Origin of the sequence: Streptomyces europaeiscabiei (genome assembly GCF_036346855.1) — a bacterium.
Taxonomy (GTDB): domain Bacteria; phylum Actinomycetota; class Actinomycetes; order Streptomycetales; family Streptomycetaceae; genus Streptomyces; species Streptomyces europaeiscabiei.
In genome coordinates, this window is record NZ_CP107841.1 from 3,560,051 (window position 1) to 3,617,721 (window position 57,671).

Sequence of the window (57,671 nt, forward strand, 5' to 3'; positions counted from 1 at the left end):
CCTTCACCGTGGCGTATGCGCCCAGCACCACGAACAGCACGAAGAACAAGGCGACGACTGCGATGACGGCTTCCACGACGCGCTCCTTCTCCGACCGGCACGGCATGTGCTGCGGCGCTCTTCCACGGTAAACGCAACAGGCAGGTCCCTAGTTCCATCGGAACCCGGAACCTGCCCGTAGGGGACACCCCTGAACCACTACCCGACGGCGGCCGTACGACTACCCACAGCCACCACCCGGCCGCCGACGGCCGTCCCACGGCATCGCCTCGCTCACGTGACGATGTTCACCAGCTTCGGCGCCCGCACGATCACCTTCCGGATCGGCGCCCCGGCCAGCGCCGCGACCACCTTCTCGTCGCCCAGGGCCACCTTCTCCAGCTCCTCCTCGGAGATGGCCGGCGACACCTCCAGGCGGGCCTTGACCTTGCCCTTGATCTGGACGACACAGGTGACGGCCTCGTCGACGACGTACGCGGGGTCGGCGACGGGGAAGTCCCTGTGCACGACCGAATCCGCGTGCCCCAGCTTGCGCCACAGCTCCTCGGCGATGTGCGGGGCCAGCGGCGCGACCAGCAGGACCAGGGCCTCGGCGACGGAGCGGGACACCGGGCCGCCCACCTTGGTCAGGTGGTTGTTCAGCTCGGTGACCTTGGCGATCGCGGTGTTGAACCGCATGCCCTCCAGGTCCTGCCGTACGCCGTCGATGGCCTTGTGCAGCGCGCGCAGGGTGTCCTCGCCGGGCTCGGCGTCCACCACGGTCGCCTCGCCGGTGGCCTCGTCGACGACGTTGCGCCACAGCCGCTGCAGCAGCCGGTACTGGCCCACCACCGCGCGCGTGTCCCACGGCCGGGAGACGTCCAGCGGGCCCATCGCCATCTCGTACAGCCGCAGCGTGTCCGCGCCGTACTCCGCGCAGATGGACTCCGGAGTGACCGCGTTCTTCAGGGACTTGCCCATCTTGCCCAGCACGCGGCTGACCTTCTCGCCCTCGTAGAAGAAGGCGCCGTCGCGCTCCTCCACCTCGGCGGCCGGCACCGCGAAGCCACGGCTGTCGCGGTAGACGAAGGCCTGGATCATGCCCTGGTTGAACAGCCTGTGGAACGGCTCGGCCGAGGAGACGTGCCCCAGGTCGAACAGGACCTTGGACCAGAAGCGCGCGTACAGCAGGTGCAGCACGGCGTGCTCGGCGCCGCCTACGTACAGGTCGACACCGCCGTGCGGCTGCCCCTCGCGCGGGCCCATCCAGTAGCGCTCGATCTCCGGGTCGACCAGCTTCTCGGAGTTGTGCGGGTCCAGGTAGCGCAGCTCGTACCAGCAGGAACCGGCCCAGTTGGGCATGGTGTTGGTCTCGCGGCGGTAGGGGCGCGGGCCGCGGCCGTCGCCCAGGTCCAGCGTGACGTTCACCCAGTCCTCGTTGCGCGACAGCGGCGTCTCGGGCCGGGTGTCGGCATCGTCGGGCTCGAAGGTGCGCGGCGAGTAGTCCTCGACCTCGGGCAGCTCCAGCGGCAGCATCGACTCGGGCAGCGGGTGGGCGACGCCGTCCTCGTCGTAGACGATCGGGAAGGGCTCGCCCCAGTAGCGCTGGCGGCTGAACAGCCAGTCGCGCAGACGGAAGTTGACGGTGCCCCGACCGATACCGGACCGCTCCAGCCACTCGATGATGCGCGTCTTGGCCTCGGCGACACCCAGGCCGTCCAGGGACACACCCTCACCGGTGGAGTTGATGATCTTCGCGTCGTACGACCCGAAGGCGTCCTCCCAGGTGGAGGTGTCCGTGCCGCGGCCGTCGGTGGGCTCGACGATGCAGGTGATCGGCAGTTCGAAGGCGCGCGCGAACTCGAAGTCACGCTGGTCGCCCGCCGGGACGGCCATGATCGCGCCGGTGCCGTAGCCCATCAGGACGTAGTCGGCGATGAAGACCGGGATCTTCTCGCCGTTGACCGGGTTGGTCGCGAACGAGCCGATGAAGACACCGGTCTTGTCCTTGGCCTCGGCCTGCCGCTCGACATCCGACTTCGAGGCCGCCTGCGCGCGGTAGGCGGTGACGGCCTCGGCCGGGGTCGCATGACCGCCGGTCCACACGTCGCGGGTGCCCTCGGGCCAGACGTCCGGGGTGAACTTGTCGACCAGCGGGTGCTCGGGGGCCAGGACCATGTAGGTCGCGCCGAACAGGGTGTCGGGGCGGGTGGTGAAGACGGTGATGTGCTCGCCGTCGATGGGGAAGTCGACGCGGGCGCCCTCGGAACGGCCGATCCAGTTGCGCTGCTGCAGCTTGATGGCCTCGGGCCAGTCCAGCTCGTTCAGGTCGTCCAGCAGCCGGTCGGCGTACGCGGTGATGCGCATGTTCCACTGGCGCAGCTTGGCCTTGAAGACGGGGAAGTTGCCGCGCTCGGAGCGGCCGTCGGCGGTGACCTCCTCGTTGGCCAGCACGGTGCCCAGTCCGGGACACCAGTTGACCGGCGCGTCGGAGGCGTACGCCAGGCGGTACTCGCCCAGCACGTCGGCGCGTTCGCCGGCGCTCAGCGCGCTCCAGGAGCCGCCCTCGGACAGCGCGCGCTCACCGGACTCGAACTGCGCCACCAGCTCGGCGATCGGGCGGGCCTTCCTCGCCTCGTCGTCGTACCAGGAGTTGAAGATCTGCAGGAAGATCCACTGGGTCCACTTGTAGTAGTCCGGGTCGATCGTGGCGAACGACCGGCGCTTGTCGTGGCCCAGGCCCAGCCGGCGCAGCTGGGACTTCATGTTGTTGATCGCCGCTTCGGTGGTGATCCGGGGGTGCTCACCGGTCTGTACGGCGTGCTGCTCGGCGGGCAGGCCGAAGGCGTCGAAGCCCAGGGTGTGCAGGACGTTGTGGCCGGTCATCCGCTGGAAGCGGGCGAAGACGTCGGTGGCGATGTAGCCCAGGGGGTGGCCGACGTGCAGACCCGCACCGGAGGGGTACGGGAACATGTCCATGATGAACTTCTTGGGCTTGGCGGCCTGCTCGGCGTCGCCCGCCAGGTCGCCGCTCGGGTTCGGCGCGGCGTAGGTGCCCTCGACGTCCCAGAAGTCCTGCCAGCGTGCCTCGATCTCGGCCGCGACGGCGGCCGTGTAGCGGTGCGGCGCGGCCTCCACCGATACACCTGTGGCGGCGGGGTTCGTCTCGCTCATGATCCTCAAAGCTCCATCGATCGTCTCTGCCAGCGGCTGTGTCGTCAGGAAACGAAAAATCCCCTCGCACAGGAGGGGACGCCGCGCCGATTCCGACCACGCCGTTCATCGGCGGTCGGGACTGATCAGCGCGGCTCACTAAGCAGAAGGCGTACGGCACGCATGGGCTCAGGGTACCGCAGCCCCCACAGCCGCCGCGACGAGGTTCAGGCCCGCCGACAGCCCCCGCCGAGTGCCCCGCAGCACCGTCGATGGACAGGAACCAGTGGCGTGTCAGCCACGCGATCCGGCCAAATAAGTTGAACTTTATTCAAAACTTACTCCGCGTAACAACCACTAACGGGCATCACGGATGTGAGATTGGCCCTTCATAACGACGCAATAACTGAAACCTCGTACCGCCCGGTATTGGCACCACTTACAGTTCGACGACGGGACCGCTTTCCCGAACTGTTCGGAGTTGCCCCCATGAACCCTCGTCGCAGTAACAGCTCGCTGCCCCAGACCGGCCGGTCGGCCTACGGGATAGCCACGGCTGCCGCTCTGCTGCTGATACCCGTAAGCGTGCTGGTCGGAGGTGACGCATACCGGGAGTTCCTCGACTTCGGAGCGGGCGTTCTCTCGCTCGTCTCGTTGACCCTCTCGGTGCTCTGGGGGCTCGTCGCCCAGGACCGGACCCTGCTCACCGTGCGCCAGCGGATCATCGGCCAGGCCGTCCACCGAACGACCGCCATCGCGTCGGTCGCCTTCCTGGTGCTGCATGTCACGGTCAAGCTGGCGCTGAACCACGTCTCCGCGATCGCCCTGTTCCCCTTCGCCCTCGGCGTGACGGGCACAGGCGCCCTCATCGGCTTCGGCGCGACCGCCGGGTCAATGATGATCTTCGTCGCCATCACCGGCGCACTGCGAAGCAACTTCGCCTCCCCGGCGCCGGTCGCGGCACGCTGGCGCGCGATGCACATGATGGCCTACCCGGCCTGGTGTTTCGCGCTCGTGCACGGACTCTACGCGGGTCGCGAAGCGAAGCCGATCTTCGTGATCCTCTACTCCGTCGGCCTCGTCGCCGTCGCCGCCGCCCTGCTGCTGCGCTCCGCTCCGCGCCAGGTCAAGCGCGAGGTGGTCGAGCGCATCGCCGGCATCCTGGGCACCGACGGCCAGCGCCCCCCCGAGGTCGACGAACTCGTGAAGTCCCGCTCCGCCCTGCAGGGCCTCGACGAGCAGGGCGGCCGACGCGAGGGCGGACGGCGCGACCAGATGCGCGACACCGGCCAGTTCCCGCTGCCCGGCTTCGGCGGCGGACAGGGCGCGAACCCTGCGCTCGGCGACCCGCTGGTGCCCCCGCAACGCGCGGCCGCCTCCGCCGACAACGGCCCCGGCTTCGCGGCCGCGTACCGCGCGGTGTCGATGACCCCGCGCGCCGCGGAGCCCACGGCGCCCTATCTGACCCAGCAGCAGCCGCCGTTGGACATGCAGCCCACGCAGGCCATGCCCCGCATGGACGACGGCGCCGGCACGGGCACACGCTGGCCGGCCCCGTCCCCGCCGCCGGTCGGCGAGGCTCCCCCGTCGTCGTACGACCCGATGCAGGACACCTTCGCCGGACAGCCGTTGGGCGGGCAGACGTACCAGGGCCAGGCCTACCCGGGCCAGACCTACCAGGGCGAGACGTACAACACGGGCGCTTCCGAAACTTCCTACGGAACGGCTGAGACGAACGCCCCCTACGGCACGTACAACCCGAACGACACGTACAACAGCGGTCCCGCCACTGAAACGCTGCCCGGCTACGACGACTACAACCAGCCGGGCTCAGGCGAACCCTGGAACGCGCCTTCCGGAGGATATAAGTGAACGAGGCCCTTCCCGACGTCCCCGAAGTCCGAGTGGTGGGGCTCCCCCAGCTCACCTCGGGCTTCGACCTCGTCGAGAGACTCGACCTCCCCATGCACCTGAAGGTGCACGGTCCGCTCGAACCGATGGGCGGCGAGGCTCTCGCCCAGTTGTCCGAGCGGATCAACCTGAAGGGCAGGGGCGGCGCGGGCTTCCCGTTCCACAAGAAACTGCGGTCGGTCGCCGAGTCGGCGATCAAGCGCGGCATCCGGCCCGTCGTGGTCGTCAACGGCAGCGAGGACGAACCCGCCTGCCGCAAGGACACGGTCCTCATCAACCGTGCCCCGCACCTCATCCTGGACGGCGCCCTGCTGGTCGCCGAGGCCCTGGGTGCCCGTCAGCTCGTCATCGGGGTGACACGTGAATCCACCGAGCGATCGATGGAGGCGGCCCTCGCCGAGCGCGGGCTGAGCAACCGGCGCGGCGCGGCCATCCGCGCGAGCGTGCAGCGCAACCCGGTCCGCATGGTCACCGGCGCCGCCGGCTCGCTGATCCGCTCCATCGACGGCGGCCCGCCCATCCCGCCGGGCCGCAAGACCAGCGCGTCCAAGAGCGGTGTCGGCGGCGCGCCGACGCTGCTCTCCAACGCCGAGACCTTCGCCCAGCTCGCCATCGGCGCCCGCATCGGCTCCGAGCGGTACGGCAACACCGGCCTGTACGACGAGCCGGGCACCGTCATGCTCACCGTGTCCGGCGCGGTCGCCCGCCCGATGGTGATCGAGGCGCCCACCGGCGTGCCGCTGCGCTACATCCTGCAGCTCGCCGGCGCGCCGCCGGTCCCGCAGGGCGTGCTGACCGGCGGCTACCACGGCAAGTGGATCGACGCGGCGACGGTCAACGAGGCGGTCGTCTCGCGCAACTCGCTGGACGCGGTGGGCGGTGCGCTGGGCGCGGGCGCGATCCTGCCGATCAGCCAGGACACCTGCCCGCTCGGCGAGTCGCTGCAGGTCGCCAAGTGGCTCGCCGAGGAGAGCGCGGGACAGTGCGGTCCCTGCTACCTCGGCCTGCCGGCCGCCGCGCGCGGTATGGAGGACATCCTCAACGGCGGCGGTCCGGCCGCCCTGGAGGCCCTCAAACAGGTCGCGAAGAACGTCAAGCGGCGCGGCGCGTGCTCGCACCCGGACGGCTCCGCGATGTTCCTGGAATCGACCGTCAAGGCGTTCACGGACGACCTCGCCGCGCACGTCCTCGGCAACGGCTGCGGGCGCCCCGTGGAAGGTGTGCTGCCGCTCTTCGAGGGCGGCAGGATGCCGACGGGCATCCCGGGCGGCACGGCCGAGGAGGAGACCGGCAGCCGTCAGAAGATCTTCGTCGACTGGACCCTGTGCAGGGGCCACGGCCTGTGCGCCGACATCCTCCCCGAGGTCTTCCAGCTCGGCGCCGACGGCTTCCCCACCGTCGCCCAGGCGAAGGTCCCCCAGTACGCCGAGGCCAAGGCCCTCCGCGCGGTGCGCCGCTGCCCTGCGCTCGCCCTGCGCCTGGAGGAGGACAACCGCGCCTCCGCCCCGTCCCGCAACCTCCCGGTCCTCTCCCAGGGCCGTGGCCGCCGAGCCCTGGGCAGCGGTCGCTGAAGCACGCCGAAGGGCGGGGCACCCTGCAGTGGGGTGCCCCGCCCTCCCTGTTCCGTTCTCTCGCTTCTTCTCCGTCGCCGTCGCTCGCGTCGCCAACAACGCGAAGACCCCGTCCACTTGGACGGGGTCTTTTCTGTGGAGCTAAGGAGAATTGAACTCCTGACCTCCTGCATGCCATGCAGGCGCTCTACCAACTGAGCTATAGCCCCTTGCCGTGCTGCCCACCGGGTCTCCCTGGCGACGACGCCAACATTACCGGTCCCCCGCGCGCACCACCAAATCGATTCCGCCGAGTGCGAATTACAGGTTGATTTGGGGTGAATGTCGGATACCGAAGCATCCGCCACGCCTCCACCGTCACACCCCTGTCCACGGCCGCCGTCACGAGGGCGCTGCGGCACCCGTGGCGGCCCTGCGGCAGGCGGCTGCCGGGTAGGGGCGCCGAGTTGGCGCTCAGGCCGTCACGAACGAGTAGAAGCGCTTGAGTGTGCAGTGCTCTTCGAGGAGCCGGCCGTAGATCGGCTCACCCTCCAGTTCGCGGTACGTCTCGATGGGGTCGCCTTTTATGATCAGCGCCCGTGCGCATTCCTCGCACCAGTACTGATAGTCGGCGTTGACGGGCTCCATGTCGCGGACGATGGGCGTGCCGCTGCCGCACCAGTCGCACTTTCTCCTGTGTGCACCCATCGATCAGCTCCAGCTGTGGCCGCAGGCCGTGCACACGTAGGAGATCCCTCCGTTGTCACCGAGGACTTGGGCCACGTGGAGCGAGCCGCAGGTAGGGCAGAGGAGGGTGGTCCTACTCCGCATCACCACCGCTACGGAAAGGTCGTGGACCCTCCCGCGGATGCTCGCAGGCATCGCTTCTCCCTCCCGTCGGGCCGCGCCCCCTTCCGGCCGTTTGATTCTGCCACGGCCGGACCAATACGGTCAGCGACGCCTTCGTACCAGTCCGGGCAAGCAGCGGGAAAGAAGGTCGTCCGCAGAGGTATACGCCTCCGGGGCGGTGCGTGCTCAAGAAGGGACGCAGGTCACACACGAAAAATCCCGCCCCCTTGCGGGAACGGGATCTTCTGTACCGATCTGTGGAGCTAAGGAGAATTGAACTCCTGACCTCCTGCATGCCATGCAGGCGCTCTACCAACTGAGCTATAGCCCCTTGCACCACGCGGTGAAACCGCGTGTTGTTCCGGCCCCGCTCGGCGGGGCGAACAAGAAGAACTTTAGCCTGCGACCAGCCGGAAAGTGAAATCCGGGCCGCGGCCCCGGTACGAGGCCGCGAACGGGACTCAGTCGTCGTCGCCGAGCACCGGCTCGGGCAGCGTGCCGGCGTTGTGCTCCAGGAGCCGCCAGCCGCGGGCGCCCTCGCCGAGGACGGACCAGCAGCAGTTGGAGAGGCCGCCGAGACTTTCCCAGTGGTGCGGCTCCAGGCCGAGGAGGCGCCCGATGGTGGTGCGGATGGTGCCGCCGTGGCTGACCACCAGGAGAGTCCCGTTCTCCGGGAGCTTGTCGGCGTGCCGGAGCACCACGGGGGCGGCGCGGTCGGCGACCTCGGTCTCCAGCTCGCCGCCGCCGCGGCGGACGGGCTCGCCGCGCTTCCACGCGGCGTACTCCTCGCCGTGCCGGGCGATGATCTCGTCGTGCGTGAGCCCCTGCCAGACGCCCGCGTAGGTCTCGCGCAGGCCCTCGTCGTGGCTGACTGCCAGGCCGGTGAGCGCGGCCAGCTCGGCGGCCGTGTCGGCGGCCCGCCGAAGGTCGGAGGCGACGATCGCGTCGGGCTTGAGGGAGGCGAGCAGCCGGGCGGCTCGGCGGGCCTGACCGAGACCGGTCTCGGTCAGCTCGACGTCCGTGGTGCCCTGGAAACGGCGCTCCACGTTCCACGAGGTCTGGCCGTGCCGCCAGAGGATGAGGCGGCGGCCCCTCCCCTTGCGGACGGCCGTGTCGCCGCCCGCGGTCACCGCAGCTCCCCGTCCAGCTCGGCCTCCTCCTCGGCGGCGCGCAGCTTGGCGTGCTCAGCGCCCTTGCCCCTGGTGGCCTTGGCGTCGGCGGGCAGCTCCAGCTCGGGGCAGTCCTTCCAGAGCCGCTCCAGGGCGTAGAAGCCACGCTCCTCGCTGTGCTGGACGTGGACGACGATGTCGACGTAGTCCAGCAGCACCCAGCGGGCCTCGCGGTCGCCCTCGCGGCGGACCGGCTTGGCGCCGAGCTCCTTGTTCAGTCGCTCCTCGATCTCGTCGACGATCGACTTGACCTGGCGGTCGTTGGGCGCGGAGGCGAGCAGGAAGGCGTCCGTGATGGACAGCACATCGCTGACGTCGTACGCGATGACGTCGTGCGCGAGCTTGTCGGCGGCCGCCTGTGCGGCGGTGGTGATGAGCTCGAGAGAGCGGTCGGTGGCGGTCACTACACGGCTTTCGGTCGTCGGTCAGGAACCCTCACGGGCTACCCCAAGGGTCTCACGGCCCACCGACCCCGCCCCACGTGTTAATCGATCAGGCCCCGGGGCCGCGCCGATGTGGCGGCTCCGGGGCCTGATCGCTGATCATGCCGGTCCGATCAGCCCGTGGTTCCCGTGGTTCCCGTGGTTCCCGTCGTCCCGGTCGCCCCCGTCGCGCTCGTCGTCTCGTAGTTCTGGCCGAGTACGACGGAGACGTCGGCGTTGGAGGTGGTCTCGCCCTTCTTCACGGCGCCGGCCGGGAGGCCGAGGGTCTTGGCGACCTCGACGGCGTCCTGTTTGCGGGCCGCGTCGGAGTAGGTGACCTCGGAGGTCGCCCGGGCGGTGGCGGTGGCGCCGGCGTCGAGGAAGGTGTAGCCGCCGTTGAGGACGACCACGCGGGCCTGTTCGGTGGCGTCCTTCACACCGGTTGCGTTGCGGATGCCGACCCGGACGGCGTCCCCGGCGTCGGGGCTCTTCGCGGCGCCGCCGAGCAGGTCCTTGACCACGCTGTCTGAGTCCTCCGCGCTGAGCGTGCCGTCCTGCTGCACGGGCAGCGACTCGGTCCGGTAGTCACCGCCCTTGGCGCGGTCGGCGAGCTTGGCGAGGAAGGTGCCGAGGTCCTTGTCGCTGAGCGAGGGGTCGAGGATCTGGGCCAGCGTCTGCACCGTGACCGTGGCGGCCTGCTCGTCGGAGGACAGCTTGCGCAGCACGCCCTGCATGACCTGCCCGAACCGCTTCAGCTGCGCATCCTGCGACTCGCCGGACGCCCGGTAGGTGGCGTAGGCGACGGCCATCTTGCCGCTGAGGGTCTGCGCCTTGCCCTTGGTGACGAGGGGGGCCTCGGTCTTCTTCTTGGCCTCGGGGTCGGGCACGTTCGCGTTCGTGTCGATGTCGATGTTGCCGACGAGACCGACGAGGTTGTTCAGATACGGGGTGTCCAGCCGCCAGGTGCCCTCGATGTCGGTTCCGAGGACGGTGTCGAGTGCGTCGCGGGTGCCGGAGGAGCCGTCGTCCTCGACGGACTTGGCGAGGGTCGTCGTGGTGCCGTCGTCGCCGGTCAGGGCGAGGGCGTTGGGGAGCAGGACGGTGGCGCCCCGCTCGGTGGTGGCGTTGTCGACGAGCAGCGCCGTGGAGGTGCCGCCGTTCCTGGTGTCGTGCAGATGGACGACGACCACGTCCCGCTTCTGGGCGGCCGCGGAGGTCGTGGTGCCGGTCTGCTCGTCCGAGGAGGCGCCGGGCAGCATGCCCGCCCACCACATGTAGCCGACGCCGCCGACCGCGACCAGGGCGAGGACCACGACCAGGGCGACCAGCCGACTCTTGGCGCGCCGCTTGGCCTCCTCGCGGCGCTCCGTGCGGTTCTCGGTGAAGTTCAGCCAGTCGATGACATCCTCGGAGTCGCCGTCGGGCTCCTCGACGAAGGCGAACTGCTCGGTGCGGAAGTCCCGTTCGCCGGTGTCCCGTTCGCCGGTTTCCCGTTCGGACGGGTCCCGCTCCGGGAAGGTGTCACCGGTCCGGGGCTCTCCCTGCTCGGCGGTCTCCGGCGGTGCCGGCTGCTGCGGGATGTAGGCGGTCTGCTCGGCGACGGAGGCCTGCGGGCCGGTGGCCGCGGTCTGCCCGTAGGGGTCGTACGGGTCGTAGGCGGGCGCCGGTGCCTGCTGGCCCGAGTCGTAGTCCGTGCCGTACCCCTGCGGGTGCTGCTGCTGGACCTGGCCGGTCGCGTACGGGTCGTAGCCGTAGCCGTAGCCCTGGCCGTACTCCTGGGGCTGCTGTGTCCCGTAGGGGTCGTACGCCTGTTGCTGAGGCACCTGCTGGGCGGGCGCCGGTCGGTACACCGGCTGCCCGTACTCGTCGTAGCCGACGAGTTCGTAACTCTGGTCGCCTCCGTAGCCGGCGTCGTATCGGTCGTTCACCGGTGCCCCTCTCGGCTCACTCGCCTCACTCGCCGCGGTACAACTGCCGCTTGTCGATGTAGCGCACCACACCGTCCGGCACCAGGTACCAGACGGGATCGCCCTTGGCGACTCTCGCACGGCAGTCTGTGGAGGAGATGGCCAGTGCCGGGACCTCGACCAGCGAGACCCCGCCCGCGGGCAGGCCCGGGTCGGTCAGGGTGTGCCCCGGACGGGTGACCCCGATGAAGTGCGCGAGGGAGAAGAGTTCCTCGGCGTCGCGCCAGGTGAGGATCTGGCCGAGCGCGTCGGCGCCGGTGATGAAGAAGAGGTCGGCCTCGGGGTTGAGCTCGTGCAGTTCGCGCAGGGTGTCGATGGTGTAGGTGAGGCCCTTGCGGTCGATGTCGATGCGGCTCACGGAGAAGTGGGGGTTCTCGGCCGTGGCGATGACCGTCATCAGATAGCGGTCCTCGGCCGCCGAGACCGAGCGGTGGGACTTCTGCCACGGCTGGCCGGTCGGCACGAACACGACCTCGTCGAGGCCGAACTGGGCGGCGACCTCCTGGGCCGCCACCAGGTGCCCGTGGTGGATCGGGTCGAACGTTCCGCCCATGACGCCGAGACGGCGTCGGCCGGGCTCCGACGGGCGGTATCCCTGTGCGCCGGAGGCGCCTTCGGCCTGGCCGTCCGGGGTGTCGTACGCCTGGTCCGCCGCCTTGTCGTGCTCCGGACCGGTAGGCATTTCCTGCTCTCCCATGCGTGGAGAGCCTACCGGCCCGGCCGACGCGTGCCGTTCGAACGTCTTTTTGCGCGGATTAGCGATCGCGGTTGAATCGCGTGGTGATCCACAGCAGCAGCATCAGGGCGAAGAAGGCTCCGCCGCCGGTCAGGTAGGGGCTCAGGCTCTCGTGGTTGCCGGCGTGCTCCCCGCCGCCCTCGGCGGCGAAAGTGACCAAGTCGGCAGCGGTGCTGTGGAAGCTCATCGTCGGCGTGACCTATCCGGTGGTGGGATCGGGATGGAGACCCGCCCATCGTAAGCGGGAGCCTCGGCCGCGATCACGTCGACTCCGCCCAGGAGTGAACGCGGGCGCCGCCGGGCGCGTACTTCGCGTACGAGCAACCGTTCGCGTGCGCCGTACGTCCTTCCCGTCGGCGGGCGTCAGTCGTCCCGCTTGTATCCCCGCAGAAGGAACCACGCCATCAGGACGGAGCCCAGGACCATCACGATCAGCACCACACGCAGCAGGTTGCCTGCTCCCTGTTCCTTCGCGGCCAAGTCCGCGGCCTCGGTGAGCCAGGCGGACGCAGGCAGGTGCGGGAGATGCCCCATGAGATCGCTCCTTACGGTTGATGCCCTGCCACGGTAACTCCGCCTAGGCTGGTCCTCGCTTCGGGGGCAACTTGGGCAAACAGACGCATGGGGGAAACATGCCGGACGACAGCCACGAGCAGCACGGGCACGAGAACGTGCCGAGCAGGCAGCGCAGGCGCTTCGAGGGGATCTCCTCCCGGGCGTACGAACACCCCGCGGACCGCTCGGCGCTGGTGGCGCTGCGCAAGCTCAGCGGCTTCGACACCGTGTTCAAGGCACTCAGCGGTCTGCTGCCGGAACGCAGCCTCAGGCTGCTGTTCCTGTCCGACTCCGTACGGGTCTCGGACCAGCAGTTCACCCACCTCAACGACATGCTGCGGGACGCCTGTTACATCCTGGACCTGGAGAAGGTCCCGCCGATGTACGTGAACCAGGACCCGCAGCCGAACGCGATGTGCATCGGCCTGGACGAGCCGATCATCGTCGTCACCACCGGGCTCGTCGAGCTGCTCGACGAGGAGGAGATGCGGGCCGTCATCGGGCACGAGGTGGGCCACGCGCTCTCCGGCCACTCGGTGTACCGGACGATACTGCTCTTCCTGACGAGCCTCGCCCTGAAGATCGCCTGGATCCCGCTGGGCAACATCGCGATCATGGCGATCGTGACCGCGCTGCGCGAGTGGTTCCGCAAGTCGGAGCTGTCCGCCGACCGCGCGGGCCTGCTGGTCGGCCAGGACGTCCAGGCGTCGATGCGCGGTCTGATGAAGATCGCGGGCGGCAACCACCTGCACGAGATGAACGTGGACGCGTTCCTCGCGCAGGCCGAGGAGTACGAGGCCGGGGGCGACCTGCGCGACTCCGTCCTCAAGATCCTCAACGTGCTGCCCCGCTCGCACCCCTTCACCACCGTGCGCGCGGCCGAGCTGAAGAAGTGGGCCGAGTCCCGCGACTTCCAGCGGGTCATGGACGGGCACTACCCGCGGCGCAGCGAGGACAAGGACACCTCGGTGACCGACTCCTTCCGTGAGTCGGCCACGCACTACACGAGCAGTGTGAAGAACTCCAAGGACCCGCTGATGAAGCTGGTCACCGACATCGCGGGCGGCGCGGGCGATCTCGGCGGCCGGGTCCGGCGCGGCTTCGGCGGCTTCGGCAACGGCAGCGGCGGCACGGCCACCGACACCGACCCGGGTCAGGGCGGCGGCACGGACACCGCCCAGGAGGACAGGCGCCGGGACGACGAGTGACGCACGGCTACCGCCACGCCTGACCACAGGAGGAGCTCGCGGCTCGTGTGTTCCTCGGCTGCGGGTGGTGGGGCTTCTCTCGCAGTCCCCGCGCCCCTGAAAGACACGGCCCCTGCGGGCCGCAGAAAGCCAGGGGCGCAGCCCCGCTTTTCAGGGGCGTGGGGAACTGCGCGACCAGCCCCCACGCACCCGCATCCGAAGAACACGCAGAAGCGGGGTCAAAGGGGCGCAGCCCCTTGAGGATGGTGCGGGGGCCGCGCCTCACACCTTCGGCTGGGCACTCTCCGCGAGGGAGCCGCACAGGGCGGTGGCGGCGCCGGTGCCGTACGGGTCGGTGCCGGCGGACGGGCCGCCCTCCTTGGCCGTCTGCCCGGCGAGAAGCGGGCGCAGATGGTTCGTGGCGTCGTCGGCGCAGGCCAGCGGTCCGGCCTGAACGTAGGAGACGACGACCTCGACCTGGTGGGTGCGCAGGTCGTCCTGGTCGAAGCGGAAGTGCAGCTCGCGCCGGACGGTGAACAGCGAGGCCTGCCCCGCGGTCCTGTCGCCCGGTGGCCTCAGCGCGTACACGAGGGTGTGGGCGGCGACGACCTCCAGGGTGCCGGAATCGAACTCGGCGGCCTGGAGGGTGCCCTGGACACGGATCTTGCGGTCGGCGAGTTGCGCGCGGGACGGGTCGAAGCGGACCAGCCAGCCGGTGGGGGCGTGCCGTCCGTCGGCCGCCGGATGATCGAAACTCTGTTCGAATTGGTCGAGCTGTTCCGAGTCGAGCAGCCGCCGCACGGGCTGGACGGTGGTGCCGCCGAGCACCTCCGGGTCGAGCGCGGAGGCGACCAGGTACTCCTTGGCGATGGTCAGCGCGGAGACGACCTGACTGTCGGTGAAGTGTTCGGTGCGCCGGGTGGCCGGCATCGTGATGCCCTCGGCGCCGATGCGGAACTGGGCGGCCGGGCTGTGCGCGTACAGCGTCTCGGCGTCCTGAGCGCCGGGCACCGCGGACTGCGGGGACAGCGGGATCACCGTCATCCGGAGCGGCTCGGTGGGCTTCGCCGCCGGGGTGTCGTACGGATGGCGGACGCCCATGTAGATCGCGGTGCCGAAGGCGAGGGCGACCAGGAGGACGAGGACCAGGGCCTGCCGGGAGAGACCGCGGCGCATGGGCGGGCGGCGGCGGACGGCGGGGGCGTGGTCGGAGAGGCGCTCCTGGGCGGAGAACTCCTGAAGGCGGGCAGCACGGACGAACGATTCGTCGAAGACGACGGATCGGTATTCGTCCTCGCCACCGCCGGGGGCGCCCTCGGGAGTCCCCTCAGGTGGGTTTCCAGGCCCGCCCATACAAGGAGAGTAGGTCTCCGGGGGCCTCGGTAAACGCGCTGCCACACGACAAGTTGTGACAGGTCCTCACCAGGTTCACACGGAAGCGGCGAACCGCCCTCCAGGGCTCGCGCGAGGCCGTGTCAGGGCGTGCGGGGGTCCGCCGACACCACCGGCTGGGAGAAGTCCGCCGAGGCGGAGGGCCTTGTCGGGGTGAGCGGTTCGACGCCGGTGGTGGCGGGAGGCGGGACCGGGTCGCCGCGGCCGGTGGAGGCGCCCCGGTAGACCGCGGTGAAGGCCAGCGCGACCATGCCGACACCCATCACGAGGGCGAGGATCCAGGCGACGGGCCGGTGCCAGCGGGTCTGCTTGCCGTACGGCCTGCCGTAGGCCCCGTCGGCGCCGTAGCGGCCCTCCAGGACGTCGGGGTCGTCGAGGTCCTCCAAATCGTCATCGCGGCCGTGCCCGAAATCCGTGCCGAAGCCGTCGTCGTAACGGTCGTCGTCACCGCGTGCGTTTCTGGAGTGCGCCCGGCGGGCTTCGGCCTCCTGGGCCGCGGCACGGGCCTCTGCCGCTGCGAGCAGACGTTCGACCGCGGTCGGCTCGTGCACCGCGGCCGCCCGTACGAAGTCCTCGTCGAAGACCACGGAGGCGAACTCTTCGTCCATACCTCCGCGGTCGCGGTCGTCGTCGGGCTCCCAGCCGTCCGGGAACGGCGTGCCCCCCACGTCCTCCGGCACGGATCCAGCGTAGACCGGAGTGGTCAATTTGGGCAGACGGTAAGGAAATTCATCCGATTTGCCAGCTGGGTGCCGGCCTGTTCACAGGAACGGACCGGCGCCCCACAAGACCCGCGCCGGGCTAGCGGCGGACGTGTCCGTCGCCCGTGACGATGTACTTCGTGCTGGTCAGCTCGGGCAGGCCCATCGGGCCCCGGGCGTGCAGCTTCTGGGTGGAGATGCCGATCTCGGCGCCGAAACCGAACTGACCGCCGTCGGTGAACCGGGTCGAGGCGTTGACGGCGACCGTCGTGGAGTCGACCAGCTGGGTGAAGCGGCGGGCGGCCTGCTGGGAGGTCGTCACGATCGCCTCGGTGTGGCCGGAGCTCCACAGCCGGATGTGCTCCACGGCCCGGTCGAGCGAGTCGACGACGGCGGCGGCGATGTCGTACGACAGGTACTCGGTCTCCCAGTCCTCCGTGGTGGCCTCGACGACCGTGGCCCGGCTCTCCTTGGCGAAGGCGAGGACGCGCTCGTCGGCGTGGACCGTGACCCCGGCGTCGGCGAGCGCGTCGAGGGCGCGGGGCAGGAACTCGGGGGCGATGTCCTGGTGGACGAGGAGGGTCTCGGCTGCGTTGCAGACGCTGACGCGGTGGGCCTTGGAGTTGATCAGGATCTCGATCGCCGTGTCGAGGTCGGCGCCCGCGTCGACGTAGACGTGGCAGTTGCCCGTGCCGGTCTCGATCACCGGGACGGTGGACTCCTCGACGACCGTGCGGATCAGGGAGGCGCCGCCGCGCGGGATGAGCACGTCGACCAGGCCGCGGGCGCGCATCAGCTCGCGGACGGACTCGCGGCTCTCGCCGGGGACGAGCTGGATGGAGTCGGCGGGCAGGCCCGCGCCGCCGACGGCGTCCCGCAGGACCCGTACGAGGGCGGCGTTGGACTCGTGGGCGGAGGACGAGCCGCGCAGCAGGACCGCGTTGCCGGACTTCAGGCAGAGCGCGGCGGCGTCCACGGTCACGTTCGGGCGGGCCTCGTAGATGATGCCGACGACGCCGAGCGGGACGCGGACCTGGCGCAGGTCGATGCCGTTGGGGAGGGTGGAGCCGCGGACGACCTCGCCGACCGGGTCGGGCAACGCGGCCACGTCGCGGACGTCGGCGGCGATCGCGCGGACCCGCTCCGGGGTCAGCGTCAGCCGGTCGACGATCGCCTCGCTGGTGCCTGCCTCGCGGGCCCGCTCGATGTCCTTGGCGTTGGCCTCGACGATCTCGCTCGTACGGACCTCCAGCGCGTCGGCGATGGCGAGCAGCGCGTCGTCCTTGTCGGCGCGCGGAAGCGGCGCGAGGTCGGCGGCGGCGGCCTTGGCACGGTAGGCGGCCCGGGTGACCGGCGTCATGGAGTCGTACGGCGAGAGCGAGGTCATACCGGAAGGGTAGTGCGCCCGGCGGAGGGGTCCATCGTGTGTTCCAAAGCGCGAGACACCGCCGCGGGACACCCGTCGGGGGACTCCCGACGGCACGGCCGGGCTCCCGGTCAGACGGTCAGACGGTCAGAAGGGATGGACCCCTACGGGTGTGGCCGGGGCCGGCCCGTATCCCTCGGCGATCCGATGATGGTAGGTCTGGCGGTCGATGACCTCCAGGCCGACGATCTCCCAGGGCGGAAGCCCGGCCGTCCGCCGGTGCTCGCCCCACAGGCGCAGGGCGACGGCGGCCGCGTCGTGGAGGTCGCGGGCCTCCTCCCAGTAGCGGATCTCGGCGTGGTCGTGGGCATAGCGGCTGGTCAGCAGGAAGGGGTGGTCGTGGGCGAGCTGTTCGAGGCCGCGCCGCACCTCCTTGAGGGGGGCCTCGGCGCCGGAGACGCTCAGTGTGATGTGCCACAGCCGGGGCAGGTCCTGCGGCTTCTCGGCGCTGTCACCCTCGTACGTGTCCGAGGCGGCGACGCTGGTGAGCGTCCGCTCCTCGCCGGCCGCACGGGAGGTACCACCACCACGGGACGTCGCGGCCCCGGGGCGCACTCGTCTCACGACGGCCTCCTTCGCAACGATTTCGTGCTTCGCAATAGGTCGTGCGCAATCTCCCCGAGTCAAAGTTGAGCAGGCTCGGGGGCTTCGCGTGGCGGTTTTACGGAACGTGCACCGCCGGGGCCCGTACTCCGCCCCCTCCATGGGGCCGCTGGTCAGGGGCGCAGGAGGACGAGGTCGTCCCTGTGTACGACCTCTCGTTCGTACGCGGGACCCAGCTCGCGCGCCAGTTCCCGGGTCGAGCGGCCGATCAGCTGGGGGATCTCCTTGGCGTCGAAGTTCACGAGCCCGCGCGCGACCGCCCGGCCCTCGCCGTCGCGCAGCTCCACGGGGTCGCCGGCGGTGAAGTCGCCCTCGACGGCCGCGATCCCGGCCGGCAGCAGTGACGTGCGGCGCTCGACGACCGCGCGCACGGCCCCGTCGTCGAGGGTGAGCGCGCCCTGCGGGGTGGAGGCGTGCTGGAGCCACAGCAGCCGGTCGGCGGAACGCTTGCCGGTCGGGTGGAAGTACGTCCCCGTGTCACGGCCGCCGAGCGCGTCGGCCGCGTGGACGGCGCTGGTCAGCACCACGGGGATACCCGCTCCGGTGGCGATCGCGGCCGCCTCGACCTTGGTGACCATGCCGCCGGTGCCGACGCCCGCCTTGCCGGCGCTGCCGATCTCCACGTGCGCGAGGTCCGCGGGCCCCCGTACCTCAGCTATCCGCGACGTGCCGGGCCTGCTGGGGTCCCCGTCGTACACACCGTCCACGTCCGACAGCAGGACCAGCAGATCCGCCCGTACGAGGTGGGCGACGAGGGCGGCCAGGCGGTCGTTGTCGCCGAAGCGGATCTCGTCCGTGGCCACGGTGTCGTTCTCGTTGACGACCGGCAGCGCGCCCATCGCGAGGAGCTTGTCGAGGGTGCGGGAGGCATTGCGGTGGTGGGCGCGGCGGCTCATGTCGTCGGAGGTGAGGAGCACCTGGCCGACGCGGATGCCGTGACGGGCGCAGGAGGCCGTGTAGCGGGCCACCAGCAGCCCCTGGCCGACGCTGGCGGCGGCCTGCTGCCGGGCGAGGTCCTTGGGGCGGCGGCGCAGACCCAGCGGCGCGAGCCCGGCGGCGATGGCGCCGGACGAGACCAGCACGACCTCCCGCTCTCCCCCGCTGCGGGCCTTGGCGAGGACGTCCACCAGGGCGTCCACCCGGTCCGCGTCGAGGCCGCCGGACGCCGTCGTCAGCGACGAGGAGCCCACCTTGACGACGATCCGGTGCGCTTCCGCCACGCCCTGCCTTGCCGCTGACACGCTATCCCCAATGCTCCGAACAGCCCGGTGTGTGCACTCCGCAATCTACGGGAGCGCGCGGACCGGCCGCGTCCTCATTTCGAGGGGCGGACGGCGGCGGTCCGTCTCCGAGCCTTTCGGGCGGTCCGTCTCCGAGCCTTTCGGGCGGTCCGTCTCCGAGCCTTTCGGGCGGTCCGTCTCCGAGCCCTTTATGAGGAGATGCCGAGACAGCTCTCAAGGTTGCAGGCGTTATGTCCGACTACCAGTGATTGTTCCCACCCAAGATTGCTCACCGGCCTCCCTAGGTCATACGGTCAGGGATCGGCCTTCCTCAGGCCACCCCCAGACTCACCCTCCCCCCCTCCGTCCGTCGCACCCTCCGCAGGAGCCCAGCCCGTGCCCTCCGCAGGCCTCGCACCCCGCCGCATCGCGCAGCTGACAGCGCTGTTCACGATGTTCGCGCTCTTCACGGCCCAGATCGTCTCCGCGCTGCTGCCGAACATTCCCGTGTTTGTCGCCGCCGGCGCGGCGGGCCTCGTACTGGACACGTTCCTGCAGTACCGGGACCCCGGGCTGCTCGCCACTCTGAGCAAGGTCCGCTTCGACGCGCTGGTGCGTCAGCTGCTGCGCGACATGCTGATCCTCGTGGGGCTGCTGCGCATCGACGGCATCGACCCGCTGCGCGAGCAGGCCCCGCTCCTGGTGGGCCTCATCGTCTTCTACGCGGTGCACTTCACCTGCCAGGCCGTCTCGGTCCTGGTGCGCCGCACCCGCACCCTGCCGATCGTGACCCGCAACATCGACGCCTCCGAGCTGCGCCTGACCGCCTCCCCACCGCGCATCCTGGCCCGCCGCCAGGCCCACCGGCTGCTGACCTTCTCCCTGCCGATCACGGCTGGCCTGTTGCTCACCGCGGCCACGCAGGACGCCACCTGGGGCGGCGCCGGCCTCGGCGCCGGTCTCACCCTCCTCGTCGCGGGCACCGCGTACCTGGCGACCTGGCTGCTGCCGAAGAAGCGCGCGAAGAACGAGCAGCAGGTCATGGAGTGGCTCGACAAGTGGCTCGACAAGTACCGGCCGACCACCGCGATGTACTTCTCCGGCGGTACGACGTCGGCGTACCAGGCGAACATGTGGCTCTCCACGCTCTCCCAGCTGGAGAAGCCGCTGATCGTGCTGCGTGAGCGCTTCATGGTCCAGAAGATCGACGCGACGGACGTGCCGGTCATCTGCTTCCCGAAGGTCTCCACGATGTTCTCCCTGGAGACCTCGACGCTGAAGATGATGCTGCACCCGGCCAACGCCGCGAAGACCTCCCAGGTGCTGCGCATCCCCACCGTCAAGCACGCCTTCATCAACCACGGCGAGAGCGACAAGCTGTCCTCCTGCAACCCGTACGCGAAGGCGTACGACGAGGTGTGGGTCGCCGGTCCCGCGGCGCGCGAGCGGTACGCGCTCGCCGACGTCGGCGTCGAGGACAAGGACATCGTCGAGGTCGGCCGCCCGCAGCTGGCGCCGATCCGCCCGTACGCGGGCCCGCCGACCGGCACGTACACGACCGTCCTCTACGCCCCCACCTGGGAGGGCTGGGACGGCAACCCCGGCAACACGTCCGTGGTCCTGGCCGGCGAGAACATCGTCCGGGGGCTCCTCGCCGACGACAAGGTCCGGCTGCTCTACAAGCCGCACCCGATGACCGGCTCGGTCGACCCGCGCGCGGGGGCCGCGAACGAGCGCATCAAGGCGATGATCCGCGAGGCCAACACGAAGCGTTCGGGTGCGCGGCCCGGGCCGGAAGCGGTGGCCGAACTCGCCCGCCGTACGGCCGAGTTGGACAAGCTGACCTCCACGTCGTTCCGTGCCAGCGCGGACGAGATGGAGCGGATGCTGCTGCAGGGCACGCCCAGCGGGGACCGTGCGGCGGCGATCTCCGAGGCGACGCTCGCCTGGGAGAAGGCGTACTGGGCGTCGTTCCCGGAGTGGGAGCACAGGATCATCACCGAGGCGCGGCCCGCGATCTTCGCCTGCTTCAACGCGTCGGACCTGCTGATCAGCGATGTCTCGTCGGTGGTCTCCGACTGGCTGTCCAGCGAGAAGCCGTACTCGGTCGCCAACACGTCCGGGCTGCCTGAGGCGGCGTTCCGCACGGCCTTCCCGACGGTCTCCGCGGGTGTCGTCCTGACGCCCGAGGCGGACGGCGTCCCGGCCCTCCTCGACTCGGTCCGCAACCCGGAGAAGGACCTCTTCACCAAGGCCCGCGCCGACCTCAAGGAACAGCTGCTCGGTCCCTCCGACCCGCCGTCGCTGGTCCGCTTCGACTCCGCGGTGAAGGCGCTCTGCGCCAAGGCCGACGACCGCCGCGTGCGGATGGAGTCCCGTCTCGTCGACGATCTGCCGTCCCCCCGGGAGGCGGGCGACGAACTCACCGAGGGCGAACCGAGCGAGGCGCTCGCCTAGAAACAGCCGAAGGGCCCCGGAGATGTCTCGAGACATCTCCGGGGCCCTTCGTCGTGTGCGGGGCGTCGAATGCCGCTCCCTGCCCCTGCTGCGGGCAATCGTGCCGCTGCGGCGGCGCAGGCGGCGCCTCGTGAGCGCCGGGGCGGCGCAGGCAGCGCGGGTGACGCAGGGCGGCGCAGGCAGCGCGGGGCAGCGCGGGGCAGCGCAGGCAGCGCAGGCAGCGCGGGTGACGCAGGGCGGCGCAGGCAGCGCGGGTGACGCCGGCGGCGCAGGCAGCGCGGGGCGGCGCGGGTGGTGCAGGCGGCGCGGGTGACGCCGGCGGCGCCTCGTGAGCGCCGGGGCGCGCAGGCCCACCGCCGCCCGGCCCCGGGCGCCGAGGAACCCCGGCGCCCGAGAACCCGACAGACCTAGAACGGCTCGAAGTCGTCGTACTCCTTCTGGACCTCGTCCCGCTCCGCCTGACGGTCGCGGCGGCGCTGGACGGCCGGGCGGGGCTCCTCGAAGCGGTGGTCCTCACCCCGGCGGCCGAGCATCTCCGCACCGGCCATGACGGTCGGCTCCCAGTCGAAGACGACCGCGTTGTCCTCGGGACCGATGGCGACGCCGTCGCCGGAGCGGGCGCCCGCCTTCATCAGTGCTTCCTCGACGCCCAGGCGGTTCAGGCGGTCGGCGAGGTAGCCCACCGCCTCGTCGTTGCTGAAGTCGGTCTGGCGGACCCAGCGCTCCGGCTTCTCGCCACGGACGCGGAAGAGCCCGTCCTCCTCCTGCACGACCGTGAAGCCCGCGTCGTCGACGGCCTTGGGCCGGATGACGATCCGCGTCGCCTCCTCCTTCGGCTTGGCGGCACGCGCCCCGCCGACGATGTCGGCGAGCGCGAACGACAGCTCCTTCAGCCCCAGGTGGGCGACGGCGGACACCTCGAAGACCCGGTAGCCACGGGCCTCCAGGTCTGGCCGCACCATCTCGGCGAGATCCTTGCCGTCGGGCACGTCGATCTTGTTGAGGACGACGATCCGGGGCCGCTTGTCGAGCCCGCCGTACTGCGTCAGCTCCTCCTCGATGATGTCGAGGTCGGAGACGGGGTCGCGCTCCGATTCCAGCGTCGCCGTGTCGAGGACGTGGACCAGGACGCTGCAGCGCTCGACGTGGCGCAGGAACTCCAGGCCGAGGCCCTTGCCCTGGCTGGCGCCGGGGATGAGCCCGGGGACGTCGGCGATCGTGTAGACCGTTTCGCCGGCCGTCACCACGCCCAGGTTCGGGACGAGCGTCGTGAACGGGTAGTCCGCGATCTTCGGCTTGGCGGCGCTCAGCACCGAGATCAGCGAGGACTTGCCCGCGCTCGGGTAGCCGACCAGCGCCACATCGGCGACTGTCTTGAGCTCCAGGACGATGTCGCCCGTGTCCCCGGGCACGCCGAGCAGCGCGAAGCCGGGCGCCTTGCGGCGGGCGGAGGCGAGGGCCGCGTTGCCGAGACCGCCCCGGCCGCCCTGTGCGGCGACGAAGGAGGTGCCGTGGCCGACGAGGTCGGCGAGGACGTTGCCCTGCCTGTCCAGCACCACGGTGCCGTCCGGCACGGGAAGGACCAGGTCCTGCCCGTCCTTGCCCGACCGGTTGCCGCCCTCGCCGGGCTTGCCGTTGGTGGCCTTGCGGTGCGGGGAGTGATGGTAGTCGAGGAGAGTCGTCACCGACTGGTCGACGGTCAGGATGACGTCGCCGCCCCGGCCGCCGTTGCCGCCGTCGGGGCCGCCGAGCGGCTTGAACTTCTCCCGGTGGACGGAGGCACAGCCGTGGCCTCCGTTACCCGCGGCGACATTCAGTTCGACGCGGTCCACGAAGGTGGTCATGGTGGGTGCCTCCAGATACGCGCTGTGCGTGGTGTTCGGAACTGTCTTACCTGTAACACGTCAAAGGCGGACCCACTTCCCGTACGGAATCCCGTACGAGAAGCGAGGTCCGCCTCGACGAATCGCTCTACGGAAGCCTTGGTCGTCAGACCGGGCGAGTCAGAAGACTCAGGCGGCCGGAACGATGTTGACGACCTTGCGACCACGGCTGGTGCCGAACTCGACCGCACCGGCGTTCAGCGCGAACAGGGTGTCGTCCTTGCCGCGGCCGACACCCGAGCCCGGGTGGAAGTGCGTGCCGCGCTGGCGGACCAGGATCTCACCGGCGTTGACGACCTGACCGCCGAAGCGCTTCACGCCGAGCCGCTGAGCGTTGGAGTCGCGACCGTTCCGGGTGGACGATGCGCCCTTCTTGTGTGCCATGTCTCCTCAGTCCCTTACTTCGCAGCCGCGGGGATCTCAGTGACCTTGATCGCCGTGTACTGCTGGCGGTGGCCCTGACGACGGCGGTAGCCGGTCTTGTTCTTGTAGCGAAGGATGTCGATCTTCACACCCTTGTGGTGGTCCACGATCTCGGCCTGGACCTTGATGCCGGCCAGCACCCACGGGTCGCTGGTCACAGCGTCGCCGTCGACAACGAGCAGGGTCGAGAGCTCGACCGTGTCGCCAACCTTGGCAGTGGAAATCTTGTCAACCTCAACGATGTCGCCGACAGCAACCTTGTGCTGGCGACCACCGCTGCGCACGATGGCGTACACGCGGATCTCACTCTCTCGCTCGGGAACGGCACCCCCGCAGTCCAGCCGCCCGACATGCGAGCAGCCTCTCCCACGGCGCCCGGCGCGCGGAAGGAATGAGGTTTACGGGGCTGTGACGCGTCTCTACCTACGGACACGCCGACGGTCAAGGTTACGGGGCTACGCCCGAAGGGGTCAAACCGAGCCCCTCCCCCGCACACGCCGGTGCCCCCACCCGGTGGCGAAACCACCCGGCAGGGGCACCAGTCGGAGCGGAGCGAGCGCCCGCCCCGAGGGGCTCAGCTCTCGTCGGTCGAGGCCGTGACCGTGGCCGACGACTGCTCGGCGGCCACCGTGGTCTTCTTCGTGGCCGTCTTCTTGGCCACCGCCTTCTTGGCCGTGGTCTTCTTCGCGACCGTCTTCTTGGCCACCGCCGCCGTCTTCTTCGTGGCGGCCTTCTTCGCCGTGGCCTTCTTGGCCGTCTTGCGCGCCGCCGCCTTCTTGACGGGCGCCTCGGCCTCGGTCTCCTCGGCGGCCGGAGCGGCCTCCTCGACCGGAGCCTCGACCGCGGCGTCGGCGGAAGCGGACGGAACCACGACCACGGCCGCCTCCGCGGACGCGGTGGGTGCCGTCGCCTTGCGCACGGCACGCCGACGCGGGCGGGCCGGAGCCGCGCTCTCGGCGGCGACCGCCGCCTCGGGCTGCGCGACCGGCTCGGCCACCGGCTCGGCGGCCTTCTCGACCACGGGCTCGGCGACCGGCTCGGCCACCGTCACCACGGCGTCCTCCGCCGCCGCCCCGGTCGGCGCGCCCGCCGGAGCGGACACCTTCCGGGTCGCCCGGCGACGCGTACGGCCCTTGGGCGCGGCCTCCTCGGTGCTCGCGGCGGCCTCGGCCTCGACGACCGGGTCCTCCACGGCCACGGGCTCCGCCTCGGCGGCCTCCCGCGACTTCGGGGCACGGTCCTCGGAGACGGTGGTGGCCACGGCCTCGCGGGGCTTCGGCGCACCCGAGGGCGCGGACGCCCGCCGGGTCGCGCGGCGCCGCGAACGGCCACGTCCGACCGCCGCCTCCGCCTCGGCGACGCTGCTGTACAGCTCCTCGTCGGGCTCGTACTCGGGGGCGGGGAGAGCCACGGGCTCGGCGACCTCTGCGGCCACCTCGGCCTCGACCAGCTCGGCCGACTCCACCGGCTCGACGGCCTCGGAGGCGGGCATGTGGTCGTGGTCGTGCTCGGCACCGCCACGCCCGCGCTTGCGGCGCTTGCCGCCACCGCCGACGGCCGTGGGCTGGTCCATGTGCACGATCACGCCGCGCCCGTTGCAGTGGACACAGGTCTCGGAGAAGGACTCCAGGAGGCCCTGCCCGACGCGCTTGCGGGTCATCTGGACCAGACCCAGCGAGGTGACCTCGGCGACCTGGTGCTTCGTACGGTCGCGTCCCAGGCACTCCAGCAGGCGCCGCAGCACCAGGTCCCGGTTGGACTCCAGGACCATGTCGATGAAGTCGATGACGACGATGCCGCCGAGGTCGCGCAGCCGCAGCTGACGCACGATCTCCTCGGCCGCCTCCAGGTTGTTCCTGGTGACCGTCTCCTCCAGGTTGCCGCCCTGGCCGGTGAACTTGCCGGTGTTGACGTCGACCACGATCATGGCCTCGGTCTTGTCGATCACCAGCGAACCACCGCTGGGCAGCCACACCTTGCGGTCCAGCGCCTTCATCAGCTGCTCGTCGATGCGGTACGTCGCGAAGACGTCGACCTCGGAGGTCCACTTCTGCAGGCGGTCGGCCAGGTCGGGCGCGACGTGTGCGACGTATCCGTGGATGGTCTCCCACGCGTCCTCGCCGCTGACGATGACCTTGGAGAAGTCCTCGTTGAAGATGTCGCGGACGACACGGACGGTCATGTCCGGCTCGCCGTACAGCAGCGTCGGCGCGTTCGAGCTGCCGCCGTTCTTGGCCTTCTTCTGGATGTCCCCCCACTGCGCGTGCAGCCGCTCGACGTCACGGCGCAGCTCGTCCTCGCTCGCGCCCTCGGCGGCGGTGCGCACGATGACGCCCGCGTCCTCGGGGACGATCTTCTTGAGGATGGTCTTCAGCCGGGCCCGCTCGGTGTCGGGCAGCTTGCGGCTGATACCGGTCATCGACCCCTCGGGGACGTAGACCAGGTAGCGGCCGGGCAGGGAGACCTGGCTGGTCAGGCGGGCGCCCTTGTGTCCGATCGGGTCCTTCGTCACCTGGACGAGGACCGACTGGCCGGACTTCAGGGCGGACTCGATGCGCCGCGGCCCGTTGGCCATGCCCAGCGCCTCGAAGTTGACCTCACCGGCGTACAGGACGGCGTTGCGGCCCTTGCCGATGTCGATGAAGGCGGCCTCCATCGACGGCAGCACGTTCTGCACCTTGCCGAGGTAGACGTTGCCGACGTACGAGGTCGCCTGCTCCTTGTTGACGTAGTGCTCGACGAGCACGTTGTCTTCCAGGACGCCGATCTGGGTGCGCTCGCCGCTCTGACGGACGACCATGACGCGCTCGACGGCCTCGCGGCGGGCGAGGAACTCGGCCTCGGTGATGATCGGGACGCGCCGGCGGCCCTGCTCACGGCCTTCACGGCGGCGCTGCTTCTTGGCCTCCAGACGGGTCGAGCCCTTGATGGACTGCACCTCGTCGGAGAACTCGGTCTCCTTGGCGCGCCGCTCGCGCGGCTCGCGGACCTTGACGACCGTGCGCTCGGGGTCGTCGGTGCCGGCCTCGGTCTCGGCCTCGGTGCCGGAGTCACCGGCGCGACGACGACGGCGCCGGCGTCGACGGCTGCTGCTGGAGCCGGAACCGGCCTCCTCGCGCTCGTCGGCCTCGTCCTCGTCCTCGTCCACCTGCTCGGCGGTGTCCTCGGCGTCCTGCGTGGCCTGCTCGGCGGCGATTTCGTCACCCTCGGCGTCGTCGGCGTCGGCCGACTCGCCCCGGCGACGACGGCGGCCACCACGGCGACGGCGACGGCGCGACCCGGTGGACTCCTCCTCGCCGTACTCGTCACCCTCGGCGTCCTCGTTGCCCTCCTCGGGCTCCTCGGGCTCCTCCGGCTCGTCGGCCACCACGGCGGCGGCCACGGGCTGCTGCGCCTCGGCAGGCTCGCCCCGACGGCGACGCCGACGACGCGACCCGCCCGTGTTCTCCTCCTCGGCGAACCCGCCGAGGTCGGTGCTCTCGGCGGGCTCCTCGACCTCCACGGCCTCGGGCTCCGCCTCGGCGGCGGCCTGCGCGGCGGCCCGCTCCGGCGTCTGGAACATCGGCTCGGTGAACACCGGCGCCTGGAACACGGCCACGGCGGGCCGCGACGGGCGCGACGGCGCCTCCTCCGCGACCGGCGCGGCAGGCGCCGAGAACCCGACGGCGGCCTTGCGCGCGGCCCGGCGACGGGCCCGACGAGGCCCGGCCTCCTCCGTCTCGTCAGCCGGGGCGGCGGACACCTGGACGACCTGGGCCGAAGCCGGCTCGGCGGCGTGCGCCTCGGCGACAGCCGCCTGCACGGTCTGCGGCGCGGCGGTCCGGGCGGCGACGGACTCGGCCGCATCGGCGGCCTCACCCTCGGGCACCCCGGCGGGTGCGGTCACCCGCCGCGTGGCCCGGCGACGCGTACGACGCGGCGCGGCCTCCTCGGCCGCCTCCTCCTCGGGCTCCGCAACGGCGACGGGGGCGGCTTCCGCGGCCTCCGCCGGAGCCTGAACGACCTCTGCGGCCACCGGCTCACCGGCGGGCGCGGACACCCGCCGCGTGGCACGACGGCGCGTACGACCGGCGGGCGCCGCCTCCTCGACGGCAGCGGGCACCTCAACGGCGGGAGCCTCGACCGGGGCAACGGCCTCGGGCGTGGCGGCACTCTCCTCGGCGGCCTTGGGCGCGCCGGTGGGGGCCGATGCGCGGCGGGTCGCACGACGGCGCGTACGACCGGCGGGCGCGGCCTCCTCGACGGCGGTGGGCATCTCGGCGACGGCGGCGGTCCCGGCGCTCTCGGCCACGGCCGTGGCGGTGGCCGGTACCACGGTCTCGACGACCTCGACGGCCTCGGTGTCCTTGGGCGCACCGGCGGGCGCCGATGCGCGGCGGGTCGCACGACGGCGCGTACGACCGGCGGGCGCGGCCTCCTCGACGACGGCGGGCGTCTCGGCCACGGCGGTGGTCCCGGCCTCGGCGGCTTCCTCGTCAGCCTCGGCATCAACTACGGCCTCGGCGGTCACAGCGGCCTCGTCCACGACGGTCGCCTCAGCCACCTCGGCCGCCTCACCAGCGGAGGCGAGATCCTCGGACTCGGCGGCCGGTATGGCCGGCGCGGTGGTCTCCGCGTCCGCTTCGGAGGCGGCGGACGGCGGTCCCGCGGGGCGGGAAGCGGCACGGCGACGACGGCGCGGCGGCAGGGTGTCGCTCGGCGTGTTGTTCTCGGAGCCCTGCGCGGGCTCTGCGGATTCGATCGATTCGGGCATGCGGGCGTTTCTCCCGTCAGGCTCCCGGGCGCCGCACTCGGTCCGGCGTGGCCGGTGACGTCCGCGGCTCGCGTCGTGCGCGACTGCCGCCGTCCGGGGCGCGGGCGCCGCACGGGAGCTCTCTGTGTCCTGTCTCACCGGTTCCGTACGCATGTTGCGTACGGCCTGGCGAAAGTCTTGTGGTCGGTGCGCTGCCCGACCCAGGTGGCTCCCGGATCAGAGGGCGGCGCTACGACGTTCGTCCCTACGCGGGGCCTACCGGCGCCGACGCCTTCGCGGCGGCAGCGGGTTCGGCCGTTGAGAGGGCCGGCGCTGCCTCGCGGTCGGGCGCGAGCGGGTCGGTCACCGTGCCGTTCTCTGCATCGAAAAGCCCCTGCGCCAGCCTGGTCACCGCTGCGGGGACCGGCGGCGCCAGGTCGGCCACGGCGCGGAGACCGGACAGGACGTCGTCGGGTCGTACGGCAGGCGTCACGTGCCGAACAACCAGCCGCAGTATCGCACAGGGCTGGTCCGTCGGCCCAGCAAGGGGCGCGGCGCCAGCCGCTCCGGTGGAGCCGACGCTCGCGGCGGGCTGTGGACCGGACGTCTCAGAACCGTCAGGTCCGTCGCTTCCGTCCCGTCCGTCACGACTGTCGAGATCCACGACGGCGGCCCTGGCGTCGAAGGTCCGTACGCCGTTCTTGGTCCTGCGCTGGACCTCGACGAGGTCCGCCGCCTTGAAGGCCTCGACCGCGCGCCCGGCGTCCGCCGGGTCCACGCCGTCCAGGCGCAGCTCCCACACGGAGGCCGTGAGCCGGTCGGCGAGCCCGGAGGTCCGGGCCTCGACCGCGTCGACGATGTCGAGCCCGGTGGGCAGCGACTCGTCGAGCAGGATCCTGAGTTTGTCCGGGTCGCGCGCGTCGGTGAGCGCGATCTCCAGGTACTCCGCCTCACTGCCCGTGCCGGTGGGTGCGGCATTGGCGTACGACACCTTCGGATGCGGCGTGAACCCCGCCGAGTACGCCATCGGCACCTCGGCACGGCGCAGCGCACGCTCGAAGGCGCGCTGGAAGTCACGGTGGCTGGTGAACCGGAGGCGGCCGCGCTTGGTGTAGCGCAGTCGGATGCGCTGCACCGCGGGTGCGGGCGGCGGGCCTTCGGGCTGTCGCTTGCCCAGTGTCGTTCAGTCCTTCGTGAGTGCGGTCGTACTGCTATCAAGAGTACGTGTCGCGGCGGCCCCCGGTTCCCGCCTGTGGACAGGCTTCGTCTCCGCCGGCCGCCCGAAGAGCGCCGACCGCACACCGGCACGGGCCTGGCGGACGGACTCGCGGGCGGTGGCCAGGGCCTGCCGGGTGGTACGGCCCACCATGCGCCCGACCGCCGCGACCGGCTTCCACACGGCATCCCGCACGAAGTGGCCGGCGGGCGTGAGGACCGTCCGGTACACCCACCGTGTCGGCTCGACGAAGATCCACCGGAAGAGGCCGGCCAGGAACCGGCCGACGGCGAGCGAGATCCGCCCCGCGACGCGCCATGCGTGTCCGAGGGCGTCCCAGACCTCCCGTCCCACGACGGCGAGCATCCGCCCGACCGGTATGAGCACCCACCGCCACACGGCGAGAGCGGGCAGCACAAGCAGCACACGCGCCGTCCAGTAGATCCCGAGCCAGAGCCCGGTGAAGATCATCCCTACGAGCCGCACGACGCCTCGGGCCAACCACGCGATCGCGTGCCCCACGGGCGTCAGCACATACCGGTACAGCCACACGGCCGGCACGACGAGGAGGTACCGCACCAGCCGGGCCGAGACCGTGAACAGCGCGACCGCGACGGCGGCGACCCCGACCCCGATGCCCCTGGCCAGCCAGGCGACGCCCCGTCCGAGCGGCGCCAACGTCCACCGGTACAGCCACCCGAGCCCGGCGCGGACTCCGGCGGCCACCCAGAGGGCCCCGCTCCCGATCCCGGCGGCCACCCAGGCGACCGCATGCCCCACAGGCGTCAGCACGTACCGGTACAGCCACACCGCCGGCACGACCAGCAGCCAGTACCCGAGGCGGCCGAGCCCCTTGGCGACCGGCACGACGACGTACCGCCACAGCACCACCCACGGCCACACGAGGGCGGCCCTGGCGACCCACAGCGACGCCCGCCCCAGTGGGCGCAACACGGTGTCCGTCAGGAACCGCCCGACCACCACGAGCACGTCCCACACCATCCGCACCGGCACGACCAGCACGAGCACGACGATCCGCACGGGAATCCGGATCGCGACGACGAGGCACCCCTCGGGCGTCTGCTGCCGCACAGGCATCCGCCCCGCCGGCCGCTCGGCGGCCGGCGGGGCGGGCGGCTCGACGACCTGTCGGGCAGGCCTCTTCTCCAGGTCCATGACGACGTAGACGCCTCAGCGCCCCGTACGGATCCAGCCACACGTCTGCAAATTTCCCGCCCGTGCGCCCCGGCGGCCGCGCCCGCCCCGGCAACTCGGCCGAGGCCCTACCGCTTGCGCCCGGAGGCCCTCGCGGACTTGGCAGACTTACCTGCCCGGGAGGCCTTGGGGCGGCGCACCACAGCGGACAGATCCGGTGCGGAGGCGTGCGGTGCGGAGAACTCCCTGTTGATCTCGACCTGACGGCGGATGCGCTCGGGCAGGTCCCGCATGGCCAGCAGACGGTCGCACGCCCGCAGGGCCGCGTCGTGGTCACCCACCCAGTGGGCGGCGATGGAGAACTCGAACAGCAGCCCCCACCGGTAGACCCAGGGCTTGGTGAAGAGCAGGTCGTCCGGTGCGGGCCTGTCGACGACATCGACGAGAAGGGCGTGTGCCGTGTGGTGGCGGCGCCGGAGACGGAGGCGGGAGGCCAACTCGTAGCAGGCTTCGAGCCTTGCGGGACGGGCCTCCCAGGCCCGGGAGAACGTGTCCATGGCTCCCGGCCAGTCCTCCTCCTTCTCCGCTCTGAGCATCCCGGCTTCGAGCAACGAGCAATAGACCTCCTCGCCCCAGCCGCCCATCGCCGCGCGCCGCTCGTACAGCGCGATCGCCTCCCGCGCGTGGCCGAGGTCGCGTTCGGTGTTGGCCAGGTAGAAGACGGTGCGGGGGTTGGCCGGGTCGCGTTCGAGTTCGCGCCTGAGCAGACGGGCGTCGCGCTCGAACTTGTCGTCGCGGCAGCCGCCGTCGGCGTGGTCCTCGATGACGATCGCGTCCAGGTTCTCCTGGACATCGGGGGCGTCGGTGCACGGGTACTCGTGGGTCACACCCTCGTAGCGCCAGAGCCGGTCCCCCCGCATCAGATGCTTGAAACGGTGCTGGGTGCCCGGGTAGTCGTAACGCAGCATGTACGAGGTGGCCGTCAGCCGGGGCAGCGGCGCGTCCTGACGCATGACGTGGTCGGCGTCGATGGTGAGCAGGAAGTCGGCCTTGCCCCTGGCATGTTGGATGTTCCGCGTCCGGTTGTGCCCGAAGTCGACCCAGGTGTCCTGGTGCAGCTCTCCCGGGATGCCGTCCAGCGCCTTGCGGATCAGGTCCTGCGTACCGTCCGTGGAGCCGGTGTCGGAGATGACCCAGGTGTCGATCAGGGGGCGGACCGAGGCGAGGCAGCGCTCGATCACCCGCGCCTCGTTCTTGACGATCATGCAGAGACAGATGGTCTGCGACTTCACGGCCTCACCGGTCCCGGAGAAGTTGGAACGCCGCCGGAAGGGCCGCGTGACATACCTCCTTCTATCTCACAAATAGTTGCCAATGACCTTGAATTAGCCCACCCGTGACACCCGCTTAGGCCGACTTGATGATCTACGCCCCCCGTACGGGCCAGCGCGCTGGTCGGCCCGGTGGACAGGGGCGAGGCTCACGATCGAGTGCGGGGAGAAGCCCCAAACCAGTTGAAACAAGGAGCACATAGATGAGTCCTGAGCGCAGGACGATCTCGCTGATAGGCCCGCTGGCCCGAGACAGGATCACCAAGGTCAGCACTTTTGCCTCGCTCGCGCTGGTAGTGGCAGCCGGACTGGCCGCCCCCGCCGTCGCGGCCACGCGAAGCGTGTCCGAGCACTCCACGACCACGAGGGCCGGCGACGAGGAGTGCCCTCCCCCCGACGAGCAGGGTGAGCACGACGGATCGGCGTCCGACTGGTACGACCAGGAAGACCAGGACCGCACCGCGGCACTCGGTGGCAACGACGACCACTGCGAGGAAGGTCCCAGCGGTCCGACCGGCCCCCCGGGAGAGACCGGCGCCACGGGCGCGACGGGTGCCACGGGCGCGACGGGCGCGACGGGCGCGACGGGTGCCACCGGCCCCACGGGGGCCACCGGCCTCCAGGGCGACACCGGTGAGGACGGCGCCACAGGTCCGGCCGGCCCCACGGGAGCGGACGGCATCGCGGGTCCGACCGGCCCCACCGGACCAACCGGGGCGGACGGCATCGCCGGACCCACCGGGCCCACCGGATTGGACGGCATCGCCGGACCCACCGGGCCCACCGGAGCTGACGGCGTCACCGGAGGCACGGGAGCCACCGGAGCGACGGGATCGACCGGGACGACCGGCGCCACGGGACCCGCCGGCCCCTGCTCCGACATCGACGCGGTACAGGACTCGAAGAAGTTCGAGTTCCGGGCCGCACTGACCGAGGGACGGGTCTTCGCGGGCATCCGCGACCTCCGGGGCGCAGCCGCCCACCCGTTCCTGTGGACCGACCTCAGCACCCACCCCAACTTCCCCGCAGGCGGCCTTGATTCACAGGGCCGCGATGTCGGCTTCGCCTGCGGCGTCTCCGTCAACACCCACTCCTACGGCAACAGCCATGGGCACGGGCAGAAGGAAACCGGCAAGGAGCACGGCCAGGGCACCGGCAAGGAGCACGGCCAGAGCACGGGCCAGAGCCAGGGTCACGCCCAGAACACGAGCCAGGGCCACAGCCAGGGCCAGGCCCAGAACACGAGCCAGGGCCACACCCAGGGCCAGGCCCAGAACACGAGCCAGGGCCACACCCAGGGCCAGGCCCAGAACACGAGCCAGGGCCACACCCAGGGCCAGAGCCAGAGCCAGAGCCAGAGCCACGGTCAAGGCCAGAGCACGAGCCAGGGCCAGGGCCACAGTCAAGGCCAGAGCACGAGCACGAGCACGAGCCACGCCCAGAGCACGAGCCAGGGCCACACTCAGGGCACCGTCCAGCAGCACGGCGCGGACACGGGCAAGGACCACGGTGCCGGCACCGGCAAGGACCACGGCGAGGACAAGGGCCAGAACAAGGGCGACCACTCGAACGCCGACAAGGGCCTCGTCAAGTTCAACGTCGTCACGACCGTGGGCGAGATCTGGGAGACCACCTGCGTGCCGGTCGACACGCAGCCCCACGCCACCCTGAACTGCGACGACGCCCAGGGCAACCCGCGCCCCTGGCTCAGGGTCGAGCTCCAGCCCTCGGACAGCATCATCAACGGCGGCTCAACCGTCACACCCCGTGTCACCGACCGGTAGCACCTGAAGAATAGGGGTGCCCGGAGAACGGCCGACCGGCCCTCCGGACACCCCTCACGACCCAAGTCCTTCATGCCACGACCGTTCCACGCTCATGGCCGTGGACGGTCAGTGGCTGTGCTGCCCACTCCCCACCGGCTGCTTGACCGACAGCGGCAGCAGCTTCTTGCCCGTAGGCCCGATCTGGATCTGGGTGTCCATCTGGGGACACACCCCGGGATACGACCACGAGCGCAGCCGCAGAGGAAGGCTGAAGCCTTCAAGAGCAGGACAACAGATGGTCGTTCTACTCGGGACACCACCAACCGCTTCCAGCGTGCCAGTCCTTCACCCAGCCCGCGAAGCCTTGTTCCGGCTGCCCAGAGAGAGAACCGGTGTAAGGCGTGGCGCAGCCGTCACGGAGCCACCACACGCGCCCACGCTGCGGCCCGGCCACCACCAACGTCCAGTACTCACCTACTCCGTCGGCCCCCAGCAGCACTGAACCGTCCTGGTACGTCCGGTGCAGCAGGGACGAGTGGAGCACGTGATCGTAGTAGTCGTACTCCCACTGCCATTCCTCCTCCAGGGGGAAGGGCCGGCCGGGCACGCGTTCGGCAGTACCGTCGAACGGCTCCGGGCTCATCCAGCAGTCCGCCTCCCAGGACACCCAGCTGATCGGCTTCTGTCCCAGGGGCAACAAACCACCCCCATCAGGCGGACCTTCGTTCATCCCGTTCGCGACCTCGGCCACGAAGGTGCGATACGGCTCCGGCAACACCACGCCGTGCCTGCTCTCCCAAGTCCCGAGCGCTTCCCAGCCAAGAGGACGACGGCGACACTCCGCCGGAAAGGCTTCACGCAGCAGGCCCATCACGCCCGAGATCGCGTCATCCATGCGCCAACAGTTACCACTAGGCACCGACACTCCGCCCCTGCCGTCCGGCGGACAACTGGTCAGCCGACAACCCAGGCCCTGAACGCCATAGCCGTCAGATCCGCTCCCCCTCGTGACAGCGGCCACCAGAATTTCCCCACGTACGGCCAGTTAGTGCGGTTTCGCAAGGTGGTCGAAAGGCGTGGCCCGTGCGGGATATTCGCTAGCGAAGCGGTCGCCCGATTGGCAGGTTTGAGCCATGGATGCCCAGCTCAATGCCGTGCCGAGCCATCCCTGGCTAGGTGCTCCGATCGATGCCCGCCCCCTGTTTGCCCCGGAGCAGGCCGCGCTGATGACCACGCTTCACGGCCTGGCGCCCGACGACTGGGGCAAGAAGGCGCTGCCGGGCTGGACCGTGAGAGATCTCGCCGCCCACGTCCTGGGCGACTTCTACGGCAGGCTTGCCCGGGACCGCGACGGTCACCAGGAAGGCCCCACCTTCGCACCGGGCGAAACTCTGCAGGCGTTCATCCACCGCATCAACCAGGAATGGGTCGACGCCCAGCGCCGGGTGAGCCCGGCCGCTCTCACCGACACCCTCGACCTGCTCGGCGGTCAGGTCGTCCGGTTCTTCGAGGCCACCGACCCCGACGCCCCGTCCCTGGGAGTGTCGTGGGCCGGCGTCGACCCGGCGCCGATGTGGCTGGACAGCGCCCGCGACTTCACCGAGTTCTGGACCCATCGTCAGCAGATTCGCCACGCCATCGGCCGGGGCACCGATTCCGATCCGCGCCTGCTGTCCGTGGTCCTGGACACCTTCATGCGAGCCCTGCCCCACACCCTGCGTGGGGTCACCGTGCCGGTCGGCACTCAGGTCCAGGTGCGGATCAACGGCCCGGCCGGTGGCACCTGGACGGCGACAGCCACCGGGGACGTCTGGTCGCTCGCCGAGCCGGCCCCCGAACGCCCCGCTGCGCTCATAGGACTGGACTCGGAGACGGCATGGCGCCTGTGCACCCGCGGCATCCAGCCGGACACTGCTCTGGCCCGCGCCCGTATCGATGGCGACCGCGAACTGGCCGAAGCGGCCTGCCAGATCGTGTCAATCGTCTACTGACGCCAATGGATCGATATGCCGAGGTGGACACGCCACCGACGGCCATCACACCCAGTGACATCGGTGGCCAGTCGTCTCCCCAGTAACTGGCCGCCACTGGGGAATCTGAACTGGCCGCTGACACCCTCGGAGTAGAGTTGCGGGCAGGCTCCAGGAGGCGGCAACGGCGAGTGCACCAGACCACGACGCGCACTCTGGCCTCAGGGCGTGATGTAGTCCCCCCAGCCAAACGTCGCCACGTACGCGCGTCGCACGGCATTCCAACCGCGCCAATCGCGCAGATGAACGACCAACAACGCCGCGGAGTACCAGGCGCCGAAGCAGCCCGCGACTGCCCATGCCCATCCGAGGCTTCCGAGAGTGGCGACGACCACCACCGCAATGGCGGTCGCCGCCAAGCCGATGTGAGCGCCCCGCACATCCACACTCATGGCGCGGCGCACCGACCGTCGGTCCGCAGCGGCATCCCGCGCGGGCCGATGCTCTGCAGCCGCACCATCACCGTCGAAGTCAGGCCCGCCCGCCACGGGCGCCTCCGAAGCCCTCAGTCACCGGCACCGCCTCAGACCCACTCCACCTCGGATCGGACCCGCGCAGAGCCTCCAAGAGGCGGCAACGGCGTCCTGGGGACATCCCGTGAGGCTTGCTGCCGCCCACCGCGAGCGCCCAGCCCGCGAAGTACGACAGCAGCCTCCTCCTCCGTCACGTCCGCCAGCGCATCCGCGATCCGCCGCAGCGCCTCACTCACCTCAGTGCCCGTGCCCGTGGCCGCTGGTCGCAGCGTCCTTCTTGACCGACAGCGGCAGCAGCTTCTTGCCGCTCTCGCTCAGTTGTGGCCATGTGTCGAACTGGGGACACACACCACAGTCGAAGCACGGGGTCCAGCGGCAGTCCTCGACCTCGGTCTCGTCGAGGGAGTCCTGCCAGTCCTCCCAGAGCCAGTCCTTGTCGAGGCCGGAGTCCAGGTGGTCCCAGGGGAGGACCTCCTCGTAGGTGCGCTCGCGGGTGGTGTACCAGTCGACGTCGACACCGAAGGCGGGGAGGGTCTTGCCCGCGCAGGCCATCCAGCGGTCGTAGGAGAAGTGCTCGCGCCAGCCGTCGAAGCGGCCGCCGTCCTCGTAGACCGCGCGGATGACGGCACCGATGCGACGGTCACCGCGTGACAGCAGGCCCTCGACGATGCCCGGCTTGCCGTCGTGGTAGCGGAAGCCGATGGAACGGCCGTACTTCTTGTCGCCGCGGATCTTGTCGCGGAGCTTTCCGAGCCGCGCGTCCGTCTCCTCGGCGGAGAGCTGCGGCGCCCACTGGAACGGCGTGTGCGGCTTGGGGACGAACCCGCCGATCGACACGGTGCAGCGGATGTCGTTCTGGCCGGAGACCTTGCGGCCCTCGGCGATCACCTTCATCGCCATGTCGGCGATCTGGAGGACGTCCTCGTCGGTCTCCGTCGGCAGGCCGCACATGAAGTACAGCTTCACCTGGCGCCAGCCGTTGCCGTACGCGGTGGAGACGGTGCGGATCAGGTCGTCCTCGGAGACCATCTTGTTGATGACCTTGCGCATGCGCTCGGAGCCGCCCTCGGGCGCGAAGGTCAGACCCGAGCGCCGGCCGTTCCTCGTCAGCTCGTTCGCCAGGTCGACGTTGAAGGCGTCGACGCGGGTGGAGGGGAGGGACAGACCGATCTTGTCCTCCTCGTACCGGTCCGCGAGACCCTTGGCGATGTCACCGATCTCGCTGTGGTCGGCGGAGGAGAGGGAGAGCAGGCCCACCTCCTCGAAGCCGGTCGCCTTCAGGCCCTTCTCGACCATGTCACCGATGCCGGTGATGGAACGCTCACGGACCGGGCGGGTGATCATGCCCGCCTGGCAGAAGCGGCAGCCGCGGGTGCAGCCGCGGAAGATCTCCACCGACATCCGCTCGTGTACCGTCTCGGCGAGCGGCACCAGGGGCTGCTTGGGGTACGGCCACTCGTCCAGGTCCATGACCGTGTGCTTGGACACCCGCCACGGGACACCCGACCTGTTCGGTACGACGCGGCCGATGCGGCCGTCCGCGAGGTACTCGACGTCGTAGAACGCCGGGACGTAGACCGAGCCGGTCTTCGCGAGGCGGAACAGGACCTCCTCGCGGCCGCCGGGCCGGCCCTCCGCCTTCCAGGCGCGGACGATGTCGGTCATGTCGAGCACGGCCTGCTCGCCGTCGCCGATGATCGCCGCGTCGATGAAGTCGGCGATCGGCTCGGGGTTGAAGGCCGCGTGGCCGCCGGCCAGCACGATCGGGTCGTCGACCGTGCGGTCCTTGGACTCCAGGGGGATCCCGGCCAGGTCCAGCGCGGTCAGCATGTTGGTGTAGCCCAGCTCCGTGGAGAAGGACAGACCGAACACGTCGAAGGCCTTCACCGGGCGGTGGCTGTCGACGGTGAACTGCGGGACGCCGTGCTCCCGCATCAGCGCCTCCAGGTCCGGCCACACGCTGTACGTGCGCTCGGCCAGCACGCCCTCGCGCTCGTTGAGCACCTCGTAGAGAATCATGACGCCCTGGTTGGGCAGACCGACCTCGTACGCGTCCGGGTACATGAGCGCCCAGCGGACGTCGCTGGACTCCCAGGGCTTGACGGTGGAGTTGAGCTCACCGCCCACGTACTGGATCGGCTTCTGCACGTGCGGCAGCAGGGCCTCGAGCTGTGGGAAGACCGACTCGACAGACATCGCGGGGGTTACCTTCGTGAGCTGACAGGGGTGACCATCTAGCGTAACGCCCCCGGAGACACCCCTCGCACGCCCGGTCGCCGGCAGATCGCCGCGCGCCCCACCGTCACCGCCCCCGGCTGTCCGGCCGTCGTTGCCGGACGCCCGACCTTCGGCGCCGACCGCCCGGCCCTCAGAAGTGCGTGTCGCCGCTGATCTTCGCCCATGTCTCCGGCAGTGCCGCCTCCGCCAGCTCCGCCCGCCGTTCCTCCCTGCCGTACAGCAGCCCGTACGTGAAGGCGCTCTCCCCCGGCGCCGCATGGGCCTGGTGGGCGAGGTCACGCAGGGCCTCTCGGGCCATCACGCTGTCCTGGTGGTCACCGAGGAGGGTCTGCAGGGACTTCATGTCCTTGACGAGCGCCTTGGCAGGCTTGCCCAGCAGAGGACGCGCCGCCTCGGCCGCGTACCGGGTGCGCTTGGTCTTCTTGCGGGCCTCGTGCATGGCAAGGTCGCGGTCGGCGCCGGGCGGCTGCGCCAGAGCCTCCTCGACCAGGGCGGCCACCTTGTCGAAGTCCTTCTTGACCACCTTGGTGATCACCTTCTCGGGGTCGCCCTCGGCGGCCTTGAGCAGTGGCGGGTCCTTGACCACGGCGTCGATGGACTTGAGCAGATCCAGATACCGCTGCCCGTCCAGCGCCTCGATCAGCTCGCTCCGGGGGCCGGTACCGCCGTCCCGCTCCGCCCAGGTGCGCAGCCGCGCCCGGACCGGGCCCGTCACCAGGCTCTCGGGAAGGCCGTCGAGCGCCGCGGTGAGCCGTTCCGTCAGGACCTCCTGGTCACGGTCGACGCCCAGCTCCCCCGCCAGCCACTTCAGCTCCTCACTGATCGGGTCCGTGACGGTCCGGTCCAGCACCTTCCCGAACGACTTGAAGGTGCTGCGCAGTCGGCGCGTGGCGACCCGCATGCTGTGGACGGAGTCGAAGACGTCCCTGCGGACGGCGGGATCGAGCTCGATGATCGCGTCGCGCTGGACGCGGACGTAGGCGAGTACATGATCACCGGGGGTGACGGGCTCACCGGGCACCTCCGCCTCGTCCCGCTTCCTGTCCTTCTTCCTGCTCTTCCTGCTCTTCCTGGGTGCCGTCTCCTGCAGTGCCCTGGCCATTTTCGACGGCGAATCCGACGGCCGTACGCCTGCCTTGCGCAGCTTCTTGTCGACCTTGTCGAGGAAGGCCGGGTCGCCGTCGTCGGCGAGTTCCACCTCGATCTCGGACCACTGGGCGGTCCTGCCGTCCTCGGTGAGCCGCTCGGCGACCACGGCGTCCACGCTGACCTCGGCGAGGAGCGCGCCGTCCGCGTCGAGCAGTTCACTGACATCGCGACTGGAGAGAAGGCGGACCAGCGGGACCAGGTCCGCCCCCCTGACCCGGGAACGCACGAGCCCCACGAGTTCGTCGGGCAGCGCGTCGGACAGCGGGGCCCGGATCTCGTCGCGGACCCCCGAGGAGACCGGGAGCTTCAGATGCCAGCCCGCGTCACTGCCTCCCGTGCGACGGCGCAGGGTGATGGAGGCGGCGGCGAGGCGTTCGTCGGGGGTGTCGTAGTAGACGGCGTCCAGCTCCGCCACACCCTTGTCGATGACGGTCGCGACCCCGGCAACACCGGTGAGGTCCGGCAGGCCGCTCTCGTCGGACTCGTACTTCCGCTCGATCTCGCGCTTGGTGTCCGCCATGAAATGAATCTAGTCCTACTTCGGGCAAAGGGGCAGACCACCGCGCCCCTCAGAGGAGCGTGGAAGCCTGCCCCGGAGCAGCGCGGAGCCCTACGCCGACATCGGGCGTTCCACTCGAATGGACTGCAGCAGCCCCACCGCCACCCAGACCGCGAACATCGACGACCCGCCGTACGACACGAACGGCAGTGGCAGTCCCGCCACCGGCATGATGCCGAGGGTCATTCCGATGTTCTCGAAGGCCTGGAACGCGAACCAGGCGATGATGCCGCCGGCGACGATCGTGCCGTACAGCTCGGTGGTCTCGCGGGCGATCCGGCACGCCCGCCACAGGACGACCCCGAGCAGCAGGATGATCAGCCCCGCGCCCACGAACCCCAGCTCCTCCCCCGCCACCGTGAAGACGAAGTCGGTCTGCTGCTCGGGCACGAACTGTCCGGTGGTCTGCGAGCCCTTGAACAGCCCGGTGCCGAGGAGTCCGCCGGAGCCGATGGCGATGCGGGCCTGGTTGGTGTTGTAGCCGACGCCGGCCGGGTCGAGCTCGGGGTTGGCGAAGGCCGCGAAGCGGTTGATCTGGTACTCGTCGAGCACCCCGAGCTGCCAGACGGCGATCGCGCCCATCGCGCCCGTGCCGATGAGGCCGAGGACCCATCGGTTGGACGCGCCGGAGGTGAGCAGGACGCCCAGCACGATGACCACCATGACCATGACCGAGCCGAGGTCGGGCATGAGCAGGACGATCAGTATCGGCACGGCAGCGAGGCCGAGGGCCTGGACGACCGTGCGGTGGTCGGGGTGGGGCTTGTCGCCCGCGTCCACCCGGGCCGCCAGCAGCATCGCCATGCCCAGGATGATCGTGATCTTCACGAACTCGGAGGGCTGGAGCGAGAAGCCGCCGCCGATGACGATCCACGCGTGGGCGCCGTTGATCGTCGCGCCCAGCGGGGTCAGCACCAGCAGGATCAGCAGGACCGAGATGCCGTACAGGATCGGTACGGCCGTGCGCAGGGTGCGGTGACCGAGCCAGACCGTGCCGATCATGAGAGCGAAGCCGATGCCGGTGTTGAGCAGGTGCCGGAAGAGGAAGTAGTACGGGTCGCCCTGGTTGAGCTCCGTGCGGTTGCGGGTCGCCGAATAGACGAGGGCTGCGCCGATCAGGGAGAGCGTGATGGCCGAGAACAGTATCGGCCAGTCGAGCCGACGGGCGAGCGAGTCACGGGCGAACAGCCGGGTCCAGCCGGAGCGCTCGGGCCCGTACCCGGAGACGGAGAAGCTGTTGCCGGTCATACGGACGTCCTCCGCCCCTGGCCGCTCCCGCGGCGGTCTCTGCCACCGCCCGAACGCCGTCGGCCGCATTCCGTTCGTCGGCGTGCGGCACGGTTGCCGCTGCCGCCGCGCGTACTGACGATCGCCGCCGGGACGTCGAAGGACACCGGCTGGGCGCCCGGTCCGGCGGCGACGGTCTGCGTGCCGTCCTCCGCGGTCTCTTTCTTGGTCTTCTTCGGCGGGTAGGAGTCCAGCTTCGGACTGTCGATCGAGCCGTCGGACTCGATCTTCGGCAGGCCCTTCTGCGGGGTGGGCAGGAGCGCCTTCCTCTTGTCGATCTTGCCGTCCTCGGAGACGCCGTACAGCGCGTTGTACAGCTTGCGCACGGCGGGGGCCGAGGCACCGGAGCCCGTACCACCCTGGGAGATCGTCATGACGATCGAGTAGTCCTTGGTGTACGTGGCGAACCAGGAGGTCGTCTGCTTGCCGTAGACCTCGGCCGTACCCGTCTTGGCGTGCATCGGGATCTCGTCCTGCGGCCAGCCCTGGAAGCGCCAGGCGGCCGTACCACGGGTGGCGACTCCCTCAAGGGCTTCGTCTATCTCGTCGTGGGTCTTCTTCGTCATCGGCAGCTTGCCGTGCGACTTGGGTGCGATCTCCTGCACGTTCTTGCCGTCGGCGCTGATGACGGCCTTGCCGACGGTGGGGTCGTAGAGGGTGCCGCCATTGGAGATGGCCGCGTAGATGGTGGCCATCTGGATGGGGGTGACGAGGGTGTCGCCCTGGCCGATGGAGTAGTTGACGGAGTCACCGGCGCGCATGCGGTTGCCTTCGAGGCAGTTCTCGTAGGCGATCTGCTCGGCGTACGTGCCGCCCTTCTTGCCGTACTTGCACCAGGCGTCCTTGTTGGCCTTCCAGTAGTCCAGCTTCCACTTGCGGTCCGGGATACGGCCGGTGACCTCGTTGGGCAGGTCGATGCCGGTCTCGTCGCCGAGGCCGAACTGGTGGGCGGTCTTGTAGAACCAGTCGTTGGCGCCCTTGTTGGGCTTGATGCCGCCGTCGCGCTTCCACTCCTCGTGGGCGAGGCGGTAAAAGACGGTGTCGCAGGAGACCTCCAGTGCCTTGCCGAGGCTGATCCCGCCGTGGCTCTGGGACTCGAAGTTCTTGAAGACCTGGCCGCCGATCGAGTACGAACTGGAGCATTCGTAGGGGCCGTTGAAGGAGTAGCCGGCGTTCACCGCGGCGGCGGTCGGGACCACCTTGAAGATGGAGCCGGGGGCCGACTGGCCCTGGATCGCGCGGTTCAGCAGCGGATAGTTGGACTTCTTGCCGGTGAGCTTGGTGTAGTCCTTGGCGGAGATGCCGCCGACCCAGGCGTTCGGGTCGTAGTCCGGGTTGGAGGCCATGGCGACGACGCGGCCGGTCTTGGCCTCCATCACGACGACCGCGCCGGAGTCGGCCTTGTAGTTCGTCCCGGTGTTGCGGTCGTTCTGCTTGCGGGCTTCCTTCATCGCCTCGTTGAGTTCGTACTCGGCGATGCGCTGCACGCGGGCGTCGACGCTGGTGACCAGGTTGGCGCCGGGCTGGGCGGGGTCTGCCTCGGCCTCACCGATGACGCGGCCCAGGTTGTCGACCTCGTAGCGGGTGACGCCGGCCTTGCCGCGCAGCTCCTTGTCGTACTGGCGCTCCAGGCCGGAGCGGCCGACCTGGTCGGAGCGCAGATACGGCGAGTCGGTGTCCTGGGCCTTGGTGATCTCCTCGTCGGTGACCGGCGAGAGATAGCCGAGGACCTGCGAGGTCTTGGAGCCGCCGGGGCTGGCATACCGGCGGACTGCCTGGGGCTCGGCGGTGATGCCGGGGAAGTCCTCGGAGCGTTCGCGGATCTGCAGGGCCTGCTTGGCGGTGGCCTCGTCGGTGATGGGGATCGGCTGGTAGGGCGAGCCGTTCCAGCAGGGCTGGGGCGTCTCGGAGTCGCAGAGGCGGACCTTGTCCATGACGTCCTTGGACTTCATGTCCAGGACTCCGGCGAGCTTGGTGAGGACGGCTTTGCCGTCGTCGTCCATCTTCAGCAGGTCGGTGCGGGAGGCCGAGACGACCAGCCGGGTCTCGTTGTCGGCGATCGGCACTCCGCGGGCGTCCAGGATCGAGCCGCGCACGGCGGGCTGCACGACCTGCTGGACGTGGTTGCCGGAGGCCTCCTTGGCGTAGGCGTCACCCTCGCGGATCTGGAGGTACCAGAGGCGGCCACCGAGGGTGCCGAGGAGGGAGAAGACGAGGATCTGGATGATGATGAGCCGGATCTGGACCCGTGGGGTCCGCCCGGTCTCCGGGATGTTGGTCACTGCCTGTCTCCCCCTCTCAGTGCGTGAACGGGTGGTGCGTGAACGGGCGCTGCTCGTGCGGATGATGCGCCTTCGGATGATGCGCCTTCGGATGATGCGCCTTCGGGTGATGCGCGTTCGGGTGATGCGCGTGGTGCTGGTACATGGAGTACACCGCTCGGCCGTGATCGGTTCCCCCCTCCGACCCGCACGGCCTCTGACGTGCCGTCACAGCCGCTTGACCCCCTTGATGCGTCCCGCCTTGGCCATCCGTGATCGCGCGGCCTTGATGCGGAATCCGCCGCGCTGGTTGCCGATGCGCAGGCCGGTGCCGGAGGAGAGCCAGCCGGAGGAGACGTCGGATGCCTTGGCGGCGCTGTTGGTCTCGGCAAGCGGGTTGTTCTCGGCGCGCCGGGCGAGCGCCATGACGCCGGGGACGACGAAGGGCGCGAGCAGCAGGTCGTAGAGCGCGGCGGTGAACAGCAGGCTGGACAGTCCGACATGGCGGGCCGCGTCGTCACCGACGAGGGCGCCGACCCCGGCGTAGAGGAGCGTCGCGCCGAGCGCGGCGACGACGACCACGGCCATCGGCCCGGTCGCCGACTTGAGCCGCCCGGTCTCGGGCTTGGCGAGCCCCGCGAGGTAGCCGATGACGCAGAGGACCAGGGCGTACCGTCCTGCCGCGTGGTCGGCGGGTGGCGCGAGGTCGGACAGCAGCCCGGCGCCGAAGCCGACGAGGGCGCCGCCGACATGGCCGTAGACCAGGGCGAGGCCCAGCACGGTGAGGAGCACCAGGTCCGGTACGGCGCCCGGAAGATGGAGTCTGGAGAGGACGCTCACCTGGATCACCAGGGCGACGATCACCAGGGTGGTGGAGAGCAGCATCCGGTTGAAGCGCATGAAGGGGTCAGCTCCTACTGTCCTACGTCTACTGCTCTTGCGGCTGTCCGTCGGTGCCGTCGCCGGGTTCGTCCGCGCCCGGGGTGACCGTCACCGTCACGGTCGGCGTGGGTGTGGCCTTCGGCTTGTTCGGCAGGACGGTGTCGCGCGGGTCCTTGCGGGGCGGCTGGACGACGACGCCGACGATGTCGAGCTGGGTGAAGGCCACGAACGGCTTGACGTAGATCGTGCGGGTGAGGTCGCCGCCGGAGGGGTCGACGCGGGAGACGAGGCCGACCGGGACGCCGGGTACGAACGGCTTGTCGGCCTGCGAGCCGAAGGTGACGAGGCGGTCGCCCGCCTTCACCTTGGCCTTGCCGTTGAGGAGTTCGACGCGCAGCGGCCGGTCACCCTGACCGGAGGCGAAGCCGAGTTCGTCGGTGGCCTCCATGCGGGTACCGACGGTGAAGTCGGGGTCGTTGGCGAGGAGCACGGTCGCGGTGCTCGGTCCGACGGTGGTGACGCGGCCGACGAGTCCGTTGCCGTTGAGGACGGTCATGTCGCGGGTGATGCCGTCGTTGCTGCCGATGTCGATGGTGACGGTCCAGGAGAAGCCCTGGGCCGCTCCTATGGCGATGACCTCGGCGCCCTTGATGCCGTACTGGCCGTTCGCGGCGGTCTTCAGCATCTTGTCGAGCTGTTCGGTCCTGCTGCGGTTGCGGTCGTCGCTGCCGAGGGACGCCTTCAGTTCGGCGTTCTCCTTCTCCAGCGCGGCGAGGCGGTCGTGGCGGGAGCCGGAGTCGCGGACGGCGCTTATGGCGTTGCCGATCGGGTCGACGGCGGTCGACACCCCGTCCTCGATCGGGCCGAAGACGGTGGCGGCTCCACGTCGGGCACCGTCGACCGGTGAGTCCTCCCCGCCGCGGATGTCGACCGTGATCAGCGCGAACGCGACGGCGATCAGCAGCACCAGGAGCAGCCGGCTCTCTCGTGTGTCCCTCACGTGCGGCGGCCGTGCCTTCCTCATAGGAATTCGACAGGAATGGGGGAATTCGGGTAGCCCCTGGGAATCCCGAGACGGGAACGACAGGGGCGCTTTGTGGGAGCTTATGCCTCGATATCAACGATCCGCCGCACGAGAGGAGAACGTCCCGTACGGCGGAATCGAAGTGTTACTTCATCTGCGGGGCTGGGCGTCGAGCACCTGCTGCAACGCCTCGAACTCCTCGACACACTTGCCGGAGCCGAGCGCCACGCTGTCCAGCGGGTCCTCGGCGATATGGATCGGCATTCCGGTCTCACGGCGGAGCCGCTCGTCGAGACCGCGGAGCAGGGCGCCGCCGCCGGTCAGGACGATGCCGCGGTCCATGATGTCGCCGGAGAGTTCCGGCGGGCACTTGTCGAGGGTCGTCTTGACGGCATCGACGATGGCGTTGACGGGTTCCTCGATCGCCTTCCGCACTTCCGCGGCGGAGATGACGACGGTCTTGGGCAGCCCGGACACCAGGTCCCGGCCGCGGATTTCGGTGTGCTCGTCAGCGTCGAGGTCGTACGCCGAACCGATCGTGATCTTGATCTGTTCGGCCGTCCGCTCACCGAGAAGGAGCGAGTACTCCTTCTTGATGTGCTGGATGATCGCGTTGTCCAACTCGTCGCCCGCGACGCGGATGGACTGGGCGGTGACGATGCCGCCGAGGGAGATGACCGCGACCTCCGTGGTGCCGCCGCCGATGTCCACCACCATGTTGCCCGTGGCCTCGTGGACCGGCAGGCCGGAGCCGATGGCCGCGGCCATGGGCTCCTCGATGATGTGCACCTGGCGGGCGCCGGCCTGGGAGGACGCCTCGATGACGGCGCGACGCTCGACACCGGTGATGCCGGACGGCACGCAGACGACGACCCGAGGACGGGCGAGATACCGCCGCTTGTGGATCTTCAGGATGAAGTAGCGGAGCATCCGCTCGGTGATCTCGAAGTCGGCGATGACACCGTCCTTCAGCGGACGTACGGCAACGATGTTGCCCGGGGTCCGCCCGATCATCTTCTTCGCCTCCGCGCCGACCGCGAGAATTCCACCGGTGTTGGTGTTGATCGCGACGACGGACGGCTCGTTCAGTACGATCCCACGACCCCTGACGTACACCAGCGTGTTGGCGGTCCCGAGGTCGACAGCCATGTCACGGCCGATGAACGACATTGAGTTCCCCATCAGGATTCGTCTGGCCTTCCCAAGCGGAGCGCTGACGGCTTTTGAGAGCCTTTCAGGGCTTTTCGGGTCGGCGAAGTGGGTGCTGTGACGTGAAGGCTTACATCGTAGTCTCGCCCGCACGAACACTGCGCGAGGGTCTTCGCCATTGTGGGCATGCGATGCGCCGCCTCGCCTCTGCAGACGGTCCATCGGGGGTGCACGTTCCCTCGATCGCCGCGCATATGCCGTTGTACGGCCGGATTTTCGGCGGGTTGGCTGGTCAGCCGGGGGTAGGCCGTGTGGGTGGTGGCCGTGTGTTGCCAGAAGGCCGTGTGTTGCCAGAAGAGTAAGGGTGGCGGGGGCAGGACCGATCACCGGCCCCCGCCGTGGCGAAAGCGCTGACGCCGCTACGCGCGCCCGGGGAAGAAGATCTTCACCTCGCGCTCGGCGGACTCCTCGGAGTCCGACGCGTGGATCAGGTTCTCCCGCACGATCACGCCGTAGTCACCACGGATGGAACCCGGCTGCGCGGCGATCGGGTCGGTCGGGCCGGCCAGCGCCCGCACTCCCTCGATGACGCGCTCGCCCTCGACGATCAGCGCGACGACCGGCCCGGAGGCCATGAACTCGACGAGCGGCTCGTAGAACGGCTTGCCCTTGTGCTCGCCGTAGTGCTGCTCCAGCGTGTCCTGGTCCAGGTTCCGCAGCTCCAGCGCGGTGATCTGCCAGCCGGCCTTCCGCTCGATACGGCTGATGATCTCGCCGGTCAGGCCACGCCGGACGGCGTCGGGCTTGAGCAGGACGAGGGTGCGCTGGCTCACAGTGGTGACTCCTTCATCACAAGGGTGCGGAGCTCAGAGGCTACAGGGCGCGCCCGACCGGGTGTTACGCAGCGTCAGCGTGGCCGGGTCCGAGGACCCGGCCACCCTTGAACCAGGACCTCGCCCCCTGCTTCAGGAGGCTCCGGCGCCGGCCTCGGCGGAGGCCTGTGCCGCGAACCGGGCCTTCGCCTCGTCGATCTTCCGCCCGAAGTGGACCGAGGCCCACCACAGGGCGGCGAAGACCGCGCCCATGAAGAACATGGTCGGGACGAAGAAGCCGGAGAGGATCAGCGCGATCTGGAGGGCCCAGCCGAGTTGGATGCCGCCGGGCCGGGTGACGACGCCGCACAGCACGACGCACAGGAACATGGCGATGCCGCTGACGGTCCAGACCGTCGACATGGTCAGATCGGGGTCCTTCATGGCGACCAGCCCGGCCAGGCCGATCACGAAGAACTCGCCGATCAGGGTCGAAGAACAGAGGGTACGCATGTGTGGAACTCAGCCCTTCCCCAGCAGCAGCCGGGCTTCGCCGACGGTGATGACGGAACCGGTGACGAGGACGCCGCCGCCCGTGAACTCGCCCTCCTCCTCGGCGAGTGTGACCGCCGCCTCCAGGGCGTCGGGCAACCGCGGCTCCACCTGCACCCGCTCCTCGCCGAACACCTCGACCGCGATCCCGGCCAGTTCGTCGGCGTCCATCGCCCGATGGCTGGAGTTCTGCGTGATCACGACCTCGGCGAAGATCGGCTCGAAGGCCTCAAGGAGACCCCGTACGTTCTTGTCGCCGCTGGCCCCGACCACGCCGATCAGCCGGCTGAAGTCGAACGCCTCACCGACCGCCTCGGCCGTGGCCCGCGCGCCGGCCGGGTTGTGGGCGGCGTCGAGCACGACGGTCGGGGAACGCCGTACGACTTCCAGCCGTCCCGGTGAGGAGACCGCCGCGAAGGCCTTGCGGACCGTGTCCAGGCCGAGCGGTTCGGGGCGCTGCGAGCCGACGCCGAAGAACGCCTCGACCGCGGCGAGGGCGACGGCCGCGTTGTGCGCCTGGTACGGACCGTGCAGCGGGAGATAGACCTCGGGGTACTCGCCGCCGAGGCCGCGCAGGGTGAGCATCTGCCCGCCCACGGCGACCTGCCGCGAGACGACGCCGAACTCCAGGCCCTCCCTGGCGACCGTCGCGTCGACCTCCACGGCCTTCTTCAGCATCACCTGCGCCGCGTCCACCGGCTGCTGCGCCAGGATCACGGTCGCGTCCTGCTTGACGATCCCGGCCTTCTCGACGGCGATCTCGGCGGGCGTCTCGCCGAGCCGGTCGGTGTGGTCGAGGTCGATGGGGGTGACGACGGCGACGTCCCCGTCGATGACGTTGGTGGCGTCCCAGGTGCCGCCCATGCCGACCTCGACGACGGCCACGTCCACGGGCGCGTCCGCGAAGGCGGCGTACGCCATGCCGGTCAGCACCTCGAAGAAGGAGAGCCGGTACTCCTGCTGGGCGTCGACCATCTCGATGTACGGCTTGACGTCCTCGTACGTCTCGATGAACCGCTCGGCGGAGATCGGGGCGCCGTCGAGGCTGATGCGCTCGGTGATCGACTGGACGTGCGGGGAGGTGTACCGGCCGGTGCGCAGTTCGAAGGCGCTGAGCAGGGCCTCGATCATGCGGGCGGTGGAGGTCTTGCCGTTGGTGCCGGTGATGTGGATGGAGGGGTACGCGCGCTGGGGTTCGCCCAGGACGTCCATCAGCGCGGCGATCCGCTTGACCGAGGGCTCCAGCTTGGTCTCGCCCCAGCGGCCGGCCAGTTCCGTCTCGACCTCGCGCAGCGCCTTGTCGACGGCCGGGTCGGCGGGGCGCGTCGGTACGTCGCCCTCCGGCGCGCCGCTCTGGGTGCGCAGGGTGCGGCTGCCGGCCTCGATCACCGCGAGATCGGGGTCCCGGTCGGTCTCGGCCGCGACAATCTCCTCGAAGGGGTCGACTGCGTCGGGCTGCTCGCTGCTGTCGTACGGGGACTCACTCACGGGGCCAGTCTACGGTTCGGACGCCCACTGGCTCGGAGGTACCCGCTGTAGGGCGACTGCGGGGGTACGTGGCTGGTCGCGCAGTTCCCCACGCCCCTTGGAACCCGGCGGTCACAGCTGTGGGCAGTCGTGCCGCTGGGGCGGCACGGGTGGGCGCGGCGGCACCCGGCAAGCGCCGGTGAGCGAAACCCGCCCCGCCCGGCAGAAGGCCCCGGCGCCTGACAAGCACCGGGGCCTTCGTCACCTACGGATGGCTACGCCTTCGGCAGACGGTCCAGTTGGGCGGCGATCCGCGCGATGTCCTCGTCCGCCTTCGCCATACGTCCGCGGATCTTGTCCACCACGTGGTCCGGGGCCTTCGCGAGGAACGCCTCGTTGCCGAGCTTGGCCGTGGCCTGGGCCTTCTCCTTCTCGGCCGCCGCGAGGTCCTTCGCGAGGCGCTTGCGCTCGGCGGCGACGTCGATGACTCCGGAGAGGTCGAGGGCGACCTCGGCACCCGCCACCGGCAGGGTCGCGGTGGCCGAGAAGCCCTCGCCCTCGGGCTGCAGACGCAGGAGCTGACGGATCGCGGCCTCGTGCGGCGCCAGGACCGTGCCGTCGAGCGTGAGGCGGGCCGGGACGCGCTGGCCGGGCTGGAGGCCCTGGTCGGCGCGGAAGCGGCGGACCTCGGTGACGACCTGCTGGACCAGCTCGATCTCGCGCTCGGCGGCGTCGTCGCGGAAGCCACTGTCCTTGGGCCAGTCGGCGATGACGAGGGACTCGCCGCCGGTCAGCGTCGTCCACAGGGTGTCCGTGACGAACGGGATGACCGGGTGGAGGAGGCGCAGCGTGACGTCCAGGACCTCGCCGAGGACGCGCTGGCTGACCTCGGCCGGCTCGCCGCCCGCCTGGAACGTCGTCTTGGACAGCTCGACGTACCAGTCGAAGACCTCGTCCCACGCGAAGTGGAACAGGGCGTCGCTGAGCTTGGCGAACTGGAAGTCCTCGTAGTACGCGTCGACCTGCTCGACCGTCTCGTTGAGTCGGGCGAGGATCCAGCGGTCGGTCGCCGAGAGCTTCGAGGCCTCCGGCAGCGGGCCCGCCACCGTCGCGCCGTTCATCAGCGCGAAGCGCGTCGCGTTCCAGATCTTGTTGGCGAAGTTGCGGGAGGCCTGGACCCAGTCCTCGCCGATCGGGACGTCGGTGCCCGGGTTGGCGCCGCGCGCGAGGGTGAAACGGAGCGCGTCGGAGCCGTACTTGTCCATCCAGTCGAGCGGGTCGACGACGTTGCCGAAGGACTTCGACATCTTCTTGCCGCGCTCGTCGCGGACCAGGCCGGTCAGCGCGATGGTCTTGAAGGGGACCTCGCCGTCCATGGCGTACAGGCCGAACATCATCATCCGGGCGACCCAGAAGAAGATGATGTCGTGGCCGGTGAGCAGGACGTCGGTCGAGTAGAACTTCCGCAGGTCCTCGGTCTGTTCGGGCCAGCCGAGCGTGGAGAACGGCCACAGGCCGGAGGAGAACCAGGTGTCCAGGACGTCGGTGTCCTGGGTCCAGCCGTCGGCCTCCGTGCCGGGCGGCTGCTCGTCGGGACCGACGCAGACCGTCTCGCCGTTCGGGCCGTACCAGACCGGGATGCGGTGACCCCACCACAGCTGGCGCGAGATGCACCAGTCGTACATGTTGTCGACCCAGTCGAAGTAGCGCTTCGACATGTCCTCGGGGTGGATCTTGACCCGGCCGTCGCGGACCGCGTCGCCGGCCGCCTTGGCGAGGGGCGCGACCTTGACCCACCACTGCATGGACAGCCGGGGCTCGACCGTGGTCTTGCAGCGCGAGCAGTGGCCGACGGAGTGGGTGTACGGCCGCTTCTCGGCGACGATCCGGCCCTGCGAGCGCAGCGCGCCGACGACGGCCGAGCGGGCCTCGAAGCGGTCCTGGCCGAGGAACGGGCCGTGGACGGTGATGACACCGTGCTCGTCCATGATCGTCATGGACGGCAGGTCGTGGCGCTGGCCGATCGCGAAGTCGTTCGGGTCGTGCGCCGGGGTCACCTTGACCGCGCCCGTGCCGAACTCCGGGTCGACGTGGGTGTCGGCGACGACCGGGATGCTGCGGTCGGTCAGCGGCAGCTTGATCAGCTTGCCGATGAGGTGCCGGTACCGCTCGTCGTCCGGGTGGACGGCGACGGCGGTGTCACCGAGCATCGTCTCCGCGCGGGTGGTGGCGACGACGAGGGAGTCGTCCCCCTCGCCGTACCGGATGGAGACCAGCTCGCCGGCGTCCTCCTGGTGCTCGACCTCGATGTCCGAGATGGCCGTCAGACAGCGCGGACACCAGTTGATGATGCGCTCGGCGCGGTAGATCAGCTGGTCGTCGTAGAGCCGCTTGAAGATGGTCTGGACAGCCTTGGACAGCCCTTCGTCCATGGTGAACCGCTCACGGTCCCAGTCCACCCCATCGCCCAGCCGGCGCATCTGGCCGAGGATCTTGCCGCCGTACTCCTCCTTCCACTGCCAGACGCGCTCGACGAACTCCTCGCGCCCCAAGTCGTGGCGGGACTTGCCCTCTTCGGCGAGCTGCTGCTCGACCTTGTTCTGGGTGGCGATGCCGGCGTGGTCCATGCCGGGGAGCCAGAGGGACTCGTAACCCTGCATGCGCTTACGGCGCGTGAGGGCGTCCATGAGGGTGTGCTGGAAGGCGTGCCCGAGGTGCAGGCTGCCGGTGACGTTCGGCGGCGGGATGACGATGGTGTACGCGGGCTTGTCGCTCTTGGCGTCGGCCGCGAAGTAGCCGCGCTCTACCCAGCGCTCGTACAGCGTCCCCTCTACATCGGCCGGCGCGTACTGGGTCGGCAGATCGGTGGCGGGCGCTGGAGGCTGCTGCTGAGCGTTCTCGGTCACCCGCTCAGTTTAGGGGTGTCACGGGGTGGTCCCGAAACCCGATTCTTCCGTAACGGTGTGACCCCCGGTGCGTGGGACCCATCGAGTTTGCGCCAGGATGTCAGGAACACATAAGCATCTGGAGGGGAACCCAGAACATGAGTCACAACCAGCCGGGCCCGTACGGCGGGCAGCCCCAGCAGCCCGGACCGTACGGCCAGCCGGGCCCCTACGGCCAGCAGCCGCCGCAGGCCGCCCCCCAGCCCGGCTACGGCTACCCGCAGCAGGCGCCCCCGCAGCAGCCCGGCTACGGGTACCCCCAGCAGGCCCCCCAGGGCGTCCCGCCCCAGACCCCGCCCTACGGCCAGCAGCAGGCCCCGTACGGCCAGCAGCCCTACCCGACCGTGCCCCAGCCCCCCGTCTCCGGCGGTGGCGGCAAGAAGGTCGGCATCATCCTGGGCGCGGTCGCCGTGGTGGCGGCGGTCGCCGTGGGCGCGTACTTCGTGATCGGCGGAGGTGGCGGCGGGGACATCGCGGATGACGGGCCGCACAAGCTGACCACGCCGGAGACCGTCATCGACGGGCAGTACAAGAAGGGCGAAGGCGGCAGCAGCAGCGGCGGGATGAGCGACAAGGAGATCAAGCAGACAGAGGGCTGGGGTGTGCAGAACCCCAAGGACGTCAGCTCGACCTACGCGTCGGGGGAGGGCCTCACCGCCAAGAACCTGACCTTCGCCGGGGTGTACGGCACGATCGACGACCCGGAGAAGGTCATCGACGCGATGTTCGCCAACATGAAGGCGGAGTCCGAGAAGGGTTCGGGCTCCGACGGCAAGCTCGTGGGCAGCCCCCAGGAGGTCACGCCCGAGGGCTTCGAGAACGGCATCATGAAGTGCCAGGAGAGCGAAGGCTCCGAGGGCGGCAAGACCATGACGGTGCCGCTGTGCATCTGGGGTGACCACAGCACGGTCGCGTACGTGGTCTCCTTCGACGTGGCCGCGATGGCCGCCGGCAAGAGCTCGACGATCGACGAGGCGGCCGAGTTGGCGGCCAAGCTGCGCAACGACGTGCGCGTCGAGGCCTGACACTCTCGCTCAACCACGAAGGGGCCCCGGTCGATTGACCGGGGCCCCTTCGATGTCTGTGTACCGCCGAGGAGTTACGCCGTCTTCTGCTCCCCCGGTCCCCGCCCCCGCGCGTCCCGCGGGATGAGGGTCGGGTTGACGTTGGAGCGGACCACGTCGGCGTTGATGACGACTCGGGCCACGTCCTTGCGTGACGGGACCTCGTACATGACCGACATCAGGACTTCCTCCATGATGGCGCGCAGGCCGCGCGCGCCGGTCTGGCGGAGGATGGCCTGGTCGGCGATGGCTTCGAGGGCCTCGCGCTCGAAGTCCAGTTCCACACCGTCGAGTTCGAAGAGGCGCTGGTACTGCTTCACCAGCGCGTTGCGGGGCTCGATGAGGATCTGGAGCAACGCCTCGCGGTCCAGGTTGTGGACCGAGGTGATGACGGGCAGACGGCCGATGAACTCCGGGATCATGCCGAACTTGACCAGGTCCTCCGGCATGACGGCCTCGAACTGGTCCTTGGACTCCAGCTCGCGCTTGGAGCGGATCGTCGCGCCGAAGCCGATGCCCTTGGCGCCGGCCCGGGACTCGATGATCTTCTCCAGGCCCGAGAAGGCGCCGCCCACGATGAACAGGACGTTCGTCGTGTCGATCTGGATGAACTCCTGGTGGGGGTGCTTGCGGCCGCCCTGGGGCGGGACCGACGCCGTGGTGCCTTCCAGGATCTTCAGCAGGGCCTGCTGGACGCCCTCGCCCGACACGTCGCGCGTGATGGAGGGGTTTTCACTCTTCCTCGCGACCTTGTCGATCTCATCGATGTAGATGATGCCGGTCTCGGCCTTCTTGACGTCGTAGTCGGCCGCCTGGATGAGCTTCAGCAGGATGTTCTCGACGTCCTCGCCGACATACCCCGCCTCCGTCAGCGCCGTCGCGTCCGCGATCGCGAACGGGACGTTCAGCATGCGCGCGAGAGTCTGGGCGAGGAGGGTCTTGCCCGAGCCCGTGGGGCCCAGCAGGAGGATGTTGGACTTCGCCAACTCGATGGCGTCCTCACGGCTTTGACCGCCGCCGTTCTCACCGGCCTGGACCCGCTTGTAGTGGTTGTACACCGCGACGGAGAGCGCCTTCTTGGCCGCCTCCTGGCCAACCACATAGCCCTCTAGGAACTCGTAGATCTCGCGGGGCTTGGGGAGTTCCTCCCAGCGGACCTCGCTGGTCTCCGCGAGCTCCTCCTCGATGATCTCGTTGCAGAGGTCGATGCACTCGTCGCAGATGTACACACCGGGCCCTGCGATGAGCTTCTTGACCTGCTTCTGGCTCTTGCCGCAGAACGAGCACTTGAGCAGATCGCCGCCGTCACCGATGCGTGCCACGGTGTGCTTCCCCTTCGCCTGGGAGACGCCTGGACAATCGAAATCCAGCGACTCCTGGTGCTGCCTTATGTCGACGGTACCTTGCCGGGCCCCCCGTTCGGGCCCCCCTTGGCACGGTTCGCTTTGACGTGCACCTTGTCGTGCACTGGGTCAAACGGCGCCAATCATGCCAAGGGGCGGCAGACAATACATCCTTTCCGCGGTCAGCGGACGTTGTTGTTGTTCATCTTCCGCGTGGAGATGATCTGGTCGATCAGGCCGTACGCCAGTGCGTCCTCGGCCGTGAGGATCTTGTCGCGCTCGATGTCCTCGCGGATCTTCTCGATCGGCGTGGTCGAGTGCCTGGCCAGCATGTCCTCCAACTGCGCACGCATCCGGAGGATCTCGTTGGCGGCGATCTCCAGGTCGGAGACCTGACCGCGGCCCGTCTCGCTGTACGGCTGGTGGATCAGGACGCGGGCGTTCGGCAGGGCCATGCGCTTGCCCGGCGTACCGGCGGCCAGCAGGATCGCGGCGGCGGAGGCCGCCTGGCCCATGCAGACCGTCTGGATGTCCGGCTTCACGAACTGCATCGTGTCGTAGATCGCGGTGAGCGCCGTGAAGGAGCCGCCGGGGCTGTTGATGTAGACGGAGATGTCCCGGTCGGGGTCCATCGACTCCAGGCACAGCAGCTGCGCCATGACGTCGTTGGCGGAGGCGTCGTCGATCTGCACCCCGAGGAAGATCACCCGCTCCTCGAAGAGCTTCGCGTACGGGTCGTACTCGCGGACGCCCTGCGAGGTGCGCTCGACGAAGCGGGGGATGACATAACGGGACTCGGCGCGGGGGCCGGTGTACTCGGCCTCGGTGCGGGCGTAGATGCCGCTGCCGGGGAAGTCGTTCACGGTGTCTCCTGGAAAGAGGGCTGGGGCGGTGGTGTGGAGGGACTGGGAAGGGCGCTGACGGCCCCGGGGAGGCTCAGGAGCACCCCCGGAGGGCTTCAGGGGCTCCGGGGAGCACCCTGTGGCCTGCTTGGCCGCCATCGGCTCTCAGGCCGCCCCGGTACCGCCGCCGCCCGGCATACCGGCGGCCGTGGGGATCACGTCGTCGATGAGGCCGTACTCCTTGGCCTCGAAGGCGTCGAACCAGCGGTCGCGGTCCGAGTCGCGGGTCACCTGCTCGACCGACTGACCGGTGTGCTGAGAGGTGAGCTCCGCCATCCGCTTCTTGGTGTGGAGCAGCCGCTCGGCGTGGATCTTGATGTCCGAGGCCGAACCGGCCAGACCAGCCGAGGGCTGGTGGATCAGGATCTCGGCGTTCGGCAGCGCGAACCGCTTGCCAGGGGTGCCCGCGCTGAGCAGGAACTGGCCCATCGAGGCCGCCAGGCCCATGGCGATGGTCACCACGTCGTTCTTGATGAACTGCATCGTGTCGTAGATCGCCATGCCGGCCGTGATCGAGCCGCCGGGGCTGTTGATGTAGAGGTAAATGTCCTTGTCGGGGTCTGCGGCAAGGAGCAGCAGCTGTGCGGTGATCTTGTTGGCAATGTCGTCGTCGACCGGCTGGCCGAGGAAGATGATCCGCTCGCCAAGCAGCCGGTTGTAGACCTGGTCGCCGAGGCCACCACCGATGGAAGGCTCGCCGGCGGCATAGGGCATCAGATTCGTCACGTATCCACCTGCTCGTCTTACGACGGCGCCGGGCCGTCTTCACGTTTCCCTTCCGGGGACCGAGCCGTTCGCCGACAGCCCAGCCCTCGTATTCATGGACCCTAACGCGGTGGCTCCGCCGGTGAATCCCGCAAAGGGAACTGTTCGCTGTCAGCGCATGCGTGTGCGCTCCGCCGGTTGGGCGGGTGCCTTGTGGCTGCCGGACCGGAAAGGGGCGCGGGGAACTGCGCGGTCGGCCACGGACAGGCCGCAGACGCGTCTGCTACGCCGGGTGTATCGGCGGGTGCGGCTTACAGGGGGCTGGTCGCGCAGTTCCCCGCGCCCCTGGGTAGGCCGACGGGCCCCTGGGTCACAAGTGATCCAGGGGCCCGTCGGAAGGCGATCGGCGAGTGGTCAGGCCTCGGGGGCCTTCTCCTCGGCCTCGGCCGCAGCCGGGGTCTCCTCGGTGGCCTCGGCCGTGGCCGGGGTCTCCTCGGTCTCGTCCTCTTCGTCGTCCAGGTCGACGACCTCGCCGTTGGTGTCCTTCACCGTGGAGGACTCCACGACCAGGGCCAGGGCCTTGCCGCGGGCGACCTCGCCGACGAGAAGCTGGACCTGGTTGTTCTGGACGACCGCCTGGGCGAACTGGTCCGGGGACATGCCGGAGGAGGAGGCACGCCGCATGAGGTGCTCGGTGAGCTCCTCCTGGTTGACGTTCAGCTTCTCCTTGGCGACCAGCTCGTCGAGGACGAACTGGGTCTTGATGCCCTTGACGGCCGCTTCCTTGGTCTCGGCGTCGAACTCCTCGACCGTCTTGCCCTGGATCTCGAGGTACTTCTCGAGGTCGAGGCCCATCTGGCCGAGCTGGTGGTGCTCCAGGTTGTGCTTGCGGGTGTTGATCTCGTCCTCGAGCAGCTTCTCGGGGACGGGCACCTCGACGATCTCCAGCAGCTTCTCCAGGACACGCTCCTGGGCCTGCGTGGCCTGGTCGTACTGCTTCATGTTCTCCAGGCGCTTGCGGCTGTCAGCCCGCAGCTCCTCGAGGG

Annotated in this window: 45 protein-coding genes and 2 tRNA genes (2 of these 47 running past the window's edge); 7 read left to right on the top strand and 40 right to left on the bottom strand. The window is 70.0% G+C overall.

Features of this window, described 5'->3' with window-relative positions; genetic code table 11:
- Together OG858_RS15375 and leuS are read right to left on the bottom strand one after the other, a co-directional pair.
- Nucleotides 1–106: the 5' end (the start) of a hypothetical protein gene (locus tag OG858_RS15375; RefSeq protein ID WP_319069416.1), read on the bottom strand. Its footprint begins 680 nt before the window's first position; only the first 106 of its 786 coding nucleotides appear in the window; the start codon lies at nucleotides 104–106; its stop codon lies off the left edge, out of view.
- Between the two features lie 167 nt (nucleotides 107–273).
- A complete protein-coding gene (gene leuS / locus OG858_RS15380; RefSeq protein ID WP_327724039.1) occupies nucleotides 274–3,153 on the bottom strand; it encodes a leucine--tRNA ligase in 2,880 nt (959 codons plus the stop codon).
- Nucleotides 3,154–3,621: 468 nt separating this feature from the next.
- On the opposite strand from leuS, the gene OG858_RS15385 reads away from it, so the two are divergent.
- Both OG858_RS15385 and OG858_RS15390 read left to right on the top strand, forming a co-directional pair.
- The gene (locus OG858_RS15385) at nucleotides 3,622–5,004 is read left to right on the top strand and encodes a cytochrome b/b6 domain-containing protein (protein ID WP_256960954.1); all 1,383 of its coding nucleotides are present in this window, start codon (nucleotides 3,622–3,624) and stop codon (nucleotides 5,002–5,004) included.
- The gene (locus OG858_RS15390) at nucleotides 5,001–6,614 is read left to right on the top strand and encodes an NADH-quinone oxidoreductase subunit NuoF family protein (protein ID WP_086752850.1); all 1,614 of its coding nucleotides are present in this window, start codon (nucleotides 5,001–5,003) and stop codon (nucleotides 6,612–6,614) included. Before OG858_RS15385 ends, OG858_RS15390 begins: the two co-directional genes overlap by 4 nt.
- A 136-nt stretch (nucleotides 6,615–6,750) precedes the next feature.
- On the opposite strand, the gene OG858_RS15395 is transcribed toward OG858_RS15390, so the two are convergent.
- The 9 genes from OG858_RS15395 to OG858_RS15435 all read right to left on the bottom strand — a co-directional run bounded on the left by OG858_RS15395 (nucleotide 6,751) and on the right by OG858_RS15435 (nucleotide 12,270).
- Nucleotides 6,751–6,823: transfer RNA gene (locus OG858_RS15395), tRNA-Ala, on the bottom strand.
- A 244-nt stretch (nucleotides 6,824–7,067) separates the two neighbouring features.
- A complete protein-coding gene (locus OG858_RS15400; RefSeq protein ID WP_005479297.1) occupies nucleotides 7,068–7,301 on the bottom strand; it encodes a hypothetical protein in 234 nt (77 codons plus the stop codon).
- 399 nt (nucleotides 7,302–7,700) lie between these two features.
- A tRNA-Ala gene (locus tag OG858_RS15405) sits at nucleotides 7,701–7,773 on the bottom strand.
- A 130-nt stretch (nucleotides 7,774–7,903) separates the two neighbouring features.
- Entirely contained in the window at nucleotides 7,904–8,572 is a 669-nt protein-coding gene (locus tag OG858_RS15410) for a histidine phosphatase family protein (protein ID WP_086750124.1), read from the bottom strand.
- The gene (rsfS, locus tag OG858_RS15415; protein WP_037703034.1) at nucleotides 8,569–9,015 is read right to left on the bottom strand and encodes a ribosome silencing factor; all 447 of its coding nucleotides are present in this window, start codon (nucleotides 9,013–9,015) and stop codon (nucleotides 8,569–8,571) included. The genes OG858_RS15410 and rsfS overlap by 4 nt, the downstream gene beginning before the upstream one ends.
- 152 nt (nucleotides 9,016–9,167) lie before the next feature.
- Nucleotides 9,168–10,961, bottom strand: a complete 1,794-nt coding sequence (locus OG858_RS15420; protein WP_328544786.1) for an LCP family protein — start codon at nucleotides 10,959–10,961, stop codon at nucleotides 9,168–9,170.
- A 25-nt stretch (nucleotides 10,962–10,986) separates the two neighbouring features.
- The gene (gene nadD / locus OG858_RS15425) at nucleotides 10,987–11,697 is read right to left on the bottom strand and encodes a nicotinate-nucleotide adenylyltransferase (RefSeq protein WP_086750126.1); all 711 of its coding nucleotides are present in this window, start codon (nucleotides 11,695–11,697) and stop codon (nucleotides 10,987–10,989) included.
- Nucleotides 11,698–11,755: 58 nt separating this feature from the next.
- Nucleotides 11,756–11,923: a hypothetical protein gene (locus tag OG858_RS15430; protein ID WP_037703039.1), complete on the bottom strand. Its 168-nt coding sequence runs from the start codon at nucleotides 11,921–11,923 to the stop codon at nucleotides 11,756–11,758.
- Nucleotides 11,924–12,099: 176 nt separating this feature from the next.
- Entirely contained in the window at nucleotides 12,100–12,270 is a 171-nt protein-coding gene (locus OG858_RS15435) for a hypothetical protein (protein WP_086750127.1), read from the bottom strand.
- A gap of 98 nt (nucleotides 12,271–12,368) precedes the next feature.
- Here OG858_RS15435 and OG858_RS15440 point away from each other — a divergent pair, with 98 nt between their 5' ends.
- On the top strand, nucleotides 12,369–13,499 hold the full coding sequence (locus OG858_RS15440; protein ID WP_319069421.1) for a M48 family metallopeptidase: 1,131 nt from the start codon (nucleotides 12,369–12,371) through the stop codon (nucleotides 13,497–13,499).
- A 261-nt stretch (nucleotides 13,500–13,760) separates the two neighbouring features.
- Here the strand turns inward: OG858_RS15440 and OG858_RS15445 are convergent, their stop codons facing one another.
- The 5 genes from OG858_RS15445 to proB all read right to left on the bottom strand — a co-directional run bounded on the left by OG858_RS15445 (nucleotide 13,761) and on the right by proB (nucleotide 18,841).
- Nucleotides 13,761–14,831, bottom strand: a complete 1,071-nt coding sequence (locus OG858_RS15445) for an SCO2583 family membrane protein (protein ID WP_086750129.1) — start codon at nucleotides 14,829–14,831, stop codon at nucleotides 13,761–13,763.
- Nucleotides 14,832–14,953: 122 nt separating this feature from the next.
- Nucleotides 14,954–15,550 (bottom strand): SCO2584 family spore wall biosynthesis protein, encoded by a 597-nt coding sequence (locus OG858_RS15450; protein ID WP_086750133.1) that lies wholly within the window; start codon nucleotides 15,548–15,550, stop codon nucleotides 14,954–14,956.
- A 121-nt stretch (nucleotides 15,551–15,671) separates the two neighbouring features.
- Nucleotides 15,672–16,958 (bottom strand): glutamate-5-semialdehyde dehydrogenase, encoded by a 1,287-nt coding sequence (locus tag OG858_RS15455; protein ID WP_086750130.1) that lies wholly within the window; start codon nucleotides 16,956–16,958, stop codon nucleotides 15,672–15,674.
- Between the two features lie 126 nt (nucleotides 16,959–17,084).
- A complete protein-coding gene (locus tag OG858_RS15460; protein ID WP_086750131.1) occupies nucleotides 17,085–17,552 on the bottom strand; it encodes a hypothetical protein in 468 nt (155 codons plus the stop codon).
- Between the two features lie 161 nt (nucleotides 17,553–17,713).
- Nucleotides 17,714–18,841 (bottom strand): glutamate 5-kinase, encoded by a 1,128-nt coding sequence (gene proB / locus OG858_RS15465; RefSeq protein WP_179201193.1) that lies wholly within the window; start codon nucleotides 18,839–18,841, stop codon nucleotides 17,714–17,716.
- Nucleotides 18,842–19,216: 375 nt separating this feature from the next.
- Between proB and OG858_RS15470 the strand changes: the two genes are divergently transcribed.
- Nucleotides 19,217–21,277, top strand: a complete 2,061-nt coding sequence (locus OG858_RS15470) for a hypothetical protein (RefSeq protein WP_319069424.1) — start codon at nucleotides 19,217–19,219, stop codon at nucleotides 21,275–21,277.
- 407 nt (nucleotides 21,278–21,684) lie between these two features.
- Here OG858_RS15470 and obgE read toward each other — a convergent pair whose 3' ends face one another.
- The 7 genes from obgE to OG858_RS15505 form a co-directional block, all read right to left on the bottom strand.
- Nucleotides 21,685–23,121 carry a GTPase ObgE gene (gene obgE, locus OG858_RS15475; RefSeq protein WP_086754160.1) on the bottom strand — a complete coding sequence of 479 codons (1,437 nt, stop codon included), beginning with the start codon at nucleotides 23,119–23,121 and terminating at the stop codon, nucleotides 21,685–21,687.
- A gap of 168 nt (nucleotides 23,122–23,289) precedes the next feature.
- Nucleotides 23,290–23,544 (bottom strand): 50S ribosomal protein L27, encoded by a 255-nt coding sequence (rpmA, locus tag OG858_RS15480; protein WP_020115438.1) that lies wholly within the window; start codon nucleotides 23,542–23,544, stop codon nucleotides 23,290–23,292.
- Nucleotides 23,545–23,558: 14 nt separating this feature from the next.
- Nucleotides 23,559–23,879, bottom strand: coding sequence for a 50S ribosomal protein L21 (rplU, locus tag OG858_RS15485; protein ID WP_006374708.1), 321 nt, complete (start codon nucleotides 23,877–23,879; stop codon nucleotides 23,559–23,561).
- A 278-nt stretch (nucleotides 23,880–24,157) separates the two neighbouring features.
- Nucleotides 24,158–28,336, bottom strand: coding sequence for an Rne/Rng family ribonuclease (locus tag OG858_RS15490; RefSeq protein WP_327748906.1), 4,179 nt, complete (start codon nucleotides 28,334–28,336; stop codon nucleotides 24,158–24,160).
- Between the two features lie 244 nt (nucleotides 28,337–28,580).
- Nucleotides 28,581–29,450 carry a TIGR03936 family radical SAM-associated protein gene (locus OG858_RS15495; RefSeq protein WP_086747091.1) on the bottom strand — a complete coding sequence of 290 codons (870 nt, stop codon included), beginning with the start codon at nucleotides 29,448–29,450 and terminating at the stop codon, nucleotides 28,581–28,583.
- A 48-nt stretch (nucleotides 29,451–29,498) separates the two neighbouring features.
- Nucleotides 29,499–30,707 carry a hypothetical protein gene (locus tag OG858_RS15500; protein ID WP_179200844.1) on the bottom strand — a complete coding sequence of 403 codons (1,209 nt, stop codon included), beginning with the start codon at nucleotides 30,705–30,707 and terminating at the stop codon, nucleotides 29,499–29,501.
- 107 nt (nucleotides 30,708–30,814) lie between these two features.
- Complete coding sequence (locus OG858_RS15505) at nucleotides 30,815–31,978, bottom strand: glycosyltransferase (protein ID WP_086747090.1); 1,164 nt, start codon at nucleotides 31,976–31,978, stop codon at nucleotides 30,815–30,817.
- Between the two features lie 242 nt (nucleotides 31,979–32,220).
- Between OG858_RS15505 and OG858_RS15510 the strand changes: the two genes are divergently transcribed.
- On the top strand, nucleotides 32,221–33,801 hold the full coding sequence (locus OG858_RS15510; RefSeq protein WP_328544785.1) for a collagen-like protein: 1,581 nt from the start codon (nucleotides 32,221–32,223) through the stop codon (nucleotides 33,799–33,801).
- 286 nt (nucleotides 33,802–34,087) lie between these two features.
- On the opposite strand, the gene OG858_RS15515 is transcribed toward OG858_RS15510, so the two are convergent.
- Nucleotides 34,088–34,678: a hypothetical protein gene (locus OG858_RS15515; protein ID WP_086747088.1), complete on the bottom strand. Its 591-nt coding sequence runs from the start codon at nucleotides 34,676–34,678 to the stop codon at nucleotides 34,088–34,090.
- A gap of 238 nt (nucleotides 34,679–34,916) precedes the next feature.
- Between OG858_RS15515 and OG858_RS15520 the strand changes: the two genes are divergently transcribed.
- Entirely contained in the window at nucleotides 34,917–35,774 is an 858-nt protein-coding gene (locus tag OG858_RS15520; protein ID WP_328544784.1) for a maleylpyruvate isomerase family mycothiol-dependent enzyme, read from the top strand.
- Nucleotides 35,775–36,523: 749 nt separating this feature from the next.
- On the opposite strand, the gene OG858_RS15525 is transcribed toward OG858_RS15520, so the two are convergent.
- From OG858_RS15525 to OG858_RS15580, 12 genes are all read right to left on the bottom strand, one after another.
- On the bottom strand, nucleotides 36,524–38,482 hold the full coding sequence (locus tag OG858_RS15525; RefSeq protein WP_086747085.1) for a TIGR03960 family B12-binding radical SAM protein: 1,959 nt from the start codon (nucleotides 38,480–38,482) through the stop codon (nucleotides 36,524–36,526).
- Nucleotides 38,483–38,654: 172 nt separating this feature from the next.
- Entirely contained in the window at nucleotides 38,655–40,193 is a 1,539-nt protein-coding gene (locus OG858_RS15530) for a CYTH and CHAD domain-containing protein (RefSeq protein WP_086747084.1), read from the bottom strand.
- 90 nt (nucleotides 40,194–40,283) lie between these two features.
- On the bottom strand, nucleotides 40,284–41,480 hold the full coding sequence (rodA, locus tag OG858_RS15535) for a rod shape-determining protein RodA (protein WP_086747083.1): 1,197 nt from the start codon (nucleotides 41,478–41,480) through the stop codon (nucleotides 40,284–40,286).
- A complete protein-coding gene (mrdA, locus tag OG858_RS15540) occupies nucleotides 41,477–43,801 on the bottom strand; it encodes a penicillin-binding protein 2 (RefSeq protein ID WP_086747082.1) in 2,325 nt (774 codons plus the stop codon). The genes rodA and mrdA overlap by 4 nt, the downstream gene beginning before the upstream one ends.
- A gap of 16 nt (nucleotides 43,802–43,817) precedes the next feature.
- Entirely contained in the window at nucleotides 43,818–43,946 is a 129-nt protein-coding gene (locus OG858_RS15545; RefSeq protein ID WP_256960242.1) for a hypothetical protein, read from the bottom strand.
- Nucleotides 43,947–44,008: 62 nt separating this feature from the next.
- On the bottom strand, nucleotides 44,009–44,680 hold the full coding sequence (mreD, locus tag OG858_RS15550) for a rod shape-determining protein MreD (RefSeq protein ID WP_086747081.1): 672 nt from the start codon (nucleotides 44,678–44,680) through the stop codon (nucleotides 44,009–44,011).
- Between the two features lie 28 nt (nucleotides 44,681–44,708).
- Nucleotides 44,709–45,662: a rod shape-determining protein MreC gene (mreC, locus tag OG858_RS15555; protein WP_086747080.1), complete on the bottom strand. Its 954-nt coding sequence runs from the start codon at nucleotides 45,660–45,662 to the stop codon at nucleotides 44,709–44,711.
- Nucleotides 45,663–45,836: 174 nt separating this feature from the next.
- A complete protein-coding gene (locus tag OG858_RS15560; protein ID WP_004931372.1) occupies nucleotides 45,837–46,856 on the bottom strand; it encodes a rod shape-determining protein in 1,020 nt (339 codons plus the stop codon).
- 398 nt (nucleotides 46,857–47,254) lie between these two features.
- Nucleotides 47,255–47,668: a nucleoside-diphosphate kinase gene (ndk, locus tag OG858_RS15565; RefSeq protein ID WP_086747079.1), complete on the bottom strand. Its 414-nt coding sequence runs from the start codon at nucleotides 47,666–47,668 to the stop codon at nucleotides 47,255–47,257.
- A 132-nt stretch (nucleotides 47,669–47,800) separates the two neighbouring features.
- On the bottom strand, nucleotides 47,801–48,160 hold the full coding sequence (locus OG858_RS15570) for a DUF4233 domain-containing protein (RefSeq protein WP_086747078.1): 360 nt from the start codon (nucleotides 48,158–48,160) through the stop codon (nucleotides 47,801–47,803).
- A gap of 9 nt (nucleotides 48,161–48,169) precedes the next feature.
- A complete protein-coding gene (folC, locus tag OG858_RS15575; protein ID WP_086747077.1) occupies nucleotides 48,170–49,687 on the bottom strand; it encodes a bifunctional tetrahydrofolate synthase/dihydrofolate synthase in 1,518 nt (505 codons plus the stop codon).
- Nucleotides 49,688–49,941: 254 nt separating this feature from the next.
- Nucleotides 49,942–52,572 carry a valine--tRNA ligase gene (locus tag OG858_RS15580; protein ID WP_086747076.1) on the bottom strand — a complete coding sequence of 877 codons (2,631 nt, stop codon included), beginning with the start codon at nucleotides 52,570–52,572 and terminating at the stop codon, nucleotides 49,942–49,944.
- Between the two features lie 137 nt (nucleotides 52,573–52,709).
- On the opposite strand from OG858_RS15580, the gene OG858_RS15585 reads away from it, so the two are divergent.
- Complete coding sequence (locus tag OG858_RS15585; protein WP_319064823.1) at nucleotides 52,710–53,636, top strand: hypothetical protein; 927 nt, start codon at nucleotides 52,710–52,712, stop codon at nucleotides 53,634–53,636.
- Nucleotides 53,637–53,710: 74 nt separating this feature from the next.
- Here the strand turns inward: OG858_RS15585 and clpX are convergent, their stop codons facing one another.
- The 4 genes from clpX to tig all read right to left on the bottom strand — a co-directional run.
- Nucleotides 53,711–54,997 (bottom strand): ATP-dependent Clp protease ATP-binding subunit ClpX, encoded by a 1,287-nt coding sequence (gene clpX, locus OG858_RS15590; RefSeq protein WP_005479362.1) that lies wholly within the window; start codon nucleotides 54,995–54,997, stop codon nucleotides 53,711–53,713.
- A gap of 203 nt (nucleotides 54,998–55,200) precedes the next feature.
- Nucleotides 55,201–55,881, bottom strand: a complete 681-nt coding sequence (locus OG858_RS15595) for an ATP-dependent Clp protease proteolytic subunit (RefSeq protein WP_086750003.1) — start codon at nucleotides 55,879–55,881, stop codon at nucleotides 55,201–55,203.
- 144 nt (nucleotides 55,882–56,025) lie between these two features.
- Entirely contained in the window at nucleotides 56,026–56,634 is a 609-nt protein-coding gene (locus tag OG858_RS15600; RefSeq protein ID WP_037703703.1) for an ATP-dependent Clp protease proteolytic subunit, read from the bottom strand.
- A gap of 405 nt (nucleotides 56,635–57,039) precedes the next feature.
- Nucleotides 57,040–57,671, bottom strand: partial view of a trigger factor gene (tig, locus tag OG858_RS15605; protein ID WP_086750002.1) — the final stretch only. Its footprint extends 772 nt past the window's final position; 632 of the gene's 1,404 nt are visible here — the last part of the coding sequence; its start codon lies beyond the right edge, outside the window; it ends in the stop codon at nucleotides 57,040–57,042.

What these genes read in the sequence shown, in the direction of transcription:
- leuS (WP_327724039.1), bottom strand. Translation starts at nt 3,153, where the DNA reads ATGAGCGAGACGAACCCCGCCGCCACAGGTGTATCGGTGGAGGCCGCG.
- OG858_RS15385 (WP_256960954.1), top strand. Translation starts at nt 3,622, where the DNA reads ATGAACCCTCGTCGCAGTAACAGCTCGCTGCCCCAGACCGGCCGGTCG.
- OG858_RS15400 (WP_005479297.1), bottom strand. Translation starts at nt 7,301, where the DNA reads ATGGGTGCACACAGGAGAAAGTGCGACTGGTGCGGCAGCGGCACGCCC.
- nadD (WP_086750126.1), bottom strand. Translation starts at nt 11,697, where the DNA reads ATGGGAGAGCAGGAAATGCCTACCGGTCCGGAGCACGACAAGGCGGCG.
- OG858_RS15430 (WP_037703039.1), bottom strand. Translation starts at nt 11,923, where the DNA reads ATGAGCTTCCACAGCACCGCTGCCGACTTGGTCACTTTCGCCGCCGAG.
- OG858_RS15435 (WP_086750127.1), bottom strand. Translation starts at nt 12,270, where the DNA reads ATGGGGCATCTCCCGCACCTGCCTGCGTCCGCCTGGCTCACCGAGGCC.
- OG858_RS15440 (WP_319069421.1), top strand. Translation starts at nt 12,369, where the DNA reads ATGCCGGACGACAGCCACGAGCAGCACGGGCACGAGAACGTGCCGAGC.
- OG858_RS15445 (WP_086750129.1), bottom strand. Translation starts at nt 14,831, where the DNA reads ATGGGCGGGCCTGGAAACCCACCTGAGGGGACTCCCGAGGGCGCCCCC.
- OG858_RS15455 (WP_086750130.1), bottom strand. Translation starts at nt 16,958, where the DNA reads ATGACCTCGCTCTCGCCGTACGACTCCATGACGCCGGTCACCCGGGCC.
- obgE (WP_086754160.1), bottom strand. Translation starts at nt 23,121, where the DNA reads ATGACCACCTTCGTGGACCGCGTCGAACTGAATGTCGCCGCGGGTAAC.
- rpmA (WP_020115438.1), bottom strand. Translation starts at nt 23,544, where the DNA reads ATGGCACACAAGAAGGGCGCATCGTCCACCCGGAACGGTCGCGACTCC.
- OG858_RS15490 (WP_327748906.1), bottom strand. Translation starts at nt 28,336, where the DNA reads ATGCCCGAATCGATCGAATCCGCAGAGCCCGCGCAGGGCTCCGAGAAC.
- OG858_RS15500 (WP_179200844.1), bottom strand. Translation starts at nt 30,707, where the DNA reads ATGGACCTGGAGAAGAGGCCTGCCCGACAGGTCGTCGAGCCGCCCGCC.
- OG858_RS15510 (WP_328544785.1), top strand. Translation starts at nt 32,221, where the DNA reads ATGAGTCCTGAGCGCAGGACGATCTCGCTGATAGGCCCGCTGGCCCGA.
- OG858_RS15515 (WP_086747088.1), bottom strand. Translation starts at nt 34,678, where the DNA reads ATGGATGACGCGATCTCGGGCGTGATGGGCCTGCTGCGTGAAGCCTTT.
- OG858_RS15520 (WP_328544784.1), top strand. Translation starts at nt 34,917, where the DNA reads ATGGATGCCCAGCTCAATGCCGTGCCGAGCCATCCCTGGCTAGGTGCT.
- OG858_RS15525 (WP_086747085.1), bottom strand. Translation starts at nt 38,482, where the DNA reads ATGTCTGTCGAGTCGGTCTTCCCACAGCTCGAGGCCCTGCTGCCGCAC.
- OG858_RS15530 (WP_086747084.1), bottom strand. Translation starts at nt 40,193, where the DNA reads ATGGCGGACACCAAGCGCGAGATCGAGCGGAAGTACGAGTCCGACGAG.
- rodA (WP_086747083.1), bottom strand. Translation starts at nt 41,480, where the DNA reads ATGACCGGCAACAGCTTCTCCGTCTCCGGGTACGGGCCCGAGCGCTCC.
- OG858_RS15545 (WP_256960242.1), bottom strand. Translation starts at nt 43,946, where the DNA reads ATGTACCAGCACCACGCGCATCACCCGAACGCGCATCACCCGAAGGCG.
- mreD (WP_086747081.1), bottom strand. Translation starts at nt 44,680, where the DNA reads ATGCGCTTCAACCGGATGCTGCTCTCCACCACCCTGGTGATCGTCGCC.
- OG858_RS15560 (WP_004931372.1), bottom strand. Translation starts at nt 46,856, where the DNA reads ATGTCGTTCATCGGCCGTGACATGGCTGTCGACCTCGGGACCGCCAAC.
- OG858_RS15570 (WP_086747078.1), bottom strand. Translation starts at nt 48,160, where the DNA reads ATGCGTACCCTCTGTTCTTCGACCCTGATCGGCGAGTTCTTCGTGATC.
- OG858_RS15585 (WP_319064823.1), top strand. Translation starts at nt 52,710, where the DNA reads ATGAGTCACAACCAGCCGGGCCCGTACGGCGGGCAGCCCCAGCAGCCC.
- OG858_RS15600 (WP_037703703.1), bottom strand. Translation starts at nt 56,634, where the DNA reads ATGCCCTATGCCGCCGGCGAGCCTTCCATCGGTGGTGGCCTCGGCGAC.